This is a genomic window from Pirellulales bacterium (assembly GCA_036267355.1).
Taxonomy (GTDB): Bacteria; Planctomycetota; Planctomycetia; order Pirellulales; family DATAWG01; genus DATAWG01.
The window spans coordinates 1-57,671 of record DATAWG010000058.1 but is presented as its reverse complement, the minus strand read 5'-3'; the positions used below and the strand labels follow the sequence as shown (position 1 = coordinate 57,671).

The following is a 57,671-nucleotide window of genomic DNA, read 5'->3' as shown; positions in this document are numbered from 1 at the left end:
GACGGGCTTGTGTCTAGAGGACGCCTGCTGGCGGCGACAGCATGGCCGGCCCGGAGGCCGGCAATGACGACTAACGAAACAACCAATGACGAAGCGAATGACGCATGACGAAGCGCGAATAACCGAGAGCGCTCGCCATACCGTCTTACCAAGTGTGCATCCGTGTGATCCGTGGTTTTCGTCATTCGCGTTTTTCGTTTCTTTCGTGGTTATCTGCCCTGGTTTTCGCTGGCGGGTTTGAACTTTCGGTGGTGGACGCTTATGATCCAAAGCTGTTCTTCAAAGGCATTTTACGGCCGTTTATGCATCGCCCGGCGTCGCACCTGATTCTTTGTCTTGCTCTATTTGCCGCGATTCTGGTCGCGCCGCCGTCGGCGGCGGCTGACGGCAATGGGGCGGTGTCCGGCAATAAACTGGCTTCGAATGGTAACTGGCCGCAGTTTCGCGGGCCCGACGGCCAGGGTCACTCGGATGCAACCGGCCTTCCGGTGCGGTGGAGCGAAACGCAAGGAGTCGTTTGGAAGACACCCATCCATGGCCGGGGCTGGTCGAGCCCCGTGGTTTGGGGCGGCCAAATCTGGTTGACCACGGCCACCGAAGACGGCAAGCAATTGTTCGCCGTTTGCGTCGATGCGGCGAGCGGCCATATCCTGCACGACCGGAAACTCTTCGAGGTCGCCCAACCGCAGGCCATCCACACCTTCAACAGCTACGCCTCGCCGACGCCCGTGATCGAGGCCGGCCGGGTTTACGTCAGCTTCGGCAGCGCCGGCACGGCATGCCTCGACACGGCCGATGGCCATGTCGTCTGGCAGCGCCGCAATCTGCCGTGCAACCATTTCCGCGGGCCGGGATCGTCGCCGGTTCTGTTCCAGAATCTGCTGTTCTTGCATTTCGACGGATACGACTACCAATACATTGTCGCTTTGGATAAGCAGACCGGAAAAACCATTTGGCGCCGCGATCGCGATATCGACTACGGCACCGCCGACGGCGATATGAAAAAAGCGTTCTCGACCCCACTGGTGATCGATGTCGAGGGGCAGCTTCAACTCATCAGCCCTTGCTCGAAAGCGACGCTGGCTTATGATCCTCGCACCGGCAAAGAGCTGTGGCGAGTTCATTATTCGAGCTTTTCTTCGACGGCCCGGCCGATTTTCGGCGATGGGCTCCTGTTTTTGAACACCGGCTTCGGCAAGGCAGACCTACTGGCTGTCCGTCCGCCAAAAATTGTCGAAGCCGCCGAAGCGACCGTGAACAACTCCGCTGCCGGGAAGGATGCTGCCGGGAAGGTCGCTGCCGGGAAGGATGCCGCCGGAAAAGACACGCTCGGCAAAGACATCACGGCGACGAATGTCGTCTGGAAATTGAGCAAGTCGGTCGGCTCAAAGCCCTCGGCGTTGTTGGTCGGCGATCTGATTTATCTGGTCCACGACTCGGGCGTTGCGTCGTGTGTCGAGGCACAGTCGGGAATGGTTTTGTGGTCGAAACGGCTGGGAAGCAGTTTTTCCGCCTCGCCGGTCGCCGCCGACGGCCGGATCTATTATTTCGGGGAGAATGGCACGACGACCGTGCTGCGAGTCGGCCGCGACTATGAAGAATTGGCCGTCAATCACCTGGACGACGGCTTCATGAGTTCGCCCGCCCTTACCGGCCACGCGCTGATCGTGCGAACGAAGACAAATCTCTACCGGATCGAGCAGAAATAGTTTTGCACCGCCCGCGGGTCAAAATCCCGCTTCAGGTCTGCTCGAAGAATAGCTTCGGCATTGAGGCGCTCCGTCTGTAATACTTCGGGCCAGGCCTTGTCTCAAAACGCTGGCCCGAAGCGATGACAGAGCCGGCGCCGCCTAAGGCTCGGCCGAAAATAGCTTCTCCACAGACTCCTCTCCCCCTCGCGGAAGAGGGCAGGGCGAGGGATTCGAAAAGCGGAAGCTATTTTTCGTCCGAGCCTACGGCCCGCTTGCCGGCGCCGAGTGCGCCGGCGACTGTCACTCGAACGGAAACCGTTCGTCGAGCGGCGCTGCCGAGAGCTCGACCAAAAAACTCGCTAAGCGGTCGACCAGCAGTTCCATCAACTGCCGCCCCTTTTCGGCCGTGGCCGCGTGCGGATTGCCGGAACCGCTATTCGTGGTGAGCAAATGCCAGGGGCGCGTGATCGACACCCAGCCGCGGTTGACGGCTTCGAACCGCGCGCGCCGAACGGCGCCGTCGTCGGCAGCTAGTTTGCCGTCCGGCATGTGGGCCACAAGGTCCGGAAAATAAGCCAGCCCCAGCGATGTTTCCACTTCGCCCGCGTGATCGTCGGGCCGCTCGAAGATTTCGCGCTGCATGTCGGCAATGGCCTGATACCAGTTGCATAAGAACACGGCGGTCGAAGTGCGGCCATACAATTCGCGGAGCACCGGCTTCAAATCGTTTCCCCCGTGGCTATTGAGCAGCATCAGTTTCCGAACCCCATGGTGCGCCAACGAATCGACCAAATCGGTCACCACGGCCGCGACCGTCGAGGGATTCAGATTCATGGCCATCGGAAAGGCCATCTGATTCGTTTCGGTGCCATAGGGAATCGTCGGCAACAGAGCCACCCGAGCCCCGCGCTCATGGGCGGCCTGGCAAATATGCTCGCCGATCGCGTCGGCCTCGAAAATATCGGTGCCATACGGCAGGTGCAGATTGTGCGGCTCGGTGGCCCCCAACGGCAGCACCGCCACCTCATAAGGATGGTCTTTCACGTAGCCATAGTTGATTTCCGCGAGCTTCCAAGGACGAGGCATGTTCCGTCACCTTCTTTCTTCGGCCTGCTTGTTGTCATCGCGGGAAGGGAGAGACATGTGGGAACACAGCGCGGCGGAGCCGCAACCAAAGTAGCAGGCACACTCCGTGTGCCGTCTGCGCTGTTCGGCGGCGCTGTTCGGCGGCGCAACGCGCCGCGGCGCGCTGACGGCACACGGAGTGTGCCTACTACGATAAAGCCGCTTTCGTTCCGCACTGCAAAGAATTCAAACGTTCGTGATACCAAGAGCCTCTTGTCGGCCGTCAATAGATCGCAATGCCCATCCCCCGCGAGAGTCAAGACAGTCGTAAACACCGATCCCCGCTTGCGAAGCGATCTCGAACGCCCGTGAAAGAAGCGAAAGCGACGGATACTTCACTGGTCGCGGCCGGAACGAATAAGGCCGACGGCAATATCGAGGGTTCCGACGCGTTTACGTAGCTCTTCTCTGGCTACATCCAACTGGCTGCAGGCGCGCCGCATCGCATCGCGATCGCGGACTTTCTTGCCGGCCCGCTCGGCCGCTTCGTGAAGCTCGGCCATGATGAAATTATCGATGCTCACAAAAGGATTATCCGCCATTTTCGGAGGAAATCAATCTGATTCGGGGGTCGTGGTCCGTGGTCCGGACTTCGGATTGGTCGCACTGTTCGCTTGCTCGGCCCGAGTCGCGAACCACGAGTCCCGAGCCACGAACCCTAGTTCGGCGATTGCTTCATGAAGTCGAAATACTGTTCGTCGAGTTTGTCGTATTTTGTGCCAGTCAGGCGCGAGAGCGTGTCGGGGTCGGATTTGCCGGCATACACGGCGAGCAAATATTCGACGAGCGGCTGGCGGTAGCGGCCGGCGCCGTCGTGCATCAGAAACATCGCCAGACCGGACGATTCGCTATAGATCTTCGGCAGCCGCGGGTCGTGCTGAAACGCGTCGCGGCCGATCGAGCACAGTTCAGCGAGCGGCACATAAAAATGGTCTGCCAGCAATCGCTGCCGTGCCGCCGGCACGCGCCCCTCCTCGAAACCGCCGGCCGTGTAATAGTCGCCATGGTCGACCAGCGATTCCATGTAGCAGGCCACCGCTTCGATGATCCAAAAGTTGTTGTGCCGGCCAAGGTCGCGCGACGCGGGGCGAATTTCTTGAAACAACTGGTGCGTCGCTTCGTGAAACAGCGTTTGCTCGTTCTGCCCGTCGCCGGCGAAGAAATAGGCCGTGTGCGAGTCGAACATGTAGATTCCAAGCGTCATGCCGATCCTCGGCTGCATCGGCCGCAACGTGGCATTATATTGATCGCGATCGGCGAAATAGACGACATGCAATTGGTGCGTCGCCGGGCGAACCGGGGCCGTGGCTTCGAAGCGCTTGCGCAACTCCGCCTCGGGAAGATAATACGTGACGAATATCTGCCGCCAGATTTCGTTCAGCCGTTCCAATTGTCCGGCGAGCGCGACGCCCGCCTCGAGGCTGCTATTCGTGGTGACGACATAATGCTCGGTCTCGATCCGCCAGCCGGTTTTAATGTCGGCATGCTTTCGGGCGTCGGTGGCGGCGTCGATCCAACCGCCCAAATATCTCCGTTCGCCGCGTTCGTAACGCGGCAAGTCGCCGGCCGGAACCCAGCCGAACTTTTCGTGAAACGCGTAGCCCGTGACCATGCGATGCATCGCATACGGCGACATCCAATGGCCATGGTATTTTTCATATCCGAGGATGATTCGCGCTTGGGGATGATCGGGGTTTTCGCGCGCCGTTTCGCGCACGAGTTCATATGCCAGCGCCGGCTCGTGAGCCGCCAACGCTTTTTTGGCGAGAGCAAACAGTGCATCGGCCTCGGTCTGCCGCAGCTTGACGAACTGCTGCCACCATCGCGCTACGTTTGAATCGCTTGCTGCCGGAGCATCGGCCGCGGTGTTGGTTATCGCCGCCGGTGGCGCGAAAGTATCAGGAATCAGAAAGAAATAGAGTTTGTTCGCTTCGCGATGCGGCAGCCACTCGCGAACCATTTTCGCTTGCGATGGAAGCTTGTGCGCATCGCACCAGGCGGCCAGCGTTGCAAGTTGTCCTGAGTCCTTCGCTTCAATCGCCGTCTGCTCGGCAACCAAATGGCTGGCCGAGGATTCAATCGCTGCGCCACTAGCCGCCCGATCCGCGACGGATGCGATCGCCATCGCGACAAAAAGTGCGAACTTTACTGGGGCGGCGAAGCCCGGCGAAATGCGATCGATCTGTGGTATACGTTGCTGCATCGCGGCCATTACCGACTCGAAGCCCAGTCGCCAGTATAGCAGGTAATTGTTTCGCCATTACTTCTTCCGCGTTCGTGCGACGAATGCCTTGTAGTCGGCTGGGGTGTCGATGCCGCTTGAGGATTCGCTTACCACGCCGACGAGGATCGGCAGGCCGGCGGCCAGCACGCGGAGTTGCTCCAGGCTTTCGAGCTTTTCCAGCGGCGAGCGCGGCAGACGCGTCAGCTTGGCCAGGAAATCGCGGCGGTAGGCGTAGAGCCCCAAATGGAGATAGAAATTCGGCGGCTCGGCCGAGAGCAAGCTGTCGTCCCATTCGCGGGCAAACGGGATCTGGCTGCGGCTGAAATACAGGGCGTTGCCCGAGATCCGCCCCGCCGCATCGCGATGAATCGGGAACACCACCTTCACGCACGCCGGATCGCTCAATTGCTCTCGCTGGCGGATCGGCGTGGCCACGGTCGCCATCGACACCTCCGGGTGCTCTTCCAAGAGCTCGATCACGCGGTCGATCGATTGGCCCGACATCTCCGGCTCGTCGCCCTGCACGTTGACAAAAATATCGATGCCGGAAAGCCGCGAGGCGACTTCGGCGATACGATCGGTGCCACTGGCACAATCGACACTGGTCATCATCGCCTCGCCCCCGAAGGAGCGCACCTCGGCGGCGATTTCCTCGTGATCGGTGGCAATGCAAATGCCCCGCGGCTTGCGGGCTTGCCGGGCGGCTTCATACGTGTGCTGAATCAGCGATTTGCCGGTTTCGCGCAATAGCATTTTTCGCGGCAGCCGCGTCGACTGCAATCGAGCGGGGATAACGATATAGCTGGTCAGTGGTTTCATAGTTTCACAGTGCGGAGGATCGCCAATCTTTGTGGGAGGTCACGCTTTAGCGTGCTGAAAAGCGACACGCGAAAGCGTGAACTCCAACAGAATAGCGATAGCAAGGGCTTCAGAAACTCGTCTCCGGCCGATCGCGCAAATAATGTTATAATAATGAGTTGAGTTTGCCATCCCGATTCGCCGGTGATTGTGGCGGCGCCGGCGGCGGTCCGGGTTCTGGCTCATTTTTCGGCCTGTTTGCGGTCAGCATTTCCAAAGCGCGCCGCCGCCGAAAAATGTGCCCGACCCCCTTTGGAACCATCAAACGGCGCCGCCATCCGGCGGCTGTTACAGCGCGAACATCGGAGCCAATGCCATGTGCGGAATTGTCGGTTATGTCGGGCATCGTCCGGCCGTTGAGTTTTTGTTGCAAGGACTCCGCCGGCTCGAATATCGCGGCTACGATAGCTCGGGCATTGCTACCATCGCGCCCGACGGCCAATTCGATCTGGTGAAAACGGCCGGCCGAATCGACGCCCTTGAAGAAAAACTCGCCGACGCTCCCGCGCCCGGTACGATCGGCATCGGCCACACACGCTGGGCCACGCACGGCGCTCCGACCGACGAGAACGCCCATCCGCATATCGGCGGCCAGCAGACGGTCGCCATCGTGCACAACGGCGTGATCGAAAACTTTCGGCCGTTGCGCGAACGGCTCGAAAGCGAAGGCTACATCTTCCGCTCCGCGACCGATAGCGAAGTGATCGCCCATCTGATCGCAAGCTGCCTGGAGCGCGAACTGGCCTCGGCCGACGGACGGAGCGAAAGAATGGGGACTGGCTCCGACCATCTGACGGCAAGCCCCATGGATCGGGCCGACCCCGAGGTGCCTGTCCCCATTCTTTCGCGCGCCCACGGCACTCCTGTCCACGATACAAAAACCGGCTCGGACGACCGTTACGACCATTTGATCCGCGCCATTGCCGCCGCGCTGGCCCAGCTGCACGGCACCTACGGCCTCGCGATCTTGTTTCGCGAATACCCGGACATATTGTTTGCCGCGCGGCTTGGCAGCCCGTTGGTGGTGGGTGTTGGCGATGGCGAGCACTTTTTGGCGAGCGACGGTTCGCCGCTGGCGGGCAACACGCAGAGGATCGTGTATTTGGCCGATCACGAGTTGGCGATTCTGACGGCCGATTCGCTCCGCGTCGTGCATCGCGATCAAGGGCATGTGAGCCATCGCGTTCGCACGCTCGAGATCGCCAGCGACGATGTCGGCTTGAACGGCTACCCGCACTACATGCTCAAGGAAATCTTCGAGCAGCCCGAGTCGCTGCAGAATGCCATGCGGGGCCGTCTTTGCCGCGAAGAGGCGACCGCGGTGTTCGGCGGCTTGAATCTATCGCCGCAGCAATTGCGATCGATCGGCCGGATTCTGCTCACGGCGTGCGGCACGAGTTGGCATGCGGCGCTGGTCGGCGAATATCTGATCGAGGAATTCGCGCGAATTCCGGTCGAAGTGGAATACGCCAGCGAACTGCGCTACCGCAATCCACCGATGGACCGCGACACGCTGCTGTTCGCGATCACGCAAAGCGGCGAAACGGCCGACACGCTGGCGGCGCTGCGCGAAATCAAGCGCAAGGGGCATCCGACGCTGGCGATCTGCAACGTCGTGGGCAGCTCGATCGCCCAGGAATCCGATGGCGGCATTTATCTGCACGCCGGTCCGGAAATTGGCGTCGCCTCGACCAAGGCGTTCACATCCCAATGCGTCGTGCTCGCGATGCTCGGGCTGTATTTCGGCCGGCTTCGCCATTTGAGCTTCGGCGCCGGGCTGCGAATCATCGACGCCTTGCAGCAATTGCCCGATCAGGTGCGCCAGGCGCTTAGGACGAACGACGAAGTTCGCCGCATCGCCGCCAAGTATGCCCATTGCAGCAATTTCCTCTACCTTGGGCGGCAGCACACGTTTCCGACCGCCTTGGAAGGGGCGCTGAAGCTAAAAGAAATCAGCTACATCCATGCCGAAGGCTATCCGGCCGCGGAGATGAAGCACGGCCCGATCGCGCTGGTGGACGAACATACGCCGAGCGTGTTTCTCATGCCGCACGGCTTTGTGTACGACAAGGTGATGTCGAACCTCGAGGAGATAAAGGCTCGCGGCGGACCGGTGATCGCGGTGATCGGCGAACAAGACAACCGCGTCGCCGAATTGGCCGACGACGTGATTTTGATTCCCGAGGCCGAGGATTTCTTGCAACCGATCATCACCGCGATTCCGCTGCAATTGCTCGCCTACCATATTGCCGTGATCCGCGGCTGCGATGTCGACAAGCCGCGCAATCTGGCGAAGAGCGTTACGGTCGAATAGCCCATCTATCGCCGCGCCCGTTTGTGCCGTAGCGGCAGCCATGCGCCGTTTTCGCGGCTGCTGGCGACGGCTTGCTGGATGAAATACATGCCTTCCACACCGTCGTTCACGTTCGGATAAACCGTATCGACGGTGGCGAATTTCTCGCTGGCGGCGCGGGCGATCATCGCTTCGTAGGCGGCGCGATAGACGTTGGCGAACGCTTCGAAAAACGCCTCCGGATGCCCGCTCGGCAGCCGGCATGCGCCGCGGCCAAGATCGTTCATGAACGGTGCGTTCGGATCGCGGGTGTACAAGGAGTGCGGCTGGCCATTGCGGCGGACCAGCATCTTGTTCGGCTCTTCCTGATGCCATTCGAGCGAACCCTTAGTGCCGTCGATTTCGATCCAAAGATCGTTTTCGCGGCCATGCGTGATCTGCGATGCCGTGACAGTGCCCAACGCGCCGTTCTCGAAGCGCACGATGGCCGTGCCATAGTCATCGAGCTTTCGGCCCGCTTCGAAAGTCTTCAAATGGCAACTGATCTGCTCCGGCAGCAGGCCGGTCGTGTAACGGGCCAGATTGTAGGCATGCGTGGCGATGTCGCCGAAACAGCCGGCAGCGCCGCTGCGGGCCGGATCGGTGCGCCATGCGGCCTGCTTTTGATCGCCCGTTTCCAGCCGAGTGCGGAGCCAACCCTGGATGTAGAAAGCTCGAATGGCGTTGATCTCGCCGAGCTCGCCGCCGAGGATCATCTGCCGCGCTTGGCGCACCAGCGGGTAGCCGGTGTAGTTGTGCGAGACGGCGAACACCACGCCCGATCGATCTACGGCGTCGGCCAATTCCTCGGCCTGAGCGAGATCGAACGTCATCGGTTTGTCGCAAATCACATTGAAGCCGGCCGCCACTGCCGCCTTGGCGATTTCGAAGTGCGTGTGGTTGGGCGTGGCGATCGAGAGGAAATCGATCCGGCGCTCGGGCGAGAGCGATTTTTCGCCTGCCAGCAGTGCTTGATAGGAGCCGTAAGCCCGATCCAGCGGGATGTCGTAGTCCGAAGCCGAGGCTTTGGCCCGGTCCGGATCGCTCGATAGCGCGCCGGCCACGAGCGCGGCCCGATTGTCGAGTACGGCCGCCGCGGCATGAACGCGGCCGATGAAGGAACCTTGGCCTCCGCCGACCAAGGCCATACGCAACTTCCGATTGAGGCTTCCATTGGTGGGCATGGTGCAAGCACTCCTGAGAACTGGGGGCGGCAAGAAACGCTAGCAGGATGGCATGAAATTGTGCCAAAGCATTGAATCGGCGAACAGGGGGGCGGCGACGCGCGAAACCGCAAGCGGGCTTCCTGCATCGTTCGAGATTCCGGCTCGCTTGCGGTTTCGCGCGTTCGCACCGGTTGCTGACGCCTTGACCCTGGACCGCGGATTTCCTACAGTTCCGGCCCCGTATCGACCCACCCTTGGCATGGAAGCCAGTTGCAATGCGAACACTCATTCGCCACCAGTTTGCGATTCTTTTCACTTCAGCGGCTGTTTTCTTCATCGGCCTCGGAGCACCGAAGCTGTGGGACGAAGACGAGCCGGAGTACGCACGTTGCACACAGGAAATGATGCATCGCGGCGATCTGATCGTGCCGACGTTCAACGAGCATTTGTGGACCGACAAGCCCGTGCTCTTGTATTGGCTGATGATGGGCTCGTTTCACCTGTTTGGGCAAACGGAATTCGCCGCCCGGTTTCCCTCAGCCTTATTGGCGGTGGGCACGGCGCTCATGACCTACCATTTGGGGCGGCGGCTGTTCCGGCCGCAAGTCGGCCTGTGGGCCGGATTGATTGTGGCAACGACGGCGACGTTTGCCGTGGTTGGTCGAGCCGCCTCGCCCGATTCGCCGCTGATTTTTTGCACCACCCTGTCGGTCTTGATGTATGTCGTCGGCGTGCGACGCGAGCTATGGGGCGGCGGTGAAGTTGCCAGCGCCGCGGGCGCCAGCGTCGCGGGCGCGCGGGTCGAGGGTATCAGCCTCGAGGGTGCCATGCCCACGGCTCTGCGCGGGCATGACGCGGCCGGTTCTTCCTCGCTGACGCTTCGGGCTAGTATGGCCGGTTCTTCCTCGCTGACGCTTCGGGCTAATATGGCCGGTTCGCCGAGTGGGCTCGCGCGATTTCGTGCGGTCATGCCGCGATCATGGGGGTGGTTTGTCGCCATGTACGCACCGCTTGGCGTGGCGGTGCTGGCCAAAGGGCCGGTCGGCGTTCTCTTGCCGGTCGCCGCTTTGGGAATTTGGGTGCTAACTGTTGGCGGGGCGAACACTGCGCCGCGGGTTGTTGAAGCAGTGGCTGAGCCGGCCAAACAACTTCCGGGCCGCAAACAGCCGCCCCTACCGACCGTCTCCGTCGCTAGCCGGATCGGCCGCGCCTTGCACGCTGCCGTTCGACGAATCACAGCCGCGATTATCGACTTTCCCGCTGCAACCTGGGCCATGCGGCCGGTGACGCTGGCCATCGTCGTATCGGCAATCGCGCTGCCGTGGTACATCGCGGTAGGCATCATGACGCACGGAGATTGGATCGACAGCTTCCTGTTTCACCACAATCTCCATCGCTTCTTGCACCCGATGGAGCAACATGCCGGCTCGTTGCTGTATTACCCGGTGGCCCTGATGGTTGGTTTTTTTCCGTGGGTCCTGACGCTCGTGTTTGGTTTGATCACGGTCGTCGGTCGGCTGCGCCGCGGCGATGCGAAATCGCGGGCATGCGTGTTTGCGCTATGCTGGATCGCGGTTTGGTTCACCGTGTTTACGTTGTCGGCCAGCAAGCTCTCGCACTATATCGCACCGACCTATCCGCTGCTGGCGGTCATCGCGGGGCTGTGGATCGCGGATTGGATTTCGGCGCCGCAACTCGTATTCGGACGCAATTGGTTTAAGTGGGGTTGGCCTGCTCTGGCGGCGCTGGGAATTGGATTTCTTGTCGCGCTGCCGCTGGTGGTTGCGCGGTTTGCGCCGGGGGCGCCAAGTTCGAATTGGCTCGGGCTGATCCTCATCGCCGGCGCGGTTGCGGGCTGGATATTCCAGCGGCGCGGGCAGCCGGCGTTCGCCGCCACTTCATTGGTCGTGATGGCCGTGGCATTGTTTACCGGGATATTTGCCATTGCCGCGGTGCCGATCAGCAAGCTGCAAACGAGCGTGCAGTTCGTTGAAGCCGTGAACCGCTACGGCGACCGATCGACGCCGATCGCGACCTATCGCATCCGCCTGCCCGATTTCGTGTATTACGCCGGCCGGAACGAACCGATCATGGGCGTTCGGCTAGCCAACGCTAGTGCGCCCGGCGCTTCGATCGAAGTGGCGCGAGCGGTCGCGCCGAGCGGACCGATCGATCCCTATCAGCCAGACGACACACGGCTATGGCTCGACGATTTGGAAGGGACCTTGCTGATCACGGATCTCGATGGCCTGGCAGAGCTCCGGCCGATCTTGCCTCCCGACACCGTGGTGCTTGAGCATATCCGACGATTCTTGAAACCGGGCGAATTGTTGCTTGTCGGGCGCCGGCCGGCGACGCAGTCAAACGAGACGGCAAGCCGCGCGAGCGACGAGCGGAAATAGGCTTGGGCCGGCCTCGGTTGAACAAAAATGGCAACGCGCGAAACCGCAAGCGTGCCCCATAGCGTTCTCACGAACCAGCGGTGGCCTGTCCCCTCACCCTCACCCTCACCCTCACCCCTTCATGTTCCGCCACCAAGCTTTGGTCGCGATCATCGCCGCGGTGGTGTTTTTCGGCGGTCTCGGCAGGCCGCGGCTTTGGGACGACGACGAATCGAAAAACGCCCGCTGCGCACAGGAAATGTTCGACCGCGGCGATTGGGTGGTGCCGACGTTCAATTTTCGCCTGAGGCCGGATAAGCCGGCGTTGTTCTATTGGCTGGCGATGATCTCGTATGAACTGCTGGGCACGACCGAACTGGCGGCACGGCTTCCCTCGGCGCTGTTGGCATTGGGCACCTGCCTGATGACCTATCACTTGGGCCGGCGGCTGTTTCGGCCGGAGGTCGGACTATGGGCCGGCTTGGCGATGGCAACGAATTGGATGTTCGCGGTCGCGGGCCGTCTGGCCACTCCCGACTCGACATTGATTTTCTGCACCACCGCAGCGCTATTGGCGTATGTCATGGGTGTCGGCAAGAAAACGCGCGGCATGGTGGCTGCCGCTGCTGGCTTGCCCAGCAGTGCAGCGTTTTCAACCGTGGTGCCACGCGGGTGGTGGTCGTTCGTCGCGGTTTATGCCGCGATGGGATTGGCAGTGCTCGCCAAGGGGCCGGTCGGAGTCGTGTTGCCGGTGGCTGCCATCGGCGGGTTCGTGTGGCTTGAAGGTTCTCGATTACGGCTGCAATCGCGCGAACAGGCAGGCGCTCGGATGGGCGCCGCATCGCGGCCGCCGGTTCGGCCCGAATTCGGCAATCTCGGCAATCAACTGCCGTACTTCGCCAAGCTGATATTTCGGCATCTGCGGCGGCTCGCGGCCGACTTTCCAGCCGCCGCGCTGGCGATGCGGCCATTCACGCTCGTGCTGACGGTGCTGGCCGTCGCGCTGCCGTGGTATGCATGCGTGGCAATTCGCACGCACGGCCAGTGGTGGCATGAATTCTTTTGGAACCACAATGTGCAGCGGTTCCTGGAACCTCGCGAAGGACATCACGGCTGGCTGCTGTTTCCGCCATTGACGCTGCTGGCATGTTTTTTTCCATGGTCGCTTCTCTTGCCCGCGGCGTTGGCGGCCGCCATGAGGCGCATGCGGCATGATGGCCCCGCGGCCACGGCGTGCCGGCTTATGCTCGTTTGGTCGGCGACGTGGATCCTGTTCTTTTCGATTTGTGGAACGAAGCAGACGAACTACATTCTTCCGGCCTATCCGGCGCTCGCGGTTTTGGTCGGGTGGTGGATCGCCGACTGGATCGCCGATTTTCAGACGGCCCGCGTGCGGCGGCTGTCGGCCGTCTGGATCACCCTCGGTCTAGCGGGAGCGGTGCTGTCGGCCTCGATTTTGACCGTCAGGCATTGGCTTCCGCAGGCGATGAATCCAGAGGCCGTGAAATTTGGTTGGATCGGATTGATTCCGATCGCAGGGGCAATTGCAGCGTGGATTTTCGAGCGGCGGCGATCGCCGTGCATGGCGATGGCGAGCATGGCCGCGAGCTCGGCGTTGCTATTGGCGTTGTTGCTCGGCGGATTGGCGGCGCCGTTGAGCCAGGAACAGAATGGCGTGCGGCTCGCCGAATTCCTGCAAAAAATACCGGAGCAACCGTCGCGGCTCGGGCAGTTTCGCCTGGCGTTTGTCGGCCTGGTGTATTACGCCGATCGAAAGGTCGAGGAACTTGCCACGGCCAATGACGCCGCGGCACTCTTTGCGAACGAGCAGAATTCCTTGGTCGCCACCGATCCCGAAGGCTTCGAGCAACTCAAGGCTCTGGCGCCGGCAGACCTTGAAATCGTTGCCCGCGAGCCGCGGTTCGGCCGCCGCGGCGACATGGTGCTCGTGGGCCGATCGGCAAAACTTGTTGCTCCTTCCATGGGCGACCGGGTGGCTTCACGAGTGGCGGAGCGAAATTCCATGTCATCTCAGCAGAATGGAGCGCAACCGTGTCATCGTTGAATGACGATTCGGCTCTCGTCGAAAAAAACATCCGCTCCAGTGGACGCGGACGATGGATCTTTTGGCTGCGTGTCGCGGCCGGCGCGGCAGTGGTCGGCTATCTGATGCAGCACACGCAATGGAAGCCGGTCGAAGCAGCGATCCAAGGATTGGCCTGGCAGCATTGGGCCGCGGCGCTCGGCATTTTCTTGTGCGCTCAGGTGGCCAGCGCGTGGCGATGGGCCGAATTGTCTCGGCCGCTCGGTTTCCATTATTCGCGGCTGCGATTCATCCAGTTGTACTTCGAGGGGATGTTTTTCAATTTATGTCTGCCCTCGTCGATCGGCGGCGATGTGTTGAAGGCTTATTGGCTCGCGCCGAATACGGCTGGCCGGATGCTCGGCGCATGCACCGTGCTAGCTGATCGGGCGGCAGGGCTGATCGGCTTGGGCGTGATCGGGGCCACCGCGCTGGCGGCTCGAACGTTCTCATGGTCGCTTGTGCCGGCAGCGCTCGTGGGAGTCGCGCTCTTGGCCGCGGCGCTTTTGGCCGTTTCGCTCGGGCTACGTTTGTGGAAATGGCTGGCCGGTTTGCTCCCCGCGAACGGCCGCTTGGCGGGGCTAGCGGCGAAATTGATGCCATATCACGATCGGCCGGAAGTGATGCGGCGGTCGATCGGCTGGGGTCTGGCGGTGCAGGGATTGAACGTGTTGATGGTGGCCGAGATCGGGCATGCCATCGGGCTGGCCATTCCGCTGGCGGTGTATTGCGTTGCCGTGCCGGCCGTTTCGCTGCTGACCATGCTGCCGTTGAGCATCAGCGGCGTGGGCCTGCGCGAGGGGGGCTTGGCCTGGATGTTGGCTTCATATGGGGTGAGCGAAGAGTTGGGCGTCACACTCGGCCTGCTTTGGTTTCTAGTGGCCATCGCCGGCGGAATGATCGGCGGCTGCATCTATTTGCTGAACTTCCAGCGGCCGTATGAGACCACCCCAACTGACGTGCGGCAGTCGCCCGGCACGGAGGAGAAGAACCCGGCGGAAGACCACCGGCGGGCGGCCTGAAATTGGCAGGCGGTCTGCAGTTCGAGCTTAAGCTTCGCTCGGCCCTCAATCCTTCGCGAGCAGAAGCGGCTGCAAGTGACGCTCGAAGAGATTTTCGGTAACGTTTTCGGCGATGATCGCTTCGTGGATTTCGAGCGCACGATAATAGCGATCGCCCATCTGAGCGGCGACCTTGTAGCCGACGTGCAAAAGTTGCCGCAAATGCGGATTGTAGCGCGGCGAACGCGGATCGTGTCTTAGCGCGCCGACGAACTGCTCGCCGCTCCAGTCTGCCACTTCTTCGATCGCCGGTAGCTTGCGGCGATCGATGTCGATCACCGCGGCGTAGGGTTCGCAGAGAGCATCGATGTGATCGAGCGCCTGGCGGTAGATTTCCTTGACCGTCGAGAAAGCCGAGCCACCAGCGACCGCGAGGCCGATCAGTTCTTCGAGCCACGTGGTGCCGGCCGTCTTGAGATGCAGGCCCGCGCCGGTGCGGCGGAGCGTTCGGCGAATGGGGCCGTAAATCGAGAACTTATCGCTCCCGGAATGCACGCTGAGCTTGAGATCGGCCGGCAGGCCAAACTCGCGGACGGCAAAGGCGATCACGGCAATATCGTCGGCAAATTCGCGCTCGAAGCGGGCCACGTCGCCGACATAGTCGACCCCTTTGTTGAATCGCCCGGTGAATTTGGGAGCGATCGTTTGCAGCGGAACTTTTTCCGCAGCGAGCGCCGCAAGAATAAAAAGCAGCGTCACGGGCGTTTGCGGCTCGTCGGTTTCATCCATCGACACTTCGGCGACGAAATTTCCGACGCCCTTCGCCGCCGCGATGTGCCGGTAGATCCGGCCGGCCTCTTGCGCGGCAGCCAGATACTTGCGACCGATCGCGGCAAGATCGCGCGGCGAGGCCAGCAGCGGTTGCTCGATTCCAGGAACCGCCACCCGGCCATGGAAGCGCGCTTGCGCCGCGACGAACCGCTCGATCTCGGCATCGGCGGCCGGCTGGCCGATCGAATCGGCGACATCGATCGTGAAGAAATCGGACCACGCCAAAAAGTCGTCGACGGTTTTCAGACCGATGTGATCGGCGTCGACGAAATAGGGGCCATCCCAGCCGAGCGCCCGGACCGCCAAGTCGGCTTCCCTGCGGAGGCTCTCCGGACCACTGCCGACGATGCGATGCTCGCGGTGCGACTTGTTCCACACCGGCGCGACTTCGACGCCCAAGTCGCGAGCCTTCCTCACGGCCGCCAATTGCGCCTTCCCCTGATGCATGAACCGATCGCCCATGCCAAAGCTGAATTTCTGTAGGTTCATAGAAGTTGGAGCTTTTGAAATCTGATTAAGGGTTCGTCAATCGCACGTGGTCCGTTGAAAAAGGGGACAGGCACCGAGACGCAACGTCCAGATTGCCGCAGACCCGCTCTTGGGCTCGGAGCCAGGCCCCCTTTTCAACTCGCTGCCAGTCTGTACGCCGCGATCGCCGTTTCGCCCTTGATCTGCTGTTGCTCGGCCGAGGATAAGGCCGCGATGAAATCGCTCGCAACTTCGTGCCATTGCCGATAGCCGCATGCCAGCAGGCAAACGGGCCAATCCGAGCCAAACATCGTTCGCCGCGGGCCGAACGCTTCGAGCACCACCTCGCAATAGGGCCGCAGTTGCTCGGGCGTCCAGCGCTGCCAATCGGCCTCCGTGGCCATGCCGGAGAGTTTACAATAAACATTCGGCCGCCGAGCCAATTCGCGAATATTTTCGCGCCACGGCGAAAGAATTGCCTCACCGATCCGCGGCTTGGCAATGTGGTCGACGACGAACGGTTGCGACGGATGCCGATCCACCAGCCGAATCGCTTGCGGCAATTGCCGCTCCAAGATCAAAAGGTCGTATGCCAAGCCGAACCGCGCCAAGGCGCGGATGCCATTGTCGAACTCGGGGCGGAGCATGAATTCGGGATCGGGTTCATCTTGCAGCACATGCCGCACGGCTTTCAGCTTCTTGCGCTCCGCCAGCGGGCCAAGCTCGTCGGCCACGCGCGGCGAAACCAGCGGCGCCCAACCAACCACGCCGCGTATGAATTCGTTTTGCTCGGCCAGATCCAAAAGCCAGCGTGTGTCTTCGAGCGTTTGCCGCGCCTGCACGCTCACCACGCCATCCATCCCCAAGGGGGCGATCTCGGCAGTCAAATGCTCCGGAAGAAAATCGCGCTTCAGCCGGCTCTTCGCCTCGTCGATCCACGGGTATTGAATCGGATCGTATCGCCAGAAATGATGATGGGCATCGATCTGCATCGGCATTTACTGTGGCTCACGTCTCGTCGTTATCGTCGCGCGATTCGATCACGCCAAGCACCTGCCCCGTTGCGAGGCGATCGTCTTCGCCGACGAAAATCTCGCGCAATTTTCCGCTCGCGGGCGCCGGCAAGTCGACCGTCGCGCTCGCGGCAATGATCTCGAGCAGCCGGTCCCCTTCGATGACATCCCGCCCCGTTTCCACCAACCACTGCCCGACCAGAATCGGATTTTCGCCGACGCCCAACTCCGGCAACACGAGTTCCACTGTACGTCGAGGCATAGGAAAGAACGAAGTGGGTGAATTTCAATCCGGCGAGACTATTTGCTCCCCACGAGGATCGGCTCCGCGGCGGCCCAGCGGCTCCCTTCGCGCTCGACCCGATGATACAGCGTGTCGCGCTCGATCGGTTCGCGGCCGGCTTCGACAATCAGCCGGCGAATGTCCTCGACCGACAAAATCTCCGGCGTCTTGGCCCCTGCGTCGTGATAGATCAGTTCATGCCGCACCGTGCCGTCGAGATCGTCGGCCCCATAGGCCAGCGACGTCTGCGCGGTGCCGATGCCCAGCATGATCCAATACGCCTTCAAATGATCGAAATTGTCGAGCATCAGCCGGCTTACGGCCATCGTTCGCAGGTCGGCCAAGACCGACGGCTTCTTGATATGGCTGAGCTTCGTGTTCTCCGGATGAAAGGCAAGCGGGATGAACGTCTGAAAACCACCGGTTTCATCTTGCAATTCGCGCAGCCGAATCAGATGGTCGATACGATGGAAGGCGTTTTCAATATGGCCGTAGAGCATCGTGGCGTTCGAGCGCAGGCCGAGCGAATGGGCCGTGCGATGAATTTCCAACCAACGGCCGGCGTCGGATTTGTGTTCGCAAATTACGTCGCGCACCTCGGGATGAAAGATTTCCGCCCCGCCGCCGGGCAAGCTTCCCATGCCGGCGTCGCGCAGCTCGCAGAGCACCTCGCGAATCGATCGACCGGTGAGGTGCGTGAACCAATGAATCTCCACCGCCGTCCAGGCCTTGAGATGCAATTGCGGATAGGCGTCGTGGAGCGTGCGAATCAGGTTTAGATACCAATCGAATTTCTTCTGGTGATGCAGCCCGCCGACGATATGCATTTCCGTGCAACCGGCGTCGACCGCTTCTTGTCCGCGAGCAAGAATCTGTTCGTCGCTCATCAGGTATCCCTTCGGATCCCGTAAGTCAGAGCGAAACGCGCAGAAAATGCAGCGATAGACGCAAACATTCGTTGCGTTCAGATGCGTGTTGATGTTGTAGTAGGCGCGATTGCCGTTCTTCCGCTCGCGCACGAGGTTCGCCAACTCGCCCAAGTCGTTGAGATGCACCTGGGGGCCATAAAGAAACATCCCGTCGTCGACCGATAGCCGTTGGCCGGCTTCCACTTTGGCACGAATTTCGGAGAGAGGGGACATGAAGTAGAGTGAGGGTGAGGGTGAGGGTGAGGGTGAGGGTGGAGGAGCCGACGCTCGCTTGCGGTTTCGCGCGTCAGTGGCCTAATGTTAGATCCGCAATTCCGATCAGCAATAAACCGATGCTCACGATGGCGTTCACGTTGAAAAACGCTCGATTTACCCGGGTCAGATCATCCGGCCGAACGAGGCGATGCTCGTAAATCAGTAGCACCGCCACTGCCGCGACGCCGACCCAATAAATCGCGCCAAAGCGATTATAAACGAGCGGCAACAAGGCCAGTAGGCCGATCATCCCGGCATGGCAGGCGGCCGCGATCCGCAGCGCCGCTGGAATGCCCCATCGCGCCGGCACGCTCGACAGGTCCGCCTCGCGATCGAATTGCTCATCCTGGCAGGCGTAGATCATGTCGAACCCGGCGACCCACAACAGCACCGCGCCGCCCAGCACGATCGCCGGCAGTAGATCGGCCGGCTTCTGCATCACCGCTTGCCCACGGATCGCGATCCACGCGCAAATCGGCGCGAGCATCAGCGCCGCGCCGAGCCAAAAATGCGCCAGGGCCGTGAAGCGCTTGGCATAGCTATAGCCGAGCAAGAACAACAGCACCGGCAGCGCCAGCAGCAGCGGCAATCGATTCGGCAAGAACAACAGCGTGCCGGCGACGAACAGTGCCGAGCAGCCGATCGCAAAGGCCGCCACGCTCGAGCGCGTCAGAATTCCGCTTGGCAAATGCCGCGCGGCAGTGCGCGGATTTCGGGCGTCGATCTTCGCGTCTGCCAATCGATTGAACGCCATGGCTGCGCTTCTCGCGCCCACCATGCACACCAATATTCCGGCCAATTCGCTCCATCGCCATGCCAGCGGCGGTTCTTGCCGCGCGTTGCGGCTCCAAGCCATCGCGCCCGCCAATAGCGCAAACGGCAGCGCAAACAGCGTATGGCTGAAGCGGATCATCTCGAGGATCTGCCGAACGCGGGGGAGCATGCGGAAGGGTGAGGGTGAGGGTGAGGGGTTAGGACACGGGGGACGCGCGAAACCGCAAGCGAGATTCCATGCCGTGCGAGATGGTGGCTCGCTTGCGGTTTCGCGCGTCGCGCTGCGCTAAAGGTACTCAATTACTACTGAACGTTCTTCTTCTCCGCGCCTTCGCCCCAACGTTGGATCAAATTTTGCTCGACGCCCAGTTGATCGCAAATTCGGCCGACCACGAAATCGATCAGATCGGCGATCGTTGCCGGGGCATGATAAAATCCCGGGCTGGCCGGCAGCACAATGGCACCCGCCTCGGCCGCTCGGCGCATGTTGTCCAATTGAACGAGCGACAGTGGAGTTTCACGCGGCACGAGAACCAATTTTCGCCGCTCCTTCAAATGCACTTCGGCTGCGCGATGAATCAAGTTCGTGCCCATGGCATGGCTGATCGCCCCGAGCGTGCTTCCGGAACAAGGGCACACGACCATTCCAGCGGTGAGAAACGAGCCGCTGGCGATCGGCGCCATCAAATCTCGGTAGTGGCAATAATGAATCCGACCGGGCGGCCGCTCGATGCCGGCATCGGCCGGCGCCCTCCACTCCCCGAAGCCGAGACCGGTCGAACTCAAGCTCGCCGCATCGAAATCGTCGAGATCCACGGTAGCACCAAGCTCTTCCTTGATCACCGCCCGCCCAGCCGGACTGATCGACAAGTACACATCGCGGCCGGCGGCCAAAAGAACGTCCAACAGCCGCACGGCATAACCCGCCCCGCTCGCGCCGGTAATGCCCAGCACCAAAATCCGCTGGTTCTGCTCTTGATCCATGATATGAGTTCATCCACTCGAACCGACATCGACCGAGCGACTGCGTCGCCCCTCGTCCCTCGTCCCTCGCCCCTTCCTCCCGACATACAGCATCGCCACTCCAAACGTCAGCGGCGTAATTTCCACGTCTGTCAGCCCAGCCGCCTCCATGCGCTCGGCCAACTGCCGGCCGCTGGGAAACTCGCCGACGCTGGAGGGCAAATACTTGTACGCCGCGCTGCCGTGTCGCGCGAACAATTGCCCGATCCGCGGCAACACGCTGCGAAAATACCAGCGATACATTCCGTGCCACGGCTGCCGCTGGGGCATGGCAAATTCAAGCACGGCAACTCGGCCGCCGCTACGGCAAACGCGCACCATTTCCCGCAGCCCGCGGTCGGTGTCGGCAATGTTTCTCAGCCCGAACGCCACCGCCACGATCTGAAATTCGTTGTCCGGAAACGGCAACTGCTGCGCATCGGCCTCGACAAAGGTCAATCGATCCGCGGCTCCGGCGCGGATTCCCTTGCGGCGGCCGATGGCCAGCATTTGCGGGCAGAAATCGGCCGCCACGATCGGCGCCGCCTCGCGGCCATGCCGAAAATACGCCAGGGCCAAATCGCCCGTTCCGGCACAGAGATCCAGCACCGGCGCCGTTCCTTCCGGCCGCACTCGCCGCACCGTCTGCCGCCGCCAATGCAAATCGATTCCCAGCGACAGCAAATGGTTCAGGAAATCGTAGCGCGGCGCGATTTCACCGAACATGTGCTGAATTCGGTCGTTGGATTTATCGACGGGCACAGCGGCAGGATGAGGGTGAGGGTGAGGGGACAGGGGAATGCTGCCGCCACGAGTGTAACCGCATGGCGGACAGATTTCTAACCGGGGTGGCCGATCGCTTGCGGTTTGGCGCGTTGCGGCTATTGGAAGCCGCTTCCCGACCCGAACGCCCATACGTATCATCAAGCGATGCAAACCGCTCTCGCAGCCCATTTTTTGCCCGACCTTGTCGCGCCGGAAGAGTTGGCCGGCGGCACGGTGGTTGTCATTGATGTTTTGCGCGCCTCGACCGTGATTTGCCACGCGCTTGCCGCCGGAGCGCGGGCCGTCATTCCCGCCCTCGAGGTGGAGGAAGCTCGGCGGATCGCGGCCAAATTGCCGCCAGGCGAAGCCGTGTTGGGGGGCGAACGCGAAGGACTGCCGATTCCGGGATTCGATTTGGGCAATTCGCCGGCCGAATACCGGCCCGATACCGTCGGCGGCCGAACGGTCGTGTTCACCACCACCAACGGCACGCGGGCCATGAACCGTTGCCGCCAAGCCGGCCGGGTGCTCGTCGGGGCGATGGTCAATCGCACTGCGGTGTGCGAAGCGATTCAAGCGTCGGGCGCGCGAGCGGTCCACATGCTTTGCGCGGGAACTCGGGGCAAGATCACGCGCGAGGACGTTCTCTTCGCCGGGGCTGCCATCGACCGGCTAATCGAGAGCGGCGCGATTGACGAAATGGCCCAGAACGATCAAGCTCGCATTGCCCGCGCGGCGTGGAGGCAGGCAGTCGGGGGCCAGTCGTCCGGCTTGCCGGCCACGCTGGCTGCCGAGTTGCGCAACACGCAGGGTGGCCGCAATCTGAAGGCGATCCATTTGGATCGCGATATCGACGACGCGGCAAAGCTCGATTTGCTCCGCGTCGTTCCGGAACTGGATCTGGCCGCTTGGCGAATCGAATAGGCTTTGGTATTTGACGTCCGACAAAGGTGCATTCTCAGATGGAAATGGAAAAGCTGGTTTCGCTCTGCAAACGCCGCGGATTTATCTTCCAATCGAGCGAAATCTACGGCGGCATGAACGGCTGCTGGGACTATGGTCCCCTGGGCGTCGAATTGAAGCGCAACGTCAAGGAATCGTGGTGGCGCGACATGGTCGCCGCGCACGACGATCTGGCTCCGCCGAGCGGCGCTCCCTCGGCCTATGAAATGACCGGCCTCGATTGCACGATCCTCATGCATCCGCAGGTGTGGAAATGCTCGGGCCACTACGATCTGTTCCACGATTTCATGGTGGATTGCCGACAATCGAAACGCCGCTACCGGCACGACCAGGTCCGCGGCCGCTGGCTCACGCACCGCGGCCAGCGAATCTTTGTGGCCACGGAATTAAATGGCGAAGAAGCCCTCGCCGAAACGCAGCAGCGGGCGCTCAAGTTTTTCAATCTCCGCGGCAAGGATGCCGAAGGCCTGGCTTGGGAAGGCGATCTGGTTTCGCTCACCACGGTCGCCGATTTTTCGCAAGTCCTCGGGCCCGACGCCAAAGAACTCGGCACGCTCACTCCGCCGCGCGAATTCAACCTGATGTTCGAAACCTACGTCGGCGCGCTGTTGAGCGAAGAGTCGAAAACCTTCCTCCGCCCCGAAACGGCGCAAGGCATTTTCGTCAATTTCAAGAACGTGCTCGATTCGTCGCGGCTGCGGGTGCCGTTCGGAATCGCGCAGATGGGCAAGAGCTTTCGCAACGAAATCACGCCGCGCAATTTCACGTTCCGCTCGCGCGAGTTCGAGCAAATGGAAATCGAATTCTTCTGCCATCCGAGCCAATCGGCCGAGTGGTATCGCTATTGGCGCGATCGCCGATTCCGCTGGTACACGGATCTCGGCCTGGCGAGTGAGCGGCTGCGGCTCCGCGAGCACTCGCCCGAAGAGCTTTCGCATTATTCCTGCGGCACCGCCGACATTGAATATGCGTTTCCTTTTCTACCCAGCGGCGAATTCGGCGAGCTCGAGGGAATCGCGCATCGCGGCGATTTCGATCTCCGCAGCCACATGCAAGGCAAGCTGGTGCGCAAGGGAAATGAATTGGTCGTCGAATTGGATGCGGAGGGCAAGCCGCGGCATCGCGGCAGCGGAAAAGATTTGAGCTACCGCGACGACCTGACCAACGAGCGCTACATCCCACACGTCATCGAGCCGTCGGCGGGCGCCGATCGCGCGACGCTGGCCTTTCTTTGCGAGGCCTATGCCGAAGACGAGGCGCCCGACGACAGCGGCAAGATGCAATCCCGCGTGGTGATGCGGTTTCATCCGCGGCTCGCGCCGGTGAAGGCGGCCGTTTTTCCGCTGGTGAAGAAAGACGGTATGCCGGAGATCGCCCAAGAAATCTATCGCGCGATCAAGCCCCACTACAACGTGTTCTACGATGAAAAGGGAGCCGTCGGACGCCGCTACCGCCGCCAAGACGAAGCCGGCACGCCGTTCTGCATCACCGTCGACGGCCAAACGCTCAGCGACGGCACCGTGACGATTCGCGATCGAGACACGCTCGAACAATCGCGCATTTACAAAAGCGAATGCCTCGCGGAGATACAAGCTAGGGTGAGGGGCTAGGGTGAGGGGCTAGGGGACGGAGATGAACGCACGTTGGAGTCGGCAGTTCGCTGGCGGTTTCGCGCGTCTGGTGCAACGCGCGAAACCGCAAGCGGGCTGCAAGCCGGGAAACCGGTGGGCACGCTGCTTCCCTCGCCCCTAGCCCCTCGCCCCTCTCCTCTGCTACGCTTCATTCAGCCTCGTCAATTTCGCACGCTCTCGATCCCAGGAAATGTCTCTCATGGCCAAATCACGCAAGGCTGAAGTCGACGCCGCTCAAAAAACGCTCGATTTCAAGAAAAAGAAATATCAGATCGTGCTCGACACGACGCTCGGCAAAATCACACTCGACATGCTCCCCGATGTCGCGCCCGGGCATTGCTCCAACATGCTCGCGCTGGCGAAGATCGGCTTTTATAACGGCCTCGGCTTCCACCGCGTCATCAAGGGTTTCATGATCCAAGGGGGTTGCCCGGAAGGGACGGGGTCCGGCGGCCCGGGCTACAACATCCGTGCCGAATTCAATGCCACCAAGCACGAGCCGGGCGTGGTGTCGATGGCCCGCACGAGCGATCCGGATTCGGCCGGCTCGCAATTCTTCATCTGCTTGGAGCGCGTGCCGCACTTGGACAACCAATACACTGCATTCGGCCGCACCGCCGACGCCGCCAGCCTCGACGTCGTCAAAGCGATTGGCAATACGCCGATCGACGCCAACGACCGCCCGAAAAAACCGGTGACGATCAACACCGCCGAAGTCGTGGAATCGGCGAAGTAGCGAGCGAGCCCCGCTGGCACTATTCCCATGATTCGAAACCACGGATGACACGGATTGCACGGATAAGATGGAGCAGACATTCGCGCTCCGCGTTTGCCTTCTCCATCCGTGTGATCCGTGTCCTCCGTGGTAAAATGTCTTTGGTGTTGTTCCTTCCTCGCGCGGAGAAGCAGCGTGTTCCTCGGCGATCGGCCCACTACGCCTTACGATCTGAACTTCCGGCTGCTTGGCGTGCCGGTGCGAGTGCATCCATATTTCTGGCTGCTTGCGGCGTTGCTCGGCCCGTTGCAGGGCGAGCCCAAATTCATGTTGATGTGGGTCGTGGTCGTGTTCGTTTCGATCCTGGTTCACGAGATGGGGCACGCGCTGATGATCCGCAGCTTCGGTTGGCGGCCGTCGATTCTGCTCTACTCGTTCGGCGGGTTGGCCATGTATCAGGCCCGGCAGCAGGATCCGCGCAAGCAGATTGCGATCTCTCTTGCCGGCCCCGCGGCGGGTTTTCTGCTGGCGGCATTGACCGTACTGCTGGCCCGAGCGATGGGCTACCCGGTGATGTTTTCGTTCGGCAAACCACTCGGCATCAATTTCGGTTTCGATTATGAGCACTTTCGCTCGGTGCCGAACATAAACCTGATGATGCTGATCTTCCAATTGTTGGAAGTCAACATCTGGTGGGGCCTGATCAATCTATTGCCGGTTTGGCCGTTGGATGGCGGGCATGTCTGCTACGAGCTGCTCAGCGAGCTGCGCATGCCGCAGGCGCTGCCGAAGGCGCTGATGGTTTCGGTCGTGGTGGCCGTGACCGTGGCGATTTATGCCGGTGTGCGATTGCAGGATTGGTGGCTCGCGCTGATGTTCGGCTATCTGGCATACGATAGTTATTCGACGTTGGCATCGTTTCAAGGCCGAGGCGGCGGCTATGGCGGACGATGGTAATGCGAACATGGCGCCGCTTACATCAGCGCCATTCACGGACGCGTCGCTCTCCGGCGCGCCGCAGAATTCGATCGCGCCGCGGCGCGTCGTGTTGCTCGGTGCAAGCAATCTGACGCGCGGCATATCGACGGTCGTCGAGACGGCGACGAACGTGTTGGGCGCGCCGCTGGAAATTATCGCAGCGCTCGGCCATGGCCGATCGTATGGCATGACCAGCGGCGTTTTGGGACGCACGCTACCGGGCATTCTGCAATGCGGACTGTGGGACGCCCTCGCCGCGCAGCCGCGGGCGCCGACCGCGGCCCTGATCACCGACATCGGCAACGACATCGTCTACGGCGCCTCGGTCGAGTCGATTCTCGGTTGGATCGACGAATGCATCGCGCGGTTGTCGACGATCGATGCAGTGGCCGGCAATGCAAACAGCGGTGCGGAAAGAACTGTGCCGATCGTGCTGACACTGCCGCCGACCGAGACGGTCATGGCGCTCTCGGAGTGGCGCTATTCGCTCATGCGCTCGTGCACGTTTCCCGGCTGCCGATTGAGTCGAAACGACGCATTTTCTCGGACGGAACAGCTCGACGCGGGCTTGCAGGAACTGGCCGCACGGCACGGATTGCGCACGGTTCGGCCCCGCGGAGCGTGGTACGGCTTCGATCCGATTCACATTCAGCGCCGCCATTGGTCGGCAGCGTGGAGCGAAATGTTGTCGGGCTGGGCGCGAGAACCGCGCGCGCCGAGTTTTGCGCGCGGGTCGTTCTCGCGATGGTTGTATCTTCGCTCGCGCTCGCCAGCGCGGCGCGCCTTCTTCGGAATCGAGCAGCGCGCGGCGCAGCCTTGCGCGCACATGCGCGACGGCACGACGATCGCGATCTACTGAAGAACGTCTCGCGTTTGCGCGCTCGCTGATCGCGCGCAGCGCGCAGCTGCGCGAAGCAATCGTGGCGCGCCGCGCGCGATTCGAAAAATTTCTGCGCAAGTCGTGTTGCACAATTTGCAAGAATTCGTACAACTACACGAAGTAAGCTTCCACTCGCGCAGTGGAGCAAGCTCGACGACACGCGAGGCAATGAGTGCACGCTCTGTCGAGGGCTTCAAGGATGGAAACGTTTTTTGATTTGTGGTGAAGCAGACTCGCTGAAACGAACCAACGTTGGATCGCACGCAGCGCGTCGAACTCACCGGAACCCCAAACGGGAGGACGATCTGTGGCCAAGAAGAAGAAGGCCGCCAAGAAGAAGGCGGTCGGCGTGAAGAAGAAGTCCAAGAAGTCGGCCAAGAAGAAGGCCAAGCGCTAGGACGCTTCACGCACGGCCCGCTCCCTTGAGCGGCGCTCTGCACGATACGACGAGAAAGAGCCCCGCGGGTTGCTTGCAACCTGCGGGGCTCTGACTGTTTTGAGGCACAGCGTCTCGCGGACATCGACGAACCGGCGGCGAGCGCCTTGCCGCGCACTGATGCCCGTTGCGGAAGTTAGCGGCAAGGCGCGAGCCGCCGGTGTTCTTGCCGCGAATCGCCGCCGCTTCACATGCCCGCTCAGGGCGGCGGCCATGGCACCCTGGACTCGGCGCGCCTGCGGCACAAATGCCGAGAAATCACGGGAAAAGAGGCAATATTTCGACTTCTTCGCCGGCGGTGAATTCCCGATCCCCGGGCGGAAATATCGCCAGCGCATTCGCCGACGCGAGCGCGCGCAAGTCGGCCGAGCCCGACCATCGTAGCGGCACAATCGTCGGATCGCTCGTCAATGCCGCGCGCTGCGATGAAACCACGGCGGGATGAAACGTCGGCCGATCGCCGTGCTGAACGAACCCCGTCGACAGCCGCGCTCGAGTGGTCGCAAGCGCTTCGGAAACGGTTCGGCCTGCAAGTTGAGCCAACGCCGCCCGAACGAACAACTCGAAGCAGACCAGACTGCTCACCGGATTGCCGGGAAGGCCGAAGACGAGAGAAGGGGCGAGGGGCGAGGGGCGAGGGCCGAGTGACGAGGCAGACGAAGTCGGGCGCGCGTGGCTGCCGAACCAGAGCGGCTTGCCGGGGCGGAGATTGATCTTGTGAAACACTTCCACGACGCCGAGCTCTTGCAACAAGCCGGGCACGAGATCCAATGCGCCGGCCGATACGCCGCCAGAAATAATCAACACGTCGCTTCGCAATCCTTCGCCGAGCGCATTGCGCAACGCGGCGGGCTCATCGCGGCTGATTCCCAACTCGACGGGCGTCGCGCCCGCGGCGCGGATCGCGGCCGCGAGCATCGGGCCGTTGGAATTTCGAATCTGCCCGGCGGCGGGCAGGCGATCGGGCGGAACAAGTTCATTGCCCGTCGACAAGATTGCCGCGCTCGGGCGATCGATCACAGTAATTTCGGTTCGCCCGACTTCGGCCAATAGCCCGATTTCGATCGGCCGCATCGTGTGGCCCGGCGACAAGAGCGCATCACCGCGGCGCATCGCTGCGCCGCGGCGCATGATATTCTGCCCAACGCGGAATTTGTGCTCCGCGATTTGCACGCGGCCCAATCGGCCGAAACCGGCGCCCGCATCGGCATGCCGCCCGGATGCAACGTCCGATTCAATGAATGTCGTCCGTTCGTGCATCACGACGGCATCGGCGCCGGCGGGGATCGGGGCGCCAGTCATGATTCGCCAACATTGGCCCGGTTCGCCGGTTTTTTGGGCCGTCGCGCCGGCGATAATCTCTTCGATCACTTCCAGTTGGCCGTGGCCGCCGGTCAAGTCGGCCGAGCGAACGGCATAGCCGTCGACCATCGATTTGTCGAACGGAGGAGAATCGATGTCGCTCGTGATCTCTTCGGCAAGCACGAGCCCGAGGCAATCGGACGGCGGCATCCGCACGGCCGACATCGATCGACTGTGCTGCAAGACGAGCCGGCGAGCTTCGAGGACGGAGAGCAAGGATAGGGGCGCGGGGCGAGGGACTAGGGGCGAGTGAAGACGACGGATCATTCTTCGATTGGATCGAAGGACGGGTCGAGGGTTTGAATGTGCAGCGCGTGTTGCGGGGAGGCTTGGTGTTGGCCGGCGGCGGCTGCGGCGTGTGGAGAGATGTCGAGAAACGACGTGGGTCTGACTTCCAGAAAGCGGCGCAGGATGTCCGTGCCCACGATGGTCAGAAAACTCTCGGGATGAAATTGCAGGCCGTACACCGGCCAGCGCTTATGCTGGACGGCCATGATTTCTTGGCCCCCCTCCGGCAATTCGGACCAGGCGGTGATTTCATAATCGTCGGCAAGCGTGCCCGGCTCGATCACGAGGCTATGGTAGCGCGTCGCTTCGAACGGATTCGGCAGCCCGACAAAGAGCCCTCGGCCATGATGATGGATCAGATCCACCTTTCCGTGCATCAGCCGGCGGGCGCGAACGATGTGTCCGCCGGTGGCATCGCCGATAGCCTGATGGCCAAGGCAAACGCCCAAGAGCGGCAGCTTGCCGGCGAATCGCCGCACGGCTTCGCAAGAAATTCCGGCTTCGCGGGGCGTGCAGGGGCCGGGCGAAATGATCAGATGCGACGGGTTCTTGGCTTCGATCTGGTCGATCGTGATCTGATCGTTGCGATGCACTTCGAGATCGAGGGCCGGATCGATTTCGCCGAGCCGCTGCACGAGGTTGTAGGTGAAGGAATCGTAGTTGTCGATCAGCAGGATCATGGGTCGGGGCGGAGGGGCGGGGCGAAGGGTTTGTTGCGGGGCGGACCCAGGGAAGGCCAGGAGGACGGGTTGGCAATGGGGGCGGGGTGGGGGCCTTCCCCGGGCTTTCGGGGACGCGCTGGCGCTTGCGGCGCGAGCGCTTCCGGCGCTTCATCAAAGCAGAAGCGCGGCTGGGAATCAACCGCGGCCCGCTTGCCAGCCTAGTTTACCTCTGTGCCGTTGACTTCGATAAAGCCGGTGAACGAGCCGCCGAACAACGTGGGAACATTCGCGGTGACCGGTACATTGTTCGACGAACTCGATAGGAAATCCGTCGTGCCGAAGTTGAATATCTCGATGCCGATCGAACTGGTCGCAGCGGCCATGTTGATCTGATTGCCCCCCACGTTGAACGTATTGTCTCCGAAATTGTCTTCGACCTGCAAGCCGTGACCATCGGTGGTGCTCGTCGTGTTCACTACGTTGTTGTTGATATTGTAGGTGCCGCCGGCGGCTCCAGTCTCGATGAGAATGGCGTCGGTATCGCCGATGAGGAAGTGGATACTATTCGTGACACTGTTGGTGCCGGTCGTACCGAGGAAATCGACGCCGTCGGCGTTCGTGAGATGGGTGTCGATCGTCAAATTATTGGCGGTGATATTGCCGCCGCCGCTGGCCTGGAGAGCAGCAGTTCCCGGCTCGGTGATCGTCATGCCGCTGAAGAGAATGCTGCCTGCGGAAGTGCCGGTGACATTCGTGAGCAGGACGCCGACTCCCGAGCTACCGCTGATCGTGCCGCCTGCGACGCTGAATGCGCCCGTCGACCCGTTGATATTGATGCCGTCGGTGCCGCCCGTGGAAGAAACGCTGTCGAGAGCGACGGCCAAGGTGGCGCCGCCGCTGATATCCACGCCGTCGCCGGCCTGGGCGACGATCGTGCCGCCGGTGATCGTCAGCGATGTGGCCGAATTCTCCATGACGAAAGCGGGGCCGGTGGTGGAGTTGATGTTCAGCGTGGCGAACGTGATCGGGGCGGTGACACTGTTGATGATGACGCCATCGACCGTGCTGCCGGTGACGGCCGTGGTGCCCGTGAAAGTGACGGCGGCGGCATCGCTTTGCAGGTTGATGCCGGTCGCCGCGCCGTTCGAGACGAAGTTCGCGAGCGTATTGGTGCTGGTCGAGGTGGCGCCGGTGATGCTGAGGCCGGTGGTGCCATCGGTGACCGTCGTGCCGCTGACGGCCAACGTGCCGCTGTTGCCGGTGGCGTTGATGCCGATTTCAGCGTTGCCGGTGATCGTGTCGTTGGTCACGTTGAGAGTGCCGGTGTTCGTCTGCGCGTCGATGCCGTCTCGACTGCTGCCACTGATCGTCGTGTCGCTGACGTTCACCGTGCCCGCGTTGTGCTGAATCAGCACGCCGTCGTTGTTCGAGTCGCTGATCGTCGAATTTGCGACGGTGATGTTCGAGGTTGCATTGGCAACGTCGATGTTGACGCCGGCCCCGTTGGAACCGGCAATATTCATGTTGTTCAGCGAGACGGTGCCGAGTTCGGTGTTGATGCGAACTCCGTCGTCATTGGAGTTGGAAATCGTACCGCCGCTGCCGGCCGTCGTGCCGGTGCCGGTGACCGTGAAGGTGCCCGCGGCCCGCTCAAGCTCGATGCCGTCGTTGCCGTTGGTGGAGTTGACGCTTGTGAGCGTGACGGCCAGGGGCGTGCCGGCGGTCGTACTGGAATCGAGCTGTACGCCGATTCCGTTGGCCGTCGAGATATTGCCGGTGCTGATGGTGAGCAGGCCGGATTGGTCGTTGGAATACAGCCCTGTGCCCGAGTTGGCGGAGACTTCCAAATCATTGAATGTGATCGGCGCGGAGTTGCTCTGGAGCTGCACTCCATACACCGTGCTTCCGGTGATGGTTGTGGCGCCGGTTGCGTCGATGGTGCCGGTGTCGGTTTGCAGAAACATGCCGATGTGTGCATTACTGACGGTGAGACTCGCGAGATTGGCGGTGCCGCTGCTGGTTTGGAGATTGAATCCGGTTTCGCCGCCGGTGATTGTCGTGCCATCGACGTTCAGCGTGCCGCTGAGATTCGACGCATTGATGCCGTTGCCGCCTGAATTGGCGATGTCCATGTTCATAAGGTTGATCGTCGACGCTGCCGCCGAGATGCTGATACTTACGCCGTTGCCGTCAGCATTCGTAACATCCATATTGCTTAGCGAGAGGATTCCGAGCTCATTGGCGATGCGAATCGAGTCGCCGGTGGTACTGGCGATCGTGCCGCCGGAGCCAGCGGTGCTGCCGCTGCCGGTCACGCTGAATGTGCCCGCCGCATTGTCCAGGATGATGCCGGCCGGGCCTCCGGTGGTGTTCACGCTGGTTAGCGCGACGTTCAAAGGAACGCCTGCCGCCGGACCGTCGATATTCACGCCTTCTCCATTGGTATTGGTGATGCTGCCGGTCGTGATCGTCAGCAGGCCGGTTTGATTGCTCGATTCCAATCCGATGCCGCCGTTGTTACTGATTTGCAAGTTGGCGAATGTATCGGCCCCGCTGTTGCTATCCACCCGAACGCCGTCGGTGGTGCTGCCGGTGACCGTGGTAGTGCCCGTCGTGGTGACGGCGCCGGCATTGCCGCTGAGATAGACACCGGTCGCCGCATTGGTGACGGTAAGCGTGCCGAGGTTGGCGACGCCAGTCGCGGTGCTGTTTTCGATATGCACGCCGGTGCCGCCGCCGGTGACGGTGGTGGTGCCGCCCGTTGCAAACGTGCCGCTATTCGTGTTGACGAGAATGCCCGTCTGCGTGCCGCCGAGGGTGATCGCGGTTCCGGTGAGCGTAACGTTCGCGCCCGCGGCCGAGGTAAGCACGTCGACGCCGTCGCCGGTGGGCATGCTGACGTTCATGTAGTTGAGCGCCACGGTGCCGCTTTCGCCGGTGATCGAGACTCCCGCGCCGGTCGAATCGCTGATCGTGCCGCCGGAGCCGGCCGTCGTGCCGGTGCCGACGGTGAAGGTGCCGCCGGCATTGTTCAAAGCGATGCCGTTGGCGCCGCTCGTGGAGTTGACGGCCGTAAGCGTCATTGCCAGCGGGGCTGCGGTGGTAATCGCGGAGTTGTTGATGTTCACGCCCGTGCCGTCGGAAGCGGTGATCGTGCCGCCGGTGGTGCTGAGCATGCCAGTTTGATTGGTGGCCAATAAACCGGTGCCCGTCGTGGCGGCAATGTTCAAGATACCGAACGATGTCGGCCCGGAAACGGTCGTCAGATCGACGCCATTGATCGTGCTGCCATTGACGGTCGTCGTGCCGGTTCCGGCGTAGGTTCCTGTGTCGGTGGCCAGATTGATGCCGGTCGCGGCGTTGGTGCTTGTAAAGTTGGAGACATTTTCGGTGCCGCTGCTGCCGGTGACGCTTAGGCCGACGCCCGCGCCGGGCGCGGCGAAGGCGACGGTCGGGGTGGTCAGGTTCAGCGTGCCGCTATTGCCGGTGACGTTCACGCCGGTTTGAGCGCCGGTGAGCGAGATCTGCGGCGATGTGAGCGTCACGATGCCGGTGGCGGTCGTGTTGGCGACATCGACGCCGTCGCCGGCGGGATTGGTGATGGCTATGTAGTTGAGCGTCGCGGTGCCGCTTTCGCCGGTGATTGAGACCCCTGCGCCGGTCGAGTCGCTGATCGTGCCGCCGGAGCCGGCCGTGGTGCCGGTGCCGACGGTGAAGGCGCCGCCGGCGTTGTTGAGCACAATGCCGTTGACGCCGCTGGTGGAGTTGACGGCCGTAAGCGTCATTGCCAGCGGGGCTGCGGTGGTGATCGCGGAGTTGTTGATGTTCACGCCCGTGCCGTCGGAGGCGGTGATCGTGCCGCCGCTGGTGCTGAGCGTGCCGGTTTGGTTTGTGGCCAACAGACCTGTGCCCGTTGTGGCGGCGATATTCAATGTGCCGAACGATGTCGGGCCGGAAACGGTCGTCAGATCGACGCCATTGACCGTGCTGCCGGTAACGGTCGTCGTGCCGGTGCCGTTGAATGTGCCGGTGTCGGTGGCCAGGTTGATGCCGGTCGCGGCGTTGGTGCTGGTGAAGTTGGAAACATTTTCGGTGCCGCTGCTGCCGGTGACGTTCAAGCCGACGGCGCCGCCGGTGACAGTCGAGGTGCCCGCCACGCTGGTCAGGTTCAGCGTGCCGCTGTTGCCGGTGACGTTGACGCCCGTTTGAGCGCCGGTGAGCGTGATTTGTGGATTGGTGAGCGTCACGGTGCCGCTGGCGGTCGTGTTCACGACATCGACACCGTCGCCGGTGGGATTGGTGATGGTCATGTAGTTGAACGTGGCGGTGCCGGTTTCGCCGGTGATCGATAGGCCCGCACCGGTGGTGTTGCTGATCGTGCCGCCCGAGCCGGCCGTCGTGGCGGCGCTGTTGACGGTGAACGTGCCGCCGGCATTATTGAGCGCGATGCCATTGGTGCCGCCGGTTGCGTTGACGCTTGTCAGATTAACGGCAAGAGGCGCGGCGGTGGTCGCCGAGTTGTTGATGTTCACGCCGGCGCCGTCCGCGGCGGTGACCGAGCCGGTGGTGATCGTGAGCGTGCCGGTCTGGTTCGTGGCCGCGAGGCCGGTGCCAGTGGTGGCGTTGATTTGCAAATTGTCGAACGTCACGGGCGAACTGTTGCCCGAGAGCACGACGCCGTTCACGGTGCTTCCGTTGACGGTTTGCTGTCCGACGAAGTCGAACGAGCCGGTGTTGTTCGACAAGCTGATGCCGGTCGCCGCGCCGTTGATCGGCACATTGGTCACGGTCACCGCTGCCGAGCTGTTCTGGATATTGATGCCGCTCATGCCGCCGTTGATATACACGTTGTTGATATTGGCCGTGCCGGAGATGCCGTTTCCGGCGATGGCCTCGCCGCCGGAGTTGTTGATGGTGAAGCCCGACACTTCGTTGCTGTTGGCGAGCGTGACGGCGTCGCCGGGCGAATTGGCGATGATCGGCAGCACCGTGCCGTTCGAGACGGTCGGCAAGGTGATCGTGCCTTCCTGAACCGTAGCGACGGTGTGCGGGATGCCTTCGCCCAAGAATCGCTGGTTATTTTGCAGCGTGATCGACTGTCCGGAGAATTCGCTGCCGGCCTGCACGAAGATAATGTCGTTCGGCGCCGAACCGGCTTGCGCCGAGGGAAGATTGTTGTACGGGTCTTGGACCGTGCCGTTGCCGCCGGCGGGGGCAGCGCTGTTGACGTGCACGACGACGATCGGCGTGCCGGTCGTCGGATTAAGGGCCAGTTGCGGCGTGTTGAGCGTTTGCGTCGCGTAAACCACCGTGGTGTTGCGCACGACCGGTTCGGTGAGTCGATAAACTTCAGAGCAACACTCCGACGCGCACGACTTGCATTTGCCGTTCGGCATTAGCCACGTGAATTCAATTCCGACTTTATTGCGGAAGACGGCGTCGTTGGTGAACTTGGCATCGAAGGTGATGTTTGGCGTGATCAAGGCCTCGACGCGCGTGGCGACACCGAACGTATTGAAATAGCGGTCGGCTTGGTAGAAATAACCGCCGACATACGCCGACACGCCGTTGTCGCCGAGCCAGCCGGGAATGCGCCGGCCGAATTCGAAGTCCATGCCGGCCATATCGAGATTGTCGTAGCGCGTTTGACCGAAGGCGATATTTTCGTTGAGGTAATAGGCAGGGCCCAAGCCGGTGGAGCTGCTGATGCGATTCGTGCCGCAGGGAAAATAGCCGTTGATGCGCGCCTGCCACACGCTGCCGAGAATTTCGCCGCTCACGGCCGCTTGATGCACGAAGTCGGGCCGCGTGCGGTCCAGGTCGTACCAGAAGCTTAGGCCGAGAACCGAATCCAATTCCGGCGCGATCCAACGCCAGCCGAGGCCCAGATTGGCGCCGAAATTCTCCGTTTGCTCGCCGGGATTTTGGGCGTCTTCCAACAGGTTGAACTCGCCGTCGAAAAACCAGATGCCCTTGTCGGTCGTATGCGGAAAGAATCCACCGATCGAAGTGATCGGCCCGTCGTCGCCCACTTCGTCGGTGATCGATTGGCGCACGCGGAACGTGGTGTGGATGGCATCGACCGGCAGGTTCGGCATCAATAGAATCGGCCGATCGCTGAACAGCGGGCCCAACGGCGGCACGCCCACCGGCGCGCTGTTGCCCATCCCCAATGCGCCCACCAAATTTCCCGCCGGCGGCGGACTCTCGGCATCCGGCGGAACCGATCCCGCGACCGTATAGCCCGCCGAGGGATAACCATCGGCCGGACCGGGCGAAGCAAGACTGCCGCCCCACAAATACCCTCCCGCCGGCACTTGCTCCGGGGCCGGACTGCCCGCGGGGGTCGGCACCGGCAACTGCGACGCACTTGTCGCGGCGCTTTGATACGGGCTGGAATCGACGTTCGCCTGCGAATACGCCGACGTTTGCACGTACCCGCCGCTGGGCGCGGCGCCGATTTGCACCGCATGGGCGCCGGCGGTTCCCTCGGCCGGATCGTACGGCGAGATCGGCGAAACCCAAATCGGGGTTCTCGGCGCGGTCAGGGCCGCCGGGATCGGATCCAGCACCGGCGAATCCGCACGAAGCGGGGCCGCCGCCGACAGCAGAATGCTCCCGGCACAGGCCCCTAAAAACAGCCGCAAAGCGCCGCCGATTTGCCGCAAGATCCGATTTTCGACTTCGTGCATGATAGGTCGCGAGTAAGAGTACGATCGTAACGAATATGCGGGTTGTAACGAGGATGCCGTGTATAACGGTAAATTCGGGAAGGCTGGGCCAAGTCTTTAGCCTCGATTGGTTGCCAGCGTGAAAACAAAGCCAAACACACGCCAGCATGCTGTCATGTCTTGCAAGAGAAAGAAGCAAGAAAGACTGGCCGAACTGCCAGCCGGCCGGCGGCGCGGCTCGGGCTTTCCAGCCTCCCTGGCTATGCAGAAAGCAGGCCGCAAAGATCTGCGGCGGCTTGCGGATTTGTTTCGCCGGCAAGAGTTTCGCAGAACCCGATCGGGGTTCGACGATGCCGCCTTAGCAAAATTCCAGCAGCGCCTGCTCCAGGCGAATTGCCTCGATGCGGAGTTGCTCGATCGTTGCAGCGGCGTCGGCCAGGCGCCCGTCGATTGCGTATGCTTCAAGCCGTCCGGCTGGATTGGTCACCGCACAGGCCCCGAAGTTTGCCGCCAGGCCGTGCAAGAGGTGGGCGGCATGAAGCACGTCGGCGCAATTCGCGTCGCGCATTCCGTTGCTGATCCGTACCAGCAGCATCGGTGCGTCTTCGATGTAGATATGCACCAACTCCGTCAGCAGTCCGCGATCGCCGTCGAGTCTTGCCAAGGCGGCGTCAACATCGAAAAGAGGCGAATCGGAACACGATTGCTCGTCGGAAAAATGACCAATTAGCCGGTTCGCGGAGCGGTGTGATTTGTCGTAATGCATCGTCCGTGCTCCTCCCCGCGCTTCTGCCTGGACCCCGGTCCGGGCGGTGTGGCCTCGTGATGTTTAATCCAAGCAATAGCGATCCTTGACCGCATCCACCGTGGCCACGTTCAATGCCCGGCCTTTTTTGTCGGTCGTTACGCGGACTCGGGCGCCCGTCTTCAGATCGTCCAGTTTGCCCATATGTCCATTTACGGTGACCTTCACTTGATCGCCGATGTCGTAGGAATATGGCTTGCCGTCGATGCCGGTGATCGCCAGCTTTCCGGCGGCTGCCGACACGACCAAGCCTTCATGGGTATCGGCTTCCTCAGCAAGGACAAATGGGCCGACCCCAAGCCAGGCGATGACAATCAAGAACATGTAGAGCCGAATAGCGCCAAGCTTCATGGCAGCACCTCGTCAAAAAAAGTACCAACAGAGCACAGCCGAAAAGAGGACAGCGATTTTTCAGGGCGGCATTTCTCCCGACGGCGATTTGTTACGACTTGGCCTTCTTTCGCGCGCATAGGAGTTCGTGCCGCTCCGATTCGATTTCCTCGGCAGTGCGGAATCCCAGGCGACGAACGATCGCCAACGGCGGGCACCAGCCCTGGAACGCATGCTGAAGTAAAAAGCAGCCGACCAATCCGGACAACGCGAACCACTTTCGATTCGACACCGCGCCAAGCACGAACGACCCGATCGTTAAGCTGGCAGCGTTCGTTTCCAAGATTCGTTCGACGTTCCACTCGCAATCGAGTTCCTTCAGGCGGCGATCAATGGCCGATCGGTCCAAGCTCGAGTAGTAGGCGACATTGCGATCGGTATTGAATTGGATTCGGGCGTTTACCGCTGGCGCGGTATTTTGCGAGACGCGAGTGGCGGTTGCCGTGGACATGGGTTTTGTCCTCCGAATGCAAGGTGGGCGACGGACTTAAGAACAGCCGGCGTCTTTACAGCCGGGATAGGGATTGAGCGAACCACGTGCCACAACCGGCAATCCGACCAGTTTTAGCGGCGCTATTCCGTGCCCGCTCCCACGCGAGGCCGATTCGCCAACAAAAGGCCAATTTTCGGACGGTCGGCGGCAGGAATTGCAATTTCTTCCCGCACCTCTTGCATGATCGTCGTCAGGCGATCGACAAAATTCTCAAGCTCAGGATGCGGCGATTGCGAGCCAGCCAGCGACCGGCGCAATTCCGCCAGCCGCGCAGCCACCTCGGCTGGACCCTGAGCAGTGTCGCCGGTCAGTCCCAATCGGCGGCGCAACAGGAAGCTGCCGAACACCTGCAACACGACGGCCAACGGCGGGCCGATCAAAAGCCCAAACACCCCCCACATCATCGCCAGGCTGATCGCCACGAAAGCGGTCAACACCGTGCTATAGCGCTGCCGATCGAACAAGCGCGGTTCCACCAAAATTTCGAGCAGCAGCAAAACCATGCAGGTATAGAGTGTTGCCGCCGCGAGAACCAAAACACCGTGCCACGTGCTATCGGTGATTAACGTCGGCAGGGAAGTGAGCGTGAGCGCCAACACGGCGAACAAAGCTCCCACCCATGGAATCAGCCATGCCGCTGCCCCCACCAAGGCCAACAGGATCGGATACGAACAGCCGATAAGCCAAAAGCCGAACGCCAGGAGCAAGCCGGCCATTAGGCTTTGCAAAAACTCGCTGCGAAGATATTTTCCAATTTCCTTTTCGATCGCGCGCCAAATCTGGCGCGCCGAAACACGTGTCGATGCCGAGAGAAGCGAAAGCCACAGCCGTTCGAAATGAACACGATCGAGCGACCAATAGACACTCATCACGACCACGAGCAGGGCATCGAAAATGACGCCCGCGACACTGAGCGTGTATCCGAAGAGTGTCTTGGCGACTCGCAGTTCCCAACCGTCGTGCTTGGCCGTTTCGGATTTGGCATTATCGGATTTCCCGAGCGAAGGCATCGATTGAGCGATTTGTTGTTCGATCCAATTGCCGTGTCGCCAATGCTCGTCGATCTGCTGATAGGCCCGGCCGGAATCATCGACCATTTGGTTGAACTCGTCTCCCATGCGGCTCACGGAGAGAAAAATCAGCAATCCGACGACGCACAACAAGGGTAGATACGTTGCGCCGACGGCCAATGCGACCGGCCAATGCCGCTGGATGAAGAATTCGACCGCCGGGCGCACGGCCGCAGCCAGCGCCAACGACATGCAGAAAATCAGCGCCGCCCCACGGAATTCCCAGAGGACGGCCAAGCCGGTGAGCGTGGCAAAGAGGGTCGCGATATTCAGAGCGATGCGCGTCATCGGTTCGCCTCGGCTCCACCGGCAGCCTCGCGCTCCGATGCTTCGTGCTCGAGCATTCGCTCCAATTCGGTGGCGATCGTTTCGATCGCTTCCTCGAACCGGTCATTGGTCGGCGTCGAGGCTTCCTCTTTGTGACGCAAATTCTGCCGAACGTCGTGCAACACCTCCTGCACCTCGTGCCGCAATAGGCTGAGGTGGTCGCGGCCCTTGACCGGAGCGACGGCCTGCGCCGCGCGGCTAAGCAGCAATCGATCCAACAGCAACTGCGAGATCGACGCCATCAGGACCGCAAGCACTGCCCCGGGAAGCCCGAATAATTCGCCGAAGCCTACCAAGGCCAACAGCGTCACGATCGGATGCAGCCCGACCGATCGCCCCATGATCTTGGGCGAAATGAAAAAGTTGTCGGAAAGATGAATGGCTGTGACGACGACGACGACGCCGAAAAACTTGCTCCCACTGATCGACAGTGCGATCACCACCGCCGGAACAGCGCTGGCAAGCAATCCGAACACCGGCACTGCTTCCATGACGCCCGAAAGAATCCCCAGCGGCAACGCATGCGGAAGCCCGATGATGGTGTATCCGATACAGGTCAGCATCCCGATGACGAAGCAAACGATCGCTTGCCCGAGCACGTAATCCGCGACCTTCGCTTGAATCGCGTCGATCAATTCACGAGCCCCATCGCGGCGTTGCACCGGCACCAATAGCAGCAACGCCTTCACGGTTCGGTCTTCCTGCAGCGACCAATAAAAGGCCATCAGCAGCACGGCGATGAATAGCAGCAACGGCGAAAACACGTCGCCGAAGTAGCGGAGAGCCGGCGGAGCAAATTCGGCCGGGGCCGCTTGACCATCTCTTGCCGCGCTAAACCACGGCAATTTGGCGGACGTTTGCGCCGCCAGTTGGTGGACCAAACCGGTCGTCGAATCGAGGAAACGTTGCCGGGCTTGTTCGTAAAAGCCTGGCAGCGCGTTGCGCAGGTCGATCGCTTGTGTCGCCAGCAGCGGAATCCCCAATCCCAGCGCGACCAGCAGCAGCAAAGCGAGCACGGCAAACACGATCACCACGGCCGTTGCATGCGGCACGCCCCGGCGTTCGAGCCAGCTTACGGGGCGCCGGAGCGCCGTGGCCAAAATGATCGCAATGAACAGGCAGAAGAATGCGGCCTGCAGATAATAGATCGCAAAGAACCCTGCCGCCAGAACAGCGAAAATCAGCGTCGCTTGTGCGGTTCGATGGGGATTCCAGTATCGCGGCGGATCGTCTGGTATCGAGGCCATACGCACCCGGCCTCAGGGGCCGTCTACTTCGGAGGCAACCAGTTCTCCAACCGCATGACGCTGGACGTCAGGTTGCCTAACAGACCCCGTGCCGCCGTTCGCAGCCCAAGGCCGAAAAGTGCCAAGATAGCGTGCATCAACCGCGAAAACCATTCGGACCATCGATTGCCAACAACCAACTCCCGGCGCTCGCCCGCCGAAGGCGGACTTACGCCACGGAGTGGTTCGATTTCGTGTTTGACCGTCTCGCCCATCACGAACCCCGACACCAAGCCAATGCCGATCGCTGTTCGCGGGTGCAGCCGCATCCAGGCTCGCGCACTCGTCGTGCATGCCGCATCATCGCGGACTTTGCGGGCCACCGATTCAATGGCCGCCCACAACTCCGCCTCCGGATTGGAAGGGCGATTCGACGAATTCATCGTGCATCCCGTTTATCGGCTCGATCGGTTCGACCTGTAGGGTTCGGCATCTGACAACTCGGCATGTCGCAACTCGGCAGGTGGCGCCGGCCCGATTAACGCCGGGTGAACAAGAAACCAAGCGCGAAGCCAATGCCCGCGACGACCAACATCGAATTCAATGGCTGCTGGCGGATGCGATCCTCGAGGGAGTGGCGCATGTCGCAAGCCACCGATTTTCCCTGCTCCATGTATTCCGAAGCGGTGTCCTGCAGGTTGCCAAGTTGATCTTGCACGGCATGTTTGACATCCGCGCCAAACTGCTGGGCCGAGTGCATGACGGCGCCCGCATTTTGCTGCGCAGTTGATTTCAGGTCTTCGGCTTGATTTCGCACGTCGTGGGCGGTCCGGCGGGCGCTATCGCTAAGATTGGGACTGGACATGATCGGTTCTCCTCAAAAAAAAGACGCGAAACTGTCTTTGGCGGTGGTGCCCCGAGGCTCCGAGCCAGGGTGCGCTGAAGCGAATGCTGCTCCGTAAAACATCCATCATTGCAATCTCTGTGCCAAAACAGCACTTTGGGCGCCGCCTATCGCAAGCCGCCTGGCAAAGAGGACGGCATGACAGGTAGCAACAGCCTCTCAGCGCGCTCCTGGCGAACTCTTCGCTCCCGTGTTCGATCACTGGAACCAAAACACTGGCCCGCAGCGTCTGCGAGGAGGGCGCGGGCAACTCAAGGGCGCAGCCATTGCGTCCGGAGCTTTTTGAATATTCGCAGGGAGCCCCATGTTACGCCAGATCGCCTGGCATGGCCGACTCCGCGTCGTCGTTGAGTTGGATCTGCCGTTCGATGGAAATGCCGAGCGTTTTTAGCTTGTTGCGAACGCTTCCGCGGGTGATGCCCAAGATTGCGGCGGCCTTGGAAAGGTTTCCCTTGGTCGCTTGCATGATGGTCGAAAGTAAATGGCGTTCCATCATTTCCAACGATTCGGCGTAGAGATTGGTGGAGTCTGCCTTCAGTCGCTCTTCGACAAACGCCTGTAGATCGCGAGCCGAAAACGGGCCGCCCCCCTCTTGCCCTTCGGCTCCGGTTCCGTTGGCCGCGCCGGCGGCCGCCTCGGAACGTATCTCTTGGGGGAAAAATTCCGAGATCAAGACTGGTCCCGTGGCGTGCAGCATGGCGTGGCGCAAGACATTTTGCAGTTGCCGGACATTTCCTGGCCAGCGGTAATGGGAGAGCAACTGGAGGGCATCGGGCGAAATGCCTTGCACGTCTTTGCGAAGCTCTTGGCGGAAGCGGCCCAAGAATCGTTCGAGCAAAATCACCAGATCGGTTTTGCGGTCGCGCAGCGGAGGCAGCTTGATCGTAAATCCGTTGAGCCGATAGTACAGGTCTTCACGGAATTCGCCGTCGGCGACCATTTTTTCCAGATTGCGGTTGGTGGCAGTGATGATACGCACGTCGGTGTGAACAGTTTCGGTGCCTCCGACACGCTCGAAGCGCTGTTCTTGCAACACACGCAAAACCTTGCTCTGCAGGGAAAGGGTCATATCGCCGACTTCATCGAGAAAGAGCGTCCCCCCGCTGCACTGCTCGAATTTTCCGATGCGCTGCGTATTCGCGCCGGTGAACGATCCTCGCTCGTGGCCGAACAATTCACTTTCCAGCAACGTTTCAGTGAGCGCGGCGCAATTGACGGCCAAAAATCGCTTGTCGGCACGCCGGCTATGATGGTAAATCGCGCGGGCCACAAGCTCCTTGCCCGAGCCGCTTTCGCCGACGATCAACACGGTGACGTCCTGCGGCGCGACGCGCCCGATCGCCTTATAGACTTCCTGCATTTGCGGGCTGACGCCCACGAGGTTGTCGCCCGGCCCTTCGTCGGCGGCGCTCTCCATCAGTTTTACGGGGACATTCATCCAGCGGCGAATCTCGAGCGCCTGCCGGATCATGTCTTGCACCTTCGCAAGCTCCAGCGGCTTGACGAGGTAGTCGGTGGCGCCGAGTTTCATCGCTTCGATTGCCGTGTCGCTCGCGCCGCCGGCCGTGATGAAAATCACTGGCACCTTCGGGGCCCGCTTGTGGATCTCGTGAAATGCCGCCAAGCCGTCCATATCCGGAAGCATCACGTCCAACACGATGACGTCGGGGTCTTGCGTTTCGATGAGCGCAATGCCCTCCGCGGCTGTAACGGCCGGAATTACATTGATCTCCGAATCGCGCAGAGCTCCCTCGACCAAGCGAGGTATCGAACGATCGTCGTCGATAACAAGCACTGTCGCCATGCGCTTTTCTCCTTCGGTGATCGCTGCCGAAGCGGGATGATGATTATTCCCGCGCTGCTCCGATTGAGCGTGCGCCGGATGACGTGGAGGGTCTAACGTGGAATCCATTTAGAAGCTGCCTCTGCCTTTGAATTGCTTGCCGTCGCGCACGAACCCATCATACCGCGCCCGGCAATTTGAAACTCTTTGATTCTCCAACGAAGTGCGCGAATTTGCAATTCGCTCCGAAAGACATTTCGTGGGTAGCTCGTGAAGATTCGAGAAAACAGACTGAAAATTGGCCAGACGTTGTCAATTTCGCTCGATTCAAATTCGCACTTGATCGTTAGCACCGCGGATCGCGATCTCATCCGTTTTCGTTAACAATTTACAAATTGCCAATCTCTCCCTCGCCATGAGGGGAGCGAGGATCAATTGCTACCCTGGGAACGACTCATTGCCAAATCTCTCGTTGCGCAATCGATGGAAATCAATCTTTCGCGGCCCCGCCCGGCGCGTTTTTTGCAATTCTACCACGACGGGCGAAAAATTCTTGTCGCGGCTGTCTCAATTAAGGAGATTCGATTATGCGCTATTTAGCTTTTGCACTTTTCTGCATGGTGGGAATCACGATGGCAACCACAAACGTCTTCGCAGCCGGCGGGGGCGGGGGTGGCGGCGGTGCCGGGGGTGGTGGAGGAGCGGCCGGTGGAGGGGCCGGTGGCGCTGCAGGAGCAGGTGCGGCCGGAGCGGGTGCGGCCGGAGCGGGTGCGGCCGGAGCGGGCGCAGCTGGGGCTGCCGGACATGCCGCAGGCGCAGGCGCCGGAATCGGAGCCGCTAACGCCGCCGGCACGGCAAACGGGAGCACGAACAGCTCGGGAACACCAAATTCTGGCACACTAAACTCCACCGGGCGCACCAACGGCAATGCCGCGATCAACAGCGGCTCGTCAACAACTACTCCAGCGACGACAGGCACCTCCGCAACCGGCTCACAGCCGATCTCGAACGGCCAGGCGGCGTCGAATTCCGGTACGATCGGTACGCCAGCGAACACAGGCTCTGCCTTCGGCAATTCTGGAACAATTAGTAACGGGACCGGCGTCAACAATGGCTCGACACTTACGCCGGCCGCCGGCGGCGGCCAAAGCACCGCAAACAGCGGCACGATTGGTACGCCAGCGAACACAGGATCGCAGTTCGGCGCCAACGCGGTAAATGGAGTGAACAATGCAACTGGCACGACCGCAACCAATCCGAATCAATCAAGCGCGGCCGCTGGCACACTGGGGACGCCCGCCAACACCGGTTCCCAATTCGGCGCGAGCGGTGTGAATGGAGTCAACAACGCCACGGGCACCGCGAATGGCACGGCCGGCACGACGACCGGGACCGCCAACGCGAACGGCACCACAGGCGCCGCCGCGAATGGCTATCATGGGCTCAATTACGACAATGGAACCCTTCGCCGCACTCCCGAAGCGAACGGAATCAATGGCACGGGCCTCAATAATCCCGGCGCCATCAATAGCGCAAATCCGCTCTATGGCGGAGCAGCTGCCGGTGCGGCAACCAACCCGGCGACGGCGGGCGGCGCTTACGGCACAGGCGCTGGCGTGGGCGCGAATGCGGCCAACGGCCTCAATGCCACCAACGGGTTGAACGGCGTGAACGGAGCAAATCAAGCTAACGCGCAGCTCGGCGCAAATGCGACCGGCAATGCTGCCTATCGGTTCTACCAAGGACGTTGGTGGTATCCGATGGCCAATAACCAGTGGATGTACTGGAACGGAACCAATTGGGCGAATTTCGAAGCCAACGCGGCACTCAACGGCGGCGTCGTGGGTGGCGGGCTTGAAAACGGCGCTGTTGCAAACGGTGCAAACGGCGTAATGCCGAACGGCACCGCCGGTAACGGAACCACGGCCAATGCCGCCCTGGGCGCAACCGCCAACGCTGCCAGCCCGTACTCCGGCCGCTATAGCAGCGGCTACCGCGGATTGAACAACGGCATCAATGCCAATGCCAACGGCAATCCCAATGCAAATCTCAACGGCAACGCGAACGGCGCAAATGCCAATGCGAATGCCCGAGCGAACGTGAACGGTTGGTACTGGCGGAATGGCCAATGGCTCTATTTCAATGGCCAAACTTTCCAGCCGGCGACGACCGGCCAGACGGGCCAAGCGGCGGCAACCGGTCAGCCCACTCAGGCGCCGACAACCGGGACGAGCGGTCGATAGTGGGCTGATCGCGGAATCGACTCGATCGAGAAATGGGATTTTGTAGCCGACGGGACGACGATCGCGCCGTCCCGCCGGCATTTTCGTTTTTTGCGGCATAGCCTGACCCCTGCAAAGTCGCCCCGATAATTGCGCGACGAATTGCTTGTCAGCTTTGCGATCTCCAACTACCATCAAAGCTTACCCAGCCGGCGCGCTCGTCTTGGCCGGCGAGCGAAAGCAGCCACCACCCCTGTCCTTTTCCTTCCGCCGTTCTGGCGAATCGTCAGGCATCATGCTGAACAACTTGCGCTGTCGTTATCGTTTGGGGTCGTCGTATGGTTCTGCCTCGATTTCCCGTGGCGAAAAAGGGTCTCGCCTCCGGAAGGCCCGCGGCGCTCGCCTCGAAGCGCTCGAGCCGCGGCTGGTGCTGACCGCTCCGACGCTGGCATCGATTCCGAATCAGACGCTGCAGGCCGGCCTGCCGCTTGAGATTCCGATCAACGCCACCAGCCCGAGCGGATATACGCTCAGCTACTCCGTCACCAGCACGAATCCATCCATCACGGCCGATCTGCAGACCGGTAATCCCGATCTGGTGCTCAGCGTCACCCATACCGCGAGCGGCCAGGCGGGCGATACGTCGTTCTCCGGCACGATCGTGATCGAGCTATTTCCCAGCGCGGCCCCGAACACCGTCGCGCAGATCGAAAATCTGGTGAACTCCGGCGCTTACAACGGCATCGATTTCTACCGCATCGTGCCCGGGTTCGTCGCTCAGGCTGGTTTGGACGGCGCCACGGCCCCGGCCAGCGCCGACGTGAAAACGCTCGACGACGAATTCAATTCGGTGCTTCCCGTCTCGGATCCAAGCCAGCCGCTGGAATACACCAGCGAAGGGGTGGTGGGCCTCGCGCGCATGACGGCCGACGACACGGGCAGCACGGAGTTCTTCATCACCACGACAAACACGTCGTCGTTCCTCGATCTGCAATACACGGTTTTCGGCCAGGTCGTTTCGGGGATGAATATCCTCACCGACATCGGCAACGTGCCCAATAATGCCTCCGACAAAAATTTGCCCTACAGCCCGGTGACGATCACCAAAGCCACGATCAGCACCGACAACAACGATTTCGCCCTCGGCCTTTCGGCGCCGCTCGGGACGACCGGCACCGGCTCCGTGACCGTAACGGCCAACGACGGCCATGGCGGCACGACCTCGCAAACGTTTCAGGTGACGGTCGAAGCGCCGCAAAGCGATCCCGGCCCGATTTTGACCAGCATCCCCACGCAAACGACGACCGTAAACACTCCGCTCACCTTCCAATTGCCGGCCTTCGATCTCGAAGGCGACCCGATCACCTACTACGATCAAACCGGTTTGTCGCCGTTCGACCTTAGCCCGACGCAGGCGATCAACCCGAATCTGAATGTCAGCATCAATTCGTCGACGGGGAAAGTGACGGTCACGCCGACCAACGGCTTGGTCGGCGTCACGCCAATGTTTTTCGGCGTCGCCAGTTCGGAAACTCCTGATTCGGCGCCGAACACGGAAATGGTGCCGCTGTTTATCGACCCAGCCGCCCCCACCAGCGTCACTCTCGAAGCCGCCTCCGACACGGGCTCGAGCAATAGCGACGACATCACTTCGTTCAACAACTCGAGCGCGGGCAAAGAACTCCAGTTCTTGGTCACCGGCGTCACCTTGGGCGACACCGTCGTTCTCATGGATGGCGGCAAACAAATCGGCAGCGCCGTCGCCACGTCGTCGAGCGTCGTCGTCACCACGAACGGCGCCGTCACACTTTCCAATGGTCCGCAGCAAATCACCGCCGAACAGATTCTGGAAAACCAGTCGTATACCGTGGGCAACGATTCCGGCACCACGTCGCTCGCCAGCACCGCCTCGACGGCCTTCAGCGTGACGGTCGATAACACGACCCTGCCGTTCATATCCACTCCGGTCACCGTGGCCGTGGCCGGCCATCCCTATAGCTACACCGCCCAGGTGAGCGACATCGTGACGGCCGGCATCACGTATGCCATCGTCGCGGGTCCGACCGGGCTAACGATCAATGCTTCGACGGGCGCGGTTAGTTGGACGCCGACGGTCTCGCAGCTTGGCGTCAGCGCTGTGGAAATCCGTGCCACCGATGCCGCGGGCAATACGTCGGTCCAATCGTTCGATATCACGGTTTCTTCCGGGCCGCCGGTTGCCGGCGTTTCGAGCTCCGAAGCCGCGAATTCGTCGTTCCAAACCGGCGCCACGATCCCGATCCTTGTCACGTTTGGCGAAGCCGTGAATGTCACCGGCACGCCCAAGCTCACGCTTAACGACGGCGGGGTGGCGAGCTACGTGAGCGGTAGCGGAACCAGCACGCTCACCTTCGACTACACGGTTGCCACGGGGCAAAACACTGCCGACCTCGACTACGCCTCCACGGGAGCCTTGGCCCTCAATGGCGGAACGATCAAAGATTCGAGCGACATCAACGCCGTGCTCACGCTGCCAGCGACCGGCACCGACGGCTTGGCCACGCGCGACATCATCATCGATACCGCGGCCCCCACGGTCACGGTCACTCCGCTCATCACCAACAACACCAAGCCGACGCTCACCGGCGCCGTCACCGATCCGACGCCGAGCAGTAAGATCGCCAGCGTGAAGATCGTCGTCGACGGCCAGACGATCACGGCCACCGTCAGCGGCACCACTTGGAGCGCCGCCGTGCCCGTCGCCATCCCCAACGGCACCTATAGTGTCCAGGCGACCGCGACCGACAATGCCGGCAATAGCGCCAGCACCACCAGCCCCAGCGGACTGACGATCAACACCATTGCTCCGACCGTCAGCGGAATTTCCACCACCGCCGCCGCGAATTCGACGTTCAATGTCGGCCAGCCCGTTTCGATCGGCATCGCATTCAGCGAGGCGGTGACCGTCAGTGGCACTCCCGAGTTGAACTTGAACGACACCGGCGTGGCCACCTATACCAGCGGCAACGGCACCTCGACGTTGACATTCACCTACACGCCGGCCGCGAACCAAAACACGTCCGACCTCAATTATTCGTCGACCGCGGCTTTGATTCTCAACGGCGGCAAGATCCAAGACGCCGCGGGCAATGCCGCCGTGCTGACGCTTCCCGCCACCGGCACCGACGCGCTGGCGGCCAAGGACATTAAGATCGTCACCCCCACGGCCGTCGTCGACTTGGCCGTCGCGCTCACCGCAACTTCGACATCGCTTCCGGGCGGCGGCATCGCCTACACGGTAGTCGTAACGAATCATGGCCCGAGCACCGCCCAAAGCGTTTCGCTGACCGACACGCTGCCGTCCACGGTCAGCTATGGTTCGCAGATCGAAACCAGTGGCGCGACCTTCACGCTCAGCCATAGCGGAAATTCGATTACCGACACGATCGCCAGCCTCGCCTCGGGTGCGACCGCTTCGATCACGATCGCAGCCGATTTGCCGATCACGGCTGCCGCCGGCTCGATCGGCGACACCGCCACCGTCAGCAGCTCGACGACCGAATCGAATTCGGCAAACAACACGGCCACCGCCAGCACGACCGTTTCCACCACGGGCGTTATGCTCACGACCGATCCCAACACGCCGAGCGAAACGGATTTGGTCGTCGGCGGCACCTCGGGGGCAGACAACGTCAGCTTCGCTTCCGCCGGCGCGGGAAAAGTCACCGTCACGATGGACGGCAAGTCGTATGGCACCTTTGCAGTCACTGGACGAATCGTCGCCTATGCCGGGGCGGGCAACGACATGATCGTCGTCAGCTCCGCAATTACGCTACCGGCGTTTCTCTATGCCGGATCCGGCGCCGATGAATTGGTCGGCGGCGGCGGCAACAATGTCCTGATCGGCGGCAGCGGGGCCGACACGCTGATCGGCGGCACCGGCCACAATATCCTCATCGCCGGCACGGGAGCCGCGAAACTCTATTCCGCTCCGATTGGCTCCGTCGATAGCGCAACGGGCGGGTCGATCATGATCGCCGGCACGACCACCTACGACGCCAACGACAGCGCCCTATCGGCCATCATGGCCGAGTGGGGCTCGACCGACAGCTACGCCACGCGGATCGCAAAGATCAGCAACGGCAGCCTCGCCGGCGGCGTGGCACTCAACACGTCGACCATCGTTGCCAGCAAGGCCGTCGACGAACTGTTCGCCTCGACGGGCTACGACTGGTTCTGGACGCTCAGTCCGCTCGACCAGATTCTCAACGTCAGCCCGCAAAAGAAAGCCTCGCTGGTTACCAACTAGCGTCGATGCCGATTCGCCCACTCACACAATCGGACGCCGCTAAAACTCTGCTCGCGGTGAAACGAAACGCTCCATCACGATGGTGGCACCCGTTTCGGGTGGCCGACGGCATACGGAGGATGCCCGCTACGTAGTAGGCACTCCATGTGCCGTCTGCGCTGGCGTGGGCCGTCTTTACGCTGGCGGCGTCTCTCCCGGCGTGGCGCTGGTGGCACGTTTTGTGCAATGCCGGACATCCGCCGACCGGTTTGTGTCCGCACGGCTTTAGAAACCGCCTGCCTCTCGATAAGCCACCGCAGTTGTAATCCGGCGGAGCTTGAATCGCGCCCACCATGATCGTTTTTGAATCGATCGCATGGAGATCGATAGCTGCTTCCCGCCGGACGTGGACCGGGCTCAGCAGCGAAGTAAAACGCTTTTTCACCGGCACCGCAGGGCTCATCCAAAATGATTCGAAAACTTCCGGTTTTGCCTGCTCTCCCGAATAACTCCGCGGTGGATCGTTTTGAACGCCTGAAAATCGACGACTCGCGAACCAAAATCGGCGCCAGCGACGCAGCCGCACTGGAAGCCGCCTTGCGGAAGGAAATTGACGGCGAAGTGCGCTTCGACGATGGCACGCGCGCACTCTACGCGACCGACGGCTCGAATTATCGCCAGGCGCCGATCGGGGTGACGATTCCGCGGCACGTACAAGATGTCGAAACCATCGTGCGGCTGGCCCGCGAACACGGGGCGCCCGTTCTTTCGCGCGGCGCCGGCACCAGTCTCGCCGGGCAATGCTGCAATGTGGCCGTGGTGATCGATTTCTCGAAATACATGCACCACGTGGTCGATATCGATGCCGGCCGTCGCCTCGGCCGCGTGCAGCCCGGTTGCGTGCTCGATCATTTTCGCGAAACCGCGAAGACCCAGGCCGGCCTGTTCTTCGGCCCGGATCCTGCCACGCATAGCCGCTGCACGATCGGCGGCATGCTCGGCAACAATTCCTGCGGCAGCCATTCCCTGTTGAGCAAGAAGCACGGATTCGGCGTGCGGATGAGCGACAATACACATTCGCTCGACATCTTGCTCTACGACGGCACGCGGATGCATGTCGGCCCGACTTCGCCCGACGAGCTCGAAGCCTACCTTCATGCCGGCGGCCGGCAAGGCGAAATCTATGCCGCGCTCAAACGGCTCGTCGAGCGCTACGGCGACACGATTCGCCAAAAATTTCCCAAGCTCGAGCGCCGCGTGTCGGGCTACAACCTCGACGATCTGCTGCCGGAAAAGGGATTCAACGTCGCTCGGGCGCTGGTCGGCTCCGAATCCACGCTGGTGACAATCCTCGAAGCGACCCTGCACTTGGTTCCCGCGCCAAAGGAGCGCAGCGTCGCGATGCTCGGTTTCAAAGACCTCTACACCGCCGCCGAATGCGGCGAAGAGGTGCTGAAATTCAATCCCACCGCCTGCGAAGGAATCGACAAGCTCTTATTCCACTACGTGAAGCAGAAGGGCGATGAAAACGCCAGCCTGGCGATCTTGCCCGAGGGGCCGGCGTTTCTGCTGGTCGAATTCGGCGGCGAATCGAAACAGGATAGCGACGATCAGGCCCGCCGCATGATGGATCACGTGCGCGGCTTGGGCGATCGCGCTCCGGTCGATATGAAGCTCTACGACGACCCGAAGCAGGAAGAAATGATTTGGAAGGTGCGCGAGGGGGGCCTCGGCAGCACCGCCTGGATACCCGGCCAGCCCGACACCTGGCCCGGCTGGGAGGATTCCGCCGTGCCGGTCGACGTCGTGCCGCAATATCTCCGCGAGCTGCGAGCGCTGTTCGATAAATACGACTACCATCCTGCGCTCTACGGCCATATCGGCCAGGGCTGCATCCACTGTCGCGCGCAATTCGATCTCTACACCGCGCCCGGGATCGAAAAATACAAGCGGTTCATGGACGAAGCGGTCGATCTGGTCGTCCGCTTTGGCGGCGTCGCATCCGGCGAGCATGGCGATGGGCAAGCCCGCGGCCAATTCCTGCCGCGGATGTTCGGCGACGAAATCATGCAGGCCTTCACCGAGTTCAAACGCATCTGGGATCCGGCCAATCGCATGAGCACGGGCAAACTGATCAACCTCGAAGGCCCGGCCTATGGCATCACGGAAAATATGCGCGTCGGGCCCGACTACAACCCGCCCGAGCCGAAAACGCACTTCAGCTTCAGCGACGATCAACACAGCTTTGCCCGGGCGGCGCTGCGGTGCGTGGGTGTGGCCGCGTGCCGGCGTGAGAAGGGGGGCACGATGTGCCCGTCCTACATGGTCACTCGGGAAGAAAAGCATTCCACTCGCGGCCGGGCGCGAATGCTGTTTGAAATGATGAACGGCGAAATAATCAAGGACGGCTGGAAAAGCGAGGAAGTGAAAGACGCCCTCGATCTCTGCTTCTCCTGCAAAGGCTGCAAGGGAGATTGCCCCGTCAACGTCGACATCGCCACGTACAAGGCCGAATTCCTCAGCCACTACTACGAAGGCCGCCTCCGGCCACGCCACGCCTACGCCTTCGGTTGGATCCATATTTGGTCGCGATTGGCGTCGGTAGCTCCGTCGCTGGCAAATCTGTTTACGCAATTGCCCGGATTGAGCCGAGTGGCGAAATTCATGGCGGGCGTGCATCCGAAGCGCAAGATTCCCGCCTTCGCCCCGCAAACATTCAAGCAATGGTTCCGCTCGCACGAAGCCAAGCATCCCGATGGACCGCCGGTCGTCGTGTTTGCCGACACCTTCAACGATCATTTCCATCCCGACGTGGCGATTGCCGCGACGGAGGTTTTGGAAGATGCCGGCTTCCGGGTTCACGTTCCGATGGCGGATGTCTGTTGTGGCCGACCGCTCTACGACTATGGTTTTCTCGGCATGGCCAAGCGCTGGTGGATCGATATGCTCGAGAAATTGCGCCCCTACTATCGAGCCGGCGTGCCGCTGGTCGTGCTCGAGCCGAGTTGCTGGGCCGCTTTCAAAGACGAACTGAAAGACATGCTGCCGCACGATGAAGACGCCAAGCGGCTCCGCGAACTCACCTACACGTTGGCCGATTTCCTGCGCCAGAAAGCGGCCGACTATCCGATCCCGCCGCTGCCGCGCAAAGCGATCGTCCACGGCCATTGTCATCAAAAGGCCCTCGACACGCTGAACGACAAGGAGATTGGCAAGCTGTTTGCCGAAAAAGAAGTCTACGACAACATGCACCTCAACTATCGGCTGCCCGAAACCGGCTGCTGCGGCATGGCCGGCGCTTTCGGATACGAAAAGGAAAACGATCACTACGAAGTCGGCGTGGCGGCCGGCGAACGAATGCTGCTGCCGGAAGTTCGCCGCGCCGCGCTCGACGAACTGATTATCGCCGACGGCTTCAGTTGCCAGGAGCAGATCGAGCAGCAGACCGATCGGGCCGCGCTGCACATCGCGCAAGTGCTCCAGATGGCGGTCCGCGGCGACGAGCAGGTGGCAGGGCAGCGGCCCGAGGAACGAATGGTCGGCCGGCGAAAACGGTCGCAGCGGGCCGGAATGCTCCATGCCGCGGCGGCAGTCGGCGCGGGCGCGTTGGCCGTCGGTTTGAGTGCATGGGCGATAGGGCGATACTGCCGCCGTCAAGCCGACGAGTAAACGGCGATTCCTATCACAGGCCACGAACAACAGGAAGCATCGAATCATGCAAATCGACAAAGACACCGTCGTGGTGATCACCGGCGCATCGGGCGGCGTGGGCCGGGCGACGGCCCGGCTCTTCGCCGATCGCGGTGTGAAAATCGTGCTGCTCGCCCGCGGAAAGGAAGGCCTCGATGGCGCCAAGCGCGATGTCGAACACCGCGGCGGCAAAGCGCTCGCCGTCGTCGCCGACGTCAGCAAATACGATCAGGTTCAAGCCGCGGCCGAAGCGGCCGAGCGCGAGTTCGGGCCCATCGATCTGTGGATCAACAACGCCATGGTGTCGATGTACAGCCCGTTCATGAAGATGACTCCCGAGGAATTTCGCCATATCGTCGAAGTCACCTTTCTTGGCAACGTGTATGGCACGCGTTGCGCCCTGGAGCGGATGATGCCGCGCGATCGCGGCGTCATTATCCAAGTCGGCTCGGCGCTGGCATTCCGCTCGATTCCGCTGCAAAGCGCCTATTGCGCGAGCAAGCACGCGATCCAAGGCTTCACCGAATCGATCCGCAGCGAATTGATCCACGAGAAGAGCAATGTGCGCGTGTCGGTCGTGAATATGCCCGCCCTGAACACGACGCAGTTCACTTGGACGAAGAACAAGATGCCGAACAAGGCCCGGCCCACCGGCACGATCTTCCAGCCCGAGGTGGCCGCCGACGCGATTCTGTTTTGCGCCGAGAATGATCGCCGCGAGATCATGGTCGGTTACACCACCGTGGAAGCCACGCTCGGCGAAAAGGTGATCCCCGGCATGCTCGACCATTATCTGGCCAAAGCTGCCTGGGATGGCGCGATGCTGCCCGAACCGGCCGACCCGAATCAACCCGATAACTTCTGGCAGCCGATCCCACGCGATCTCGGGGCGCACGGACAGTTCGACAATGTGTCGCGCGACTTCAGCATCGAGCTTTGGGCCAGCAAGCATCGGGCCGGCCTGCTCGGCGGCATGCTTCTGGCCGGCGCCGGGCTGGCGACGTATTTGTTCGGCAAGCCGTCGGACCAGGCAGCTAAGCAGAAACAATTGGCCCACGCTCACACTCACAACGGAGGCGGCCGATGAGTTGCTCTCGCACCACATCCGCTTTGATGGCCGGCGCTTTGGCGGGCTTGGCCGGCACCGCCACAATGATGGCGATGCGCATGTTCGACGAAACCTACGCACCCAAGACGATCCCGAAAACACGCCGCGATCCGGGAAGATACATGATGCGCAAGGCCGAAGCCGCCACGAACTTGCCGAAGGTTCTGCCGCAGGGGGCCGTTCGCCGCCAGATCGAGAACGCCGGGGCAATGTCGATGCAAGTCGGCTACGGCATTCTGCCCGGAATCGCCTACGCCATGCTGCGCGGGCAACGCCGCAACGGTTCGTCGCTGGTCGAAGGCGCGGCGATCGGCATGGGCGTTTACTTGCTCGGCTATTTTGGCTGGCTCCCGCTCTTGGGTCTGACCCGCCCGCTCTGGAAGCAGCCGCTGCCGGAGGTGGTCGGAGAAACGATGCGGCACGTGGCCTACGGCGTCACGACCGCCGCCGTTTACGGGGCGCTCGAGTCCGTCGGCAGCGAAGCGCGGTAGCCGGCCGTGTGGCCCAAGCAATGAGAATAAAGAATATCCCATGAAATCGAAATTGCTCAGCGACATTGCGGGCCGGCGCGAATGGGGCCTGATCTTCGACGCCGGCGACGATTGTATGACCGAACTCAAGCGATTCGCGGCCGACGAACAACTCAGCGCAGCGCATTTCACCGGCATCGGCGCTCTCGAACGCCTGACGGTCGCTTGGTTCGACCTCAAGTCGCAATCCTACCAACCGATCGAAATCAACGAGCAAGTCGAATTACTCAGCCTCATCGGCGATATCGCCGAATCGAACGGCAAACCGGCAGTGCACGCCCATATCTGCGTCGCCAAGCGCGATGGCAGCGCCCACGGCGGGCATCTGCAGAATGGGCGGGTCCGGCCAACGTTGGAATTGATCGTCATCGAATCGCCGGCCCATCTGCGCAAGACATTCCGTCCGGAATTCGGCTTGGCCCTGATCGATTTGGAGCATTCCGACGCCGCGGTTTCCTGACGCAGCCTGAAACCAACAAAGATCCCGCCCAGCCCGAACGTCCCGCCCGGAAGAGATGGCCTTGAAACGAACTGCTTGAAACGAAGGAGTGCAACCCATGGCAATCAGCGTCGGCCAATTCGTGATGAAGCGGATGCAAGAGTGGGGCGTCAAGCGGATCTACGCCTATCCGGGCGACGGCATCAATGGCCTGCTCGCCGGGCTGCGCAAAAATGACGACAAGCCGCGCTTTATCCAGGCCCGGCACGAGGAATTGGCCGCCTTCATGGCCTCGGCCCATGCGAAGTTCACCGGCACCGTCGGCGTCTGCATGGCCACCAGCGGGCCTGGGGCCATCCACCTGCTCAACGGACTTTACGACGCGAAAATGGACCACCAATCGGTCGTGGCCATCGTCGGGCAATCGGCCACCACTGCCATCGGCAGCCAATATCAGCAAGAAGTCGATCTGCAATCGCTGTTCAAGGACGTGGCCAGCGAATACTGCGTCACCGTGATGAGTCCCGCGGCGGTGCGGCATTGCATCGACCGCGCCTTTCGCATCGCCATCGATCAACACGCCGTCACCTGCGTCATCTTTCCAAAAGATATTCAGGAAGAATCGGCGGTCGAGGAGCCGCCGCAACGGCACGATCATGCGCTCAGCGGCATCGGTTGCCCCGTGCCCTACATGGTGCCTCACAAAACCGATCTATCGAAAGCGGCGCAAATCCTCAATCACGGCAAGAAAGTGGCCCTCTTGGTCGGCGCCGGAGCCCTCGCGGCGCAAGACGAAGTGCACCAGATCGCCGAATTGCTTGGGGCGGGCGTGGCCAAAAGCTGGCTCGGCAAAGCGGTCATCCCCGAGGAGGTGCCGTTCTGCACCGGCCATATCGGCTTGCTCGGCAGCAAACCGACCTGGGACATGATGAAAGAGTGCGACACGCTGCTGGTCGTCGGCAGCAGTTTTCCCTACGCAGAATTTTATCCCAAGGTCGGACAGGCCCGCGGCGTGCAAATCGATATCGACGGCCGGCTGCTGAGCTTGCGTTATCCGATGGAAGTCAATCTCAAGGGCGATTCGAAGCAAACGCTCGCCGCCCTCATCCCGCTCTTGGAACGCAAGTCGGATCGCTCCTGGCAGGAAAAACTCATCGGTTACGTGAAAGATTGGTGGAAGGTCGTCGAAGGCCGCGCGAGCCTGGACGGCAACAACGGCTTGCTCAATCCGGAACGCGTGTTTTGGGAGCTTGGCAAGAAGCTGCCCGATCGCTGCATTCTCGCGGCCGACAGCGGTACGACGGCCAATTGGTACGCCCGCGATCTGAAAATTCGCCGCGGGATGATGGCCAGCGGCAGCGGCAACCTGGCGACGATGGGGGCGGCAGTGCCCTATGCCGTCGGCGCGAAATTCTGTTTTCCCGACCGGGTGTGCATCGCCGTCACCGGCGACGGCGCCATGCAAATGAACGGCCTGAACGCCTGCATCACGGTCGCCAAGTATTGGAAAGAATGGTCCGACCCGCGCTGGATCACGCTCGTGCTCAACAATCGTGATCTGAACCAGGTCACTTGGGAACAGCGGATCATGATGGGCGACATCCGCTTTCTGGCCAGCCAGGAGTTGCCCGATTTCCCCTATGCATCGTTCGCCGAGTCGATCGGCTTGCGCGGCATTCGGGTTGAGAAGCCGGAACTGCTTGCCTCGGCCTGGGATCAAGCGTTGGCAAGCGACCGGCCGGTGGTTTTCGAAGCGATCTCGGATCCCGACGTGCCAACGTTGCCGCCGCACATCACCCTCCAGCAAGCGAAGAATTTCACCGAAACGATTTTGCGCGGTGATCCGAGCGAAGGGGGCATCATCAAGCAAGGCATCAAAGGCATGCTGGAAAGTTTTATGCCCCATGCTGCAAACAAGCCATGACGCTCATGACCACCTCGCATTATTCGTAGCGCAACACTAACCCGAAGCGTTAGCGAGGGAGCCCCGCAACGGCGGCATCGTCTCACTGCAGGCGGCAAAGCCGCGCGCACATTGGATGACTGCGTTCGTGACGGCGACCCGCAACGGAGCGCATCCTCGCTTACGCTTCGGGCTAGTGTTGCGTCAACGCTGGATTTTGGGATGGCCAAAGCGATTCGCCCGACGATTCGCCGCCCCACTACCGATCCATGATCCCGAGTGGGACGCAACACTAACCCGACGCGTTAGCGAGGGAGCCCCGCAACGGCGGCATCGTCTCACTGGGTGCGGCAAAGCCGCGTGCACATTGGATGACTGCGTCCGTGACGGCGAGCCGGCAACGGAGCGCATCCTCGCTTACGCTTCGGGCTAGTGTTCGTCAACGCTGGATTTTGGGATGGTCAAAGCGATTCGCCCGACGATTCGCCGCTCCACTACCGGAACAAGGCGGGCTAACCGCGCTCGCCGCCAGGGCGGTGCCTCCGGCGGACGAGGAATTGGTGAACTCCGAAAAGGCCGATCAGTATGATGGGCCAAAGAACCCATGGCCAAAGTGTAAGCCACGCCGGGAGGGGATCGCCCACTTCGAGCTCGCAACCCGTCTCCGCCGGGCCGGCGGGCCCGGAAATCGAAATTTCGGCCCTCCACCGGCCGGCCCAGGGCAGTTCGAACAGCGCGGCGCGAAAA

The 57,671-nt window shown here is 61.5% G+C and carries 40 protein-coding genes; 18 read left to right on the top strand and 22 right to left on the bottom strand.

All coding sequences use genetic code 11. The annotated features are described in order from the left end of the window. Positions 1–302: 302 nt before the first annotated feature. Complete coding sequence (locus tag VHX65_09385) at positions 303–1,709, top strand: PQQ-binding-like beta-propeller repeat protein (GenBank protein ID HEX3998748.1); 1,407 nt, start codon at positions 303–305, stop codon at positions 1,707–1,709. A 282-nt stretch (positions 1,710–1,991) separates the two neighbouring features. Here VHX65_09385 and VHX65_09380 read toward each other — a convergent pair whose 3' ends face one another. From VHX65_09380 to kdsB, 4 genes are all read right to left on the bottom strand, one after another. Continuing rightward, positions 1,992–2,777 carry a creatininase family protein gene (locus tag VHX65_09380; protein HEX3998747.1) on the bottom strand — a complete coding sequence of 262 codons (786 nt, stop codon included), beginning with the start codon at positions 2,775–2,777 and terminating at the stop codon, positions 1,992–1,994. Positions 2,778–3,151: 374 nt separating this feature from the next. Then, positions 3,152–3,358 carry a hypothetical protein gene (locus tag VHX65_09375; protein HEX3998746.1) on the bottom strand — a complete coding sequence of 69 codons (207 nt, stop codon included), beginning with the start codon at positions 3,356–3,358 and terminating at the stop codon, positions 3,152–3,154. A gap of 116 nt (positions 3,359–3,474) precedes the next feature. Continuing rightward, positions 3,475–4,941 carry a hypothetical protein gene (locus VHX65_09370; GenBank protein ID HEX3998745.1) on the bottom strand — a complete coding sequence of 489 codons (1,467 nt, stop codon included), beginning with the start codon at positions 4,939–4,941 and terminating at the stop codon, positions 3,475–3,477. Between the two features lie 135 nt (positions 4,942–5,076). Next, complete coding sequence (kdsB, locus tag VHX65_09365) at positions 5,077–5,850, bottom strand: 3-deoxy-manno-octulosonate cytidylyltransferase (protein ID HEX3998744.1); 774 nt, start codon at positions 5,848–5,850, stop codon at positions 5,077–5,079. Between the two features lie 364 nt (positions 5,851–6,214). Here kdsB and glmS point away from each other — a divergent pair, with 364 nt between their 5' ends. Beyond that, entirely contained in the window at positions 6,215–8,212 is a 1,998-nt protein-coding gene (gene glmS / locus VHX65_09360; protein ID HEX3998743.1) for a glutamine--fructose-6-phosphate transaminase (isomerizing), read from the top strand. A gap of 5 nt (positions 8,213–8,217) precedes the next feature. On the opposite strand, the gene VHX65_09355 is transcribed toward glmS, so the two are convergent. Continuing rightward, positions 8,218–9,414: a Gfo/Idh/MocA family oxidoreductase gene (locus VHX65_09355; GenBank protein HEX3998742.1), complete on the bottom strand. Its 1,197-nt coding sequence runs from the start codon at positions 9,412–9,414 to the stop codon at positions 8,218–8,220. Positions 9,415–9,671: 257 nt separating this feature from the next. Here VHX65_09355 and VHX65_09350 point away from each other — a divergent pair, with 257 nt between their 5' ends. From VHX65_09350 to VHX65_09340, 3 genes are all read left to right on the top strand, one after another. After that, complete coding sequence (locus VHX65_09350; GenBank protein ID HEX3998741.1) at positions 9,672–11,798, top strand: glycosyltransferase family 39 protein; 2,127 nt, start codon at positions 9,672–9,674, stop codon at positions 11,796–11,798. Positions 11,799–11,919: 121 nt separating this feature from the next. Further along, positions 11,920–13,842, top strand: coding sequence for a glycosyltransferase family 39 protein (locus tag VHX65_09345; protein HEX3998740.1), 1,923 nt, complete (start codon positions 11,920–11,922; stop codon positions 13,840–13,842). Beyond that, complete coding sequence (locus tag VHX65_09340; protein ID HEX3998739.1) at positions 13,830–14,882, top strand: lysylphosphatidylglycerol synthase transmembrane domain-containing protein; 1,053 nt, start codon at positions 13,830–13,832, stop codon at positions 14,880–14,882. The genes VHX65_09345 and VHX65_09340 overlap by 13 nt, the downstream gene beginning before the upstream one ends. Before the next feature lie 45 nt (positions 14,883–14,927). Here VHX65_09340 and VHX65_09335 read toward each other — a convergent pair whose 3' ends face one another. The 7 genes from VHX65_09335 to ubiE form a co-directional block, all read right to left on the bottom strand. Then, complete coding sequence (locus VHX65_09335; protein ID HEX3998738.1) at positions 14,928–16,181, bottom strand: tagaturonate epimerase family protein; 1,254 nt, start codon at positions 16,179–16,181, stop codon at positions 14,928–14,930. Between the two features lie 134 nt (positions 16,182–16,315). Beyond that, positions 16,316–17,158 (bottom strand): amidohydrolase family protein, encoded by an 843-nt coding sequence (locus tag VHX65_09330; GenBank protein HEX3998737.1) that lies wholly within the window; start codon positions 17,156–17,158, stop codon positions 16,316–16,318. A gap of 10 nt (positions 17,159–17,168) precedes the next feature. Further along, a complete protein-coding gene (locus VHX65_09325) occupies positions 17,169–17,435 on the bottom strand; it encodes a lipoyl domain-containing protein (protein HEX3998736.1) in 267 nt (88 codons plus the stop codon). Between the two features lie 38 nt (positions 17,436–17,473). Continuing rightward, positions 17,474–18,598, bottom strand: coding sequence for an aminofutalosine synthase MqnE (gene mqnE / locus VHX65_09320; GenBank protein ID HEX3998735.1), 1,125 nt, complete (start codon positions 18,596–18,598; stop codon positions 17,474–17,476). A 73-nt stretch (positions 18,599–18,671) separates the two neighbouring features. Further along, positions 18,672–19,583, bottom strand: coding sequence for a UbiA-like polyprenyltransferase (locus VHX65_09315; GenBank protein ID HEX3998734.1), 912 nt, complete (start codon positions 19,581–19,583; stop codon positions 18,672–18,674). A 134-nt stretch (positions 19,584–19,717) separates the two neighbouring features. Next, positions 19,718–20,398: a flavin prenyltransferase UbiX gene (locus tag VHX65_09310; GenBank protein ID HEX3998733.1), complete on the bottom strand. Its 681-nt coding sequence runs from the start codon at positions 20,396–20,398 to the stop codon at positions 19,718–19,720. A gap of 9 nt (positions 20,399–20,407) precedes the next feature. Then, positions 20,408–21,178 carry a bifunctional demethylmenaquinone methyltransferase/2-methoxy-6-polyprenyl-1,4-benzoquinol methylase UbiE gene (gene ubiE, locus VHX65_09305; GenBank protein ID HEX3998732.1) on the bottom strand — a complete coding sequence of 257 codons (771 nt, stop codon included), beginning with the start codon at positions 21,176–21,178 and terminating at the stop codon, positions 20,408–20,410. 168 nt (positions 21,179–21,346) lie between these two features. Between ubiE and VHX65_09300 the strand changes: the two genes are divergently transcribed. The 5 genes from VHX65_09300 (at position 21,347) to VHX65_09280 (ending at position 26,327) form a co-directional block, all read left to right on the top strand. Continuing rightward, on the top strand, positions 21,347–22,105 hold the full coding sequence (locus VHX65_09300) for a 2-phosphosulfolactate phosphatase (protein ID HEX3998731.1): 759 nt from the start codon (positions 21,347–21,349) through the stop codon (positions 22,103–22,105). Between the two features lie 44 nt (positions 22,106–22,149). Next, positions 22,150–23,754: a glycine--tRNA ligase gene (locus tag VHX65_09295; protein ID HEX3998730.1), complete on the top strand. Its 1,605-nt coding sequence runs from the start codon at positions 22,150–22,152 to the stop codon at positions 23,752–23,754. Positions 23,755–23,974: 220 nt separating this feature from the next. Next, a complete protein-coding gene (locus VHX65_09290; GenBank protein ID HEX3998729.1) occupies positions 23,975–24,511 on the top strand; it encodes a peptidylprolyl isomerase in 537 nt (178 codons plus the stop codon). 174 nt (positions 24,512–24,685) lie between these two features. Beyond that, positions 24,686–25,447 carry a site-2 protease family protein gene (locus VHX65_09285; protein ID HEX3998728.1) on the top strand — a complete coding sequence of 254 codons (762 nt, stop codon included), beginning with the start codon at positions 24,686–24,688 and terminating at the stop codon, positions 25,445–25,447. A gap of 7 nt (positions 25,448–25,454) precedes the next feature. After that, a complete protein-coding gene (locus VHX65_09280) occupies positions 25,455–26,327 on the top strand; it encodes a hypothetical protein (protein HEX3998727.1) in 873 nt (290 codons plus the stop codon). A 715-nt stretch (positions 26,328–27,042) separates the two neighbouring features. On the opposite strand, the gene glp is transcribed toward VHX65_09280, so the two are convergent. The 8 genes from glp to VHX65_09240 all read right to left on the bottom strand — a co-directional run bounded on the left by glp (position 27,043) and on the right by VHX65_09240 (position 40,099). Beyond that, positions 27,043–28,362: a gephyrin-like molybdotransferase Glp gene (gene glp, locus VHX65_09275; GenBank protein HEX3998726.1), complete on the bottom strand. Its 1,320-nt coding sequence runs from the start codon at positions 28,360–28,362 to the stop codon at positions 27,043–27,045. Between the two features lie 47 nt (positions 28,363–28,409). Further along, the gene (locus VHX65_09270) at positions 28,410–29,114 is read right to left on the bottom strand and encodes an aminodeoxychorismate/anthranilate synthase component II (protein HEX3998725.1); all 705 of its coding nucleotides are present in this window, start codon (positions 29,112–29,114) and stop codon (positions 28,410–28,412) included. Positions 29,115–29,314: 200 nt separating this feature from the next. Continuing rightward, positions 29,315–35,788, bottom strand: a complete 6,474-nt coding sequence (locus tag VHX65_09265) for a hypothetical protein (protein ID HEX3998724.1) — start codon at positions 35,786–35,788, stop codon at positions 29,315–29,317. Positions 35,789–36,125: 337 nt separating this feature from the next. Further along, entirely contained in the window at positions 36,126–36,533 is a 408-nt protein-coding gene (locus VHX65_09260; protein ID HEX3998723.1) for an Hpt domain-containing protein, read from the bottom strand. A gap of 63 nt (positions 36,534–36,596) precedes the next feature. Then, positions 36,597–36,923, bottom strand: a complete 327-nt coding sequence (locus VHX65_09255) for a hypothetical protein (protein ID HEX3998722.1) — start codon at positions 36,921–36,923, stop codon at positions 36,597–36,599. A 91-nt stretch (positions 36,924–37,014) separates the two neighbouring features. Next, positions 37,015–37,413, bottom strand: coding sequence for a DUF2892 domain-containing protein (locus VHX65_09250; protein HEX3998721.1), 399 nt, complete (start codon positions 37,411–37,413; stop codon positions 37,015–37,017). 122 nt (positions 37,414–37,535) lie between these two features. Beyond that, positions 37,536–38,813 carry an AI-2E family transporter gene (locus VHX65_09245; protein HEX3998720.1) on the bottom strand — a complete coding sequence of 426 codons (1,278 nt, stop codon included), beginning with the start codon at positions 38,811–38,813 and terminating at the stop codon, positions 37,536–37,538. Continuing rightward, positions 38,810–40,099: an AI-2E family transporter gene (locus VHX65_09240; protein HEX3998719.1), complete on the bottom strand. Its 1,290-nt coding sequence runs from the start codon at positions 40,097–40,099 to the stop codon at positions 38,810–38,812. Before VHX65_09240 ends, VHX65_09245 begins: the two co-directional genes overlap by 4 nt. Positions 40,100–40,375: 276 nt before the next feature. Between VHX65_09240 and VHX65_09235 the strand changes: the two genes are divergently transcribed. After that, positions 40,376–40,561, top strand: a complete 186-nt coding sequence (locus VHX65_09235) for a hypothetical protein (protein ID HEX3998718.1) — start codon at positions 40,376–40,378, stop codon at positions 40,559–40,561. A gap of 55 nt (positions 40,562–40,616) precedes the next feature. Here VHX65_09235 and VHX65_09230 read toward each other — a convergent pair whose 3' ends face one another. Together VHX65_09230 and VHX65_09225 are read right to left on the bottom strand one after the other, a co-directional pair. Beyond that, a complete protein-coding gene (locus tag VHX65_09230) occupies positions 40,617–40,943 on the bottom strand; it encodes a DUF883 C-terminal domain-containing protein (GenBank protein HEX3998717.1) in 327 nt (108 codons plus the stop codon). Between the two features lie 346 nt (positions 40,944–41,289). After that, on the bottom strand, positions 41,290–42,786 hold the full coding sequence (locus tag VHX65_09225; GenBank protein HEX3998716.1) for a sigma-54 dependent transcriptional regulator: 1,497 nt from the start codon (positions 42,784–42,786) through the stop codon (positions 41,290–41,292). Positions 42,787–43,988: 1,202 nt separating this feature from the next. Between VHX65_09225 and VHX65_09220 the strand changes: the two genes are divergently transcribed. From VHX65_09220 to VHX65_09190, 7 genes are all read left to right on the top strand, one after another. Continuing rightward, the gene (locus tag VHX65_09220; GenBank protein HEX3998715.1) at positions 43,989–45,008 is read left to right on the top strand and encodes a hypothetical protein; all 1,020 of its coding nucleotides are present in this window, start codon (positions 43,989–43,991) and stop codon (positions 45,006–45,008) included. A gap of 406 nt (positions 45,009–45,414) precedes the next feature. Next, on the top strand, positions 45,415–49,275 hold the full coding sequence (locus VHX65_09215) for a peptidylprolyl isomerase (GenBank protein ID HEX3998714.1): 3,861 nt from the start codon (positions 45,415–45,417) through the stop codon (positions 49,273–49,275). A 495-nt stretch (positions 49,276–49,770) separates the two neighbouring features. Continuing rightward, positions 49,771–52,923, top strand: a complete 3,153-nt coding sequence (locus VHX65_09210; GenBank protein ID HEX3998713.1) for an FAD-binding and (Fe-S)-binding domain-containing protein — start codon at positions 49,771–49,773, stop codon at positions 52,921–52,923. 46 nt (positions 52,924–52,969) lie between these two features. Next, positions 52,970–54,031, top strand: coding sequence for an SDR family oxidoreductase (locus VHX65_09205; GenBank protein ID HEX3998712.1), 1,062 nt, complete (start codon positions 52,970–52,972; stop codon positions 54,029–54,031). After that, on the top strand, positions 54,028–54,543 hold the full coding sequence (locus tag VHX65_09200; GenBank protein HEX3998711.1) for a DUF1440 domain-containing protein: 516 nt from the start codon (positions 54,028–54,030) through the stop codon (positions 54,541–54,543). The genes VHX65_09205 and VHX65_09200 overlap by 4 nt, the downstream gene beginning before the upstream one ends. 40 nt (positions 54,544–54,583) lie before the next feature. Continuing rightward, positions 54,584–55,042 carry a PPC domain-containing DNA-binding protein gene (locus VHX65_09195; GenBank protein HEX3998710.1) on the top strand — a complete coding sequence of 153 codons (459 nt, stop codon included), beginning with the start codon at positions 54,584–54,586 and terminating at the stop codon, positions 55,040–55,042. A gap of 97 nt (positions 55,043–55,139) precedes the next feature. Next, entirely contained in the window at positions 55,140–56,945 is a 1,806-nt protein-coding gene (locus tag VHX65_09190) for a thiamine pyrophosphate-requiring protein (protein HEX3998709.1), read from the top strand. Positions 56,946–57,671: the final 726 nt, after the last annotated feature.

What these genes read in the sequence shown, in the direction of transcription:
- VHX65_09385 (HEX3998748.1), top strand. Translation starts at nt 303, where the DNA reads ATGCATCGCCCGGCGTCGCACCTGATTCTTTGTCTTGCTCTATTTGCC.
- VHX65_09380 (HEX3998747.1), bottom strand. Translation starts at nt 2,777, where the DNA reads ATGCCTCGTCCTTGGAAGCTCGCGGAAATCAACTATGGCTACGTGAAA.
- VHX65_09375 (HEX3998746.1), bottom strand. Translation starts at nt 3,358, where the DNA reads ATGGCGGATAATCCTTTTGTGAGCATCGATAATTTCATCATGGCCGAG.
- VHX65_09370 (HEX3998745.1), bottom strand. Translation starts at nt 4,941, where the DNA reads ATGGCGATCGCATCCGTCGCGGATCGGGCGGCTAGTGGCGCAGCGATT.
- glmS (HEX3998743.1), top strand. Translation starts at nt 6,215, where the DNA reads ATGTGCGGAATTGTCGGTTATGTCGGGCATCGTCCGGCCGTTGAGTTT.
- VHX65_09355 (HEX3998742.1), bottom strand. Translation starts at nt 9,414, where the DNA reads ATGCCCACCAATGGAAGCCTCAATCGGAAGTTGCGTATGGCCTTGGTC.
- VHX65_09350 (HEX3998741.1), top strand. Translation starts at nt 9,672, where the DNA reads ATGCGAACACTCATTCGCCACCAGTTTGCGATTCTTTTCACTTCAGCG.
- VHX65_09345 (HEX3998740.1), top strand. Translation starts at nt 11,920, where the DNA reads ATGTTCCGCCACCAAGCTTTGGTCGCGATCATCGCCGCGGTGGTGTTT.
- VHX65_09335 (HEX3998738.1), bottom strand. Translation starts at nt 16,181, where the DNA reads ATGAACCTACAGAAATTCAGCTTTGGCATGGGCGATCGGTTCATGCAT.
- VHX65_09330 (HEX3998737.1), bottom strand. Translation starts at nt 17,158, where the DNA reads ATGCCGATGCAGATCGATGCCCATCATCATTTCTGGCGATACGATCCG.
- VHX65_09325 (HEX3998736.1), bottom strand. Translation starts at nt 17,435, where the DNA reads ATGCCTCGACGTACAGTGGAACTCGTGTTGCCGGAGTTGGGCGTCGGC.
- mqnE (HEX3998735.1), bottom strand. Translation starts at nt 18,598, where the DNA reads ATGTCCCCTCTCTCCGAAATTCGTGCCAAAGTGGAAGCCGGCCAACGG.
- VHX65_09315 (HEX3998734.1), bottom strand. Translation starts at nt 19,583, where the DNA reads ATGCTCCCCCGCGTTCGGCAGATCCTCGAGATGATCCGCTTCAGCCAT.
- VHX65_09310 (HEX3998733.1), bottom strand. Translation starts at nt 20,398, where the DNA reads ATGGATCAAGAGCAGAACCAGCGGATTTTGGTGCTGGGCATTACCGGC.
- VHX65_09300 (HEX3998731.1), top strand. Translation starts at nt 21,347, where the DNA reads ATGCAAACCGCTCTCGCAGCCCATTTTTTGCCCGACCTTGTCGCGCCG.
- VHX65_09295 (HEX3998730.1), top strand. Translation starts at nt 22,150, where the DNA reads ATGGAAAAGCTGGTTTCGCTCTGCAAACGCCGCGGATTTATCTTCCAA.
- VHX65_09290 (HEX3998729.1), top strand. Translation starts at nt 23,975, where the DNA reads ATGGCCAAATCACGCAAGGCTGAAGTCGACGCCGCTCAAAAAACGCTC.
- VHX65_09280 (HEX3998727.1), top strand. Translation starts at nt 25,455, where the DNA reads ATGGCGCCGCTTACATCAGCGCCATTCACGGACGCGTCGCTCTCCGGC.
- VHX65_09270 (HEX3998725.1), bottom strand. Translation starts at nt 29,114, where the DNA reads ATGATCCTGCTGATCGACAACTACGATTCCTTCACCTACAACCTCGTG.
- VHX65_09265 (HEX3998724.1), bottom strand. Translation starts at nt 35,788, where the DNA reads ATGCACGAAGTCGAAAATCGGATCTTGCGGCAAATCGGCGGCGCTTTG.
- VHX65_09260 (HEX3998723.1), bottom strand. Translation starts at nt 36,533, where the DNA reads ATGCATTACGACAAATCACACCGCTCCGCGAACCGGCTAATTGGTCAT.
- VHX65_09255 (HEX3998722.1), bottom strand. Translation starts at nt 36,923, where the DNA reads ATGAAGCTTGGCGCTATTCGGCTCTACATGTTCTTGATTGTCATCGCC.
- VHX65_09250 (HEX3998721.1), bottom strand. Translation starts at nt 37,413, where the DNA reads ATGTCCACGGCAACCGCCACTCGCGTCTCGCAAAATACCGCGCCAGCG.
- VHX65_09245 (HEX3998720.1), bottom strand. Translation starts at nt 38,813, where the DNA reads ATGACGCGCATCGCTCTGAATATCGCGACCCTCTTTGCCACGCTCACC.
- VHX65_09240 (HEX3998719.1), bottom strand. Translation starts at nt 40,099, where the DNA reads ATGGCCTCGATACCAGACGATCCGCCGCGATACTGGAATCCCCATCGA.
- VHX65_09235 (HEX3998718.1), top strand. Translation starts at nt 40,376, where the DNA reads ATGCCGATCGCTGTTCGCGGGTGCAGCCGCATCCAGGCTCGCGCACTC.
- VHX65_09230 (HEX3998717.1), bottom strand. Translation starts at nt 40,943, where the DNA reads ATGTCCAGTCCCAATCTTAGCGATAGCGCCCGCCGGACCGCCCACGAC.
- VHX65_09225 (HEX3998716.1), bottom strand. Translation starts at nt 42,786, where the DNA reads ATGGCGACAGTGCTTGTTATCGACGACGATCGTTCGATACCTCGCTTG.
- VHX65_09205 (HEX3998712.1), top strand. Translation starts at nt 52,970, where the DNA reads ATGCAAATCGACAAAGACACCGTCGTGGTGATCACCGGCGCATCGGGC.
- VHX65_09200 (HEX3998711.1), top strand. Translation starts at nt 54,028, where the DNA reads ATGAGTTGCTCTCGCACCACATCCGCTTTGATGGCCGGCGCTTTGGCG.
- VHX65_09195 (HEX3998710.1), top strand. Translation starts at nt 54,584, where the DNA reads ATGAAATCGAAATTGCTCAGCGACATTGCGGGCCGGCGCGAATGGGGC.
- VHX65_09190 (HEX3998709.1), top strand. Translation starts at nt 55,140, where the DNA reads ATGGCAATCAGCGTCGGCCAATTCGTGATGAAGCGGATGCAAGAGTGG.